General features: G+C 63.5%; 53 protein-coding genes and 1 pseudogene (2 of these 54 running past the window's edge). 26 read left to right on the top strand and 28 right to left on the bottom strand.

The features are described 5' to 3' along the window. The 4 genes from NY023_RS26960 to exbB form a co-directional block, all read right to left on the bottom strand. Window positions 1-176 carry the beginning of a hydrogen peroxide-inducible genes activator gene (locus NY023_RS26960; RefSeq protein ID WP_013974805.1) on the bottom strand. It extends 751 nt beyond the left edge of the window, so the window shows 176 of its 927 coding nt (coding positions 1-176); the start codon lies at window positions 174-176; its stop codon lies off the left edge, out of view. Window positions 177-270: 94 nt separating this feature from the next. Beyond that, window positions 271-1002, bottom strand: coding sequence for an energy transducer TonB (locus tag NY023_RS26955; protein ID WP_015272339.1), 732 nt, complete (start codon window positions 1000-1002; stop codon window positions 271-273). After that, on the bottom strand, window positions 999-1427 hold the full coding sequence (exbD, locus tag NY023_RS26950; protein ID WP_013974803.1) for a TonB system transport protein ExbD: 429 nt from the start codon (window positions 1425-1427) through the stop codon (window positions 999-1001). The genes NY023_RS26955 and exbD overlap by 4 nt, the downstream gene beginning before the upstream one ends. A gap of 3 nt (window positions 1428-1430) precedes the next feature. Then, the gene (gene exbB / locus NY023_RS26945; RefSeq protein ID WP_013974802.1) at window positions 1431-2405 is read right to left on the bottom strand and encodes a tonB-system energizer ExbB; all 975 of its coding nucleotides are present in this window, start codon (window positions 2403-2405) and stop codon (window positions 1431-1433) included. A 190-nt stretch (window positions 2406-2595) separates the two neighbouring features. On the opposite strand from exbB, the gene NY023_RS26940 reads away from it, so the two are divergent. Next, window positions 2596-3453: an SDR family oxidoreductase gene (locus NY023_RS26940; RefSeq protein ID WP_023663581.1), complete on the top strand. Its 858-nt coding sequence runs from the start codon at window positions 2596-2598 to the stop codon at window positions 3451-3453. Window positions 3454-3583: 130 nt separating this feature from the next. Here NY023_RS26940 and NY023_RS26935 read toward each other — a convergent pair whose 3' ends face one another. The 5 genes from NY023_RS26935 to NY023_RS26915 all read right to left on the bottom strand — a co-directional run bounded on the left by NY023_RS26935 (window position 3584) and on the right by NY023_RS26915 (window position 8343). Next, entirely contained in the window at window positions 3584-4315 is a 732-nt protein-coding gene (locus tag NY023_RS26935) for a hypothetical protein (protein ID WP_013974800.1), read from the bottom strand. Window positions 4316-4373: 58 nt separating this feature from the next. Further along, window positions 4374-4754 carry a RidA family protein gene (locus NY023_RS26930; RefSeq protein ID WP_009684531.1) on the bottom strand — a complete coding sequence of 127 codons (381 nt, stop codon included), beginning with the start codon at window positions 4752-4754 and terminating at the stop codon, window positions 4374-4376. A 23-nt stretch (window positions 4755-4777) separates the two neighbouring features. Beyond that, window positions 4778-6886, bottom strand: a complete 2109-nt coding sequence (gene spoT, locus NY023_RS26925) for a bifunctional GTP diphosphokinase/guanosine-3',5'-bis pyrophosphate 3'-pyrophosphohydrolase (protein ID WP_013974799.1) — start codon at window positions 6884-6886, stop codon at window positions 4778-4780. Between the two features lie 59 nt (window positions 6887-6945). Beyond that, window positions 6946-7209, bottom strand: coding sequence for a DNA-directed RNA polymerase subunit omega (gene rpoZ, locus NY023_RS26920; protein WP_003253383.1), 264 nt, complete (start codon window positions 7207-7209; stop codon window positions 6946-6948). A gap of 261 nt (window positions 7210-7470) precedes the next feature. Then, entirely contained in the window at window positions 7471-8343 is an 873-nt protein-coding gene (locus NY023_RS26915) for a LysR family transcriptional regulator (RefSeq protein ID WP_013974798.1), read from the bottom strand. Window positions 8344-8550: 207 nt separating this feature from the next. Between NY023_RS26915 and NY023_RS26910 the strand changes: the two genes are divergently transcribed. The 3 genes from NY023_RS26910 to NY023_RS26900 all read left to right on the top strand — a co-directional run bounded on the left by NY023_RS26910 (window position 8551) and on the right by NY023_RS26900 (window position 12366). Continuing rightward, on the top strand, window positions 8551-9933 hold the full coding sequence (locus NY023_RS26910; protein ID WP_015272334.1) for a glutamine synthetase family protein: 1383 nt from the start codon (window positions 8551-8553) through the stop codon (window positions 9931-9933). 4 nt (window positions 9934-9937) lie between these two features. Beyond that, window positions 9938-10711, top strand: coding sequence for a gamma-glutamyl-gamma-aminobutyrate hydrolase family protein (locus NY023_RS26905; protein WP_023661934.1), 774 nt, complete (start codon window positions 9938-9940; stop codon window positions 10709-10711). Window positions 10712-10824: 113 nt separating this feature from the next. Beyond that, window positions 10825-12366, top strand: coding sequence for an APC family permease (locus NY023_RS26900; RefSeq protein ID WP_013974795.1), 1542 nt, complete (start codon window positions 10825-10827; stop codon window positions 12364-12366). Between the two features lie 34 nt (window positions 12367-12400). On the opposite strand, the gene gmk is transcribed toward NY023_RS26900, so the two are convergent. Next, a complete protein-coding gene (gene gmk / locus NY023_RS26895; protein WP_013974794.1) occupies window positions 12401-13021 on the bottom strand; it encodes a guanylate kinase in 621 nt (206 codons plus the stop codon). 13 nt (window positions 13022-13034) lie between these two features. Then, on the bottom strand, window positions 13035-13898 hold the full coding sequence (locus NY023_RS26890; RefSeq protein ID WP_013974793.1) for a YicC/YloC family endoribonuclease: 864 nt from the start codon (window positions 13896-13898) through the stop codon (window positions 13035-13037). 228 nt (window positions 13899-14126) lie between these two features. Between NY023_RS26890 and rph the strand changes: the two genes are divergently transcribed. Continuing rightward, a complete protein-coding gene (gene rph, locus NY023_RS26885; RefSeq protein WP_013974792.1) occupies window positions 14127-14849 on the top strand; it encodes a ribonuclease PH in 723 nt (240 codons plus the stop codon). Window positions 14850-14872: 23 nt separating this feature from the next. Continuing rightward, a complete protein-coding gene (locus NY023_RS26880; protein WP_003258195.1) occupies window positions 14873-15241 on the top strand; it encodes a DUF4870 domain-containing protein in 369 nt (122 codons plus the stop codon). 130 nt (window positions 15242-15371) lie between these two features. On the opposite strand, the gene NY023_RS26875 is transcribed toward NY023_RS26880, so the two are convergent. After that, window positions 15372-16151, bottom strand: a complete 780-nt coding sequence (locus NY023_RS26875; RefSeq protein ID WP_003253401.1) for an exodeoxyribonuclease III — start codon at window positions 16149-16151, stop codon at window positions 15372-15374. 80 nt (window positions 16152-16231) lie between these two features. On the opposite strand from NY023_RS26875, the gene pyrE reads away from it, so the two are divergent. Further along, the gene (gene pyrE / locus NY023_RS26870) at window positions 16232-16873 is read left to right on the top strand and encodes an orotate phosphoribosyltransferase (protein ID WP_003253405.1); all 642 of its coding nucleotides are present in this window, start codon (window positions 16232-16234) and stop codon (window positions 16871-16873) included. A 175-nt stretch (window positions 16874-17048) separates the two neighbouring features. Here the strand turns inward: pyrE and argB are convergent, their stop codons facing one another. The 4 genes and pseudogenes from argB to coaBC all read right to left on the bottom strand — a co-directional run bounded on the left by argB (window position 17049) and on the right by coaBC (window position 21169). After that, complete coding sequence (gene argB / locus NY023_RS26865; RefSeq protein ID WP_003258198.1) at window positions 17049-17954, bottom strand: acetylglutamate kinase; 906 nt, start codon at window positions 17952-17954, stop codon at window positions 17049-17051. Between the two features lie 30 nt (window positions 17955-17984). Then, window positions 17985-19352, bottom strand: a pseudogene (locus tag NY023_RS26860) (phosphomannomutase/phosphoglucomutase); the annotation flags it as partial. A 144-nt stretch (window positions 19353-19496) separates the two neighbouring features. After that, complete coding sequence (gene dut, locus NY023_RS26855) at window positions 19497-19952, bottom strand: dUTP diphosphatase (protein WP_013974790.1); 456 nt, start codon at window positions 19950-19952, stop codon at window positions 19497-19499. Between the two features lie 5 nt (window positions 19953-19957). After that, complete coding sequence (gene coaBC, locus NY023_RS26850) at window positions 19958-21169, bottom strand: bifunctional phosphopantothenoylcysteine decarboxylase/phosphopantothenate--cysteine ligase CoaBC (protein ID WP_003253409.1); 1212 nt, start codon at window positions 21167-21169, stop codon at window positions 19958-19960. Window positions 21170-21297: 128 nt separating this feature from the next. Here coaBC and radC point away from each other — a divergent pair, with 128 nt between their 5' ends. Beyond that, on the top strand, window positions 21298-21978 hold the full coding sequence (radC, locus tag NY023_RS26845; protein WP_023661279.1) for a RadC family protein: 681 nt from the start codon (window positions 21298-21300) through the stop codon (window positions 21976-21978). Between the two features lie 134 nt (window positions 21979-22112). On the opposite strand, the gene NY023_RS26840 is transcribed toward radC, so the two are convergent. Next, entirely contained in the window at window positions 22113-23720 is a 1608-nt protein-coding gene (locus tag NY023_RS26840; RefSeq protein ID WP_013974787.1) for an ABC transporter substrate-binding protein, read from the bottom strand. 361 nt (window positions 23721-24081) lie between these two features. Between NY023_RS26840 and rpmB the strand changes: the two genes are divergently transcribed. After that, complete coding sequence (gene rpmB / locus NY023_RS26835) at window positions 24082-24318, top strand: 50S ribosomal protein L28 (RefSeq protein ID WP_003258972.1); 237 nt, start codon at window positions 24082-24084, stop codon at window positions 24316-24318. 10 nt (window positions 24319-24328) lie between these two features. Further along, entirely contained in the window at window positions 24329-24484 is a 156-nt protein-coding gene (gene rpmG / locus NY023_RS26830; RefSeq protein ID WP_003253507.1) for a 50S ribosomal protein L33, read from the top strand. Window positions 24485-24653: 169 nt separating this feature from the next. Here rpmG and NY023_RS26825 read toward each other — a convergent pair whose 3' ends face one another. Then, window positions 24654-25013, bottom strand: a complete 360-nt coding sequence (locus tag NY023_RS26825) for a cupin domain-containing protein (RefSeq protein ID WP_003258971.1) — start codon at window positions 25011-25013, stop codon at window positions 24654-24656. A gap of 196 nt (window positions 25014-25209) precedes the next feature. On the opposite strand from NY023_RS26825, the gene NY023_RS26820 reads away from it, so the two are divergent. Both NY023_RS26820 and NY023_RS26815 read left to right on the top strand, forming a co-directional pair. Further along, window positions 25210-26703, top strand: a complete 1494-nt coding sequence (locus NY023_RS26820) for an aldehyde dehydrogenase (protein ID WP_013974786.1) — start codon at window positions 25210-25212, stop codon at window positions 26701-26703. A 141-nt stretch (window positions 26704-26844) separates the two neighbouring features. Then, window positions 26845-27984: an MFS transporter gene (locus NY023_RS26815; RefSeq protein WP_023662014.1), complete on the top strand. Its 1140-nt coding sequence runs from the start codon at window positions 26845-26847 to the stop codon at window positions 27982-27984. Between the two features lie 37 nt (window positions 27985-28021). On the opposite strand, the gene NY023_RS26810 is transcribed toward NY023_RS26815, so the two are convergent. Then, window positions 28022-29578, bottom strand: a complete 1557-nt coding sequence (locus NY023_RS26810; RefSeq protein WP_041506317.1) for a phospholipase D family protein — start codon at window positions 29576-29578, stop codon at window positions 28022-28024. 60 nt (window positions 29579-29638) lie between these two features. Beyond that, on the bottom strand, window positions 29639-31069 hold the full coding sequence (locus NY023_RS26805) for a PLP-dependent aminotransferase family protein (protein ID WP_024087913.1): 1431 nt from the start codon (window positions 31067-31069) through the stop codon (window positions 29639-29641). A gap of 178 nt (window positions 31070-31247) precedes the next feature. Here NY023_RS26805 and NY023_RS26800 point away from each other — a divergent pair, with 178 nt between their 5' ends. Then, a complete protein-coding gene (locus NY023_RS26800; RefSeq protein ID WP_013974782.1) occupies window positions 31248-31478 on the top strand; it encodes a DUF1127 domain-containing protein in 231 nt (76 codons plus the stop codon). Window positions 31479-31622: 144 nt separating this feature from the next. On the opposite strand, the gene NY023_RS26795 is transcribed toward NY023_RS26800, so the two are convergent. Continuing rightward, window positions 31623-32915 carry an NAD(P)/FAD-dependent oxidoreductase gene (locus tag NY023_RS26795; RefSeq protein WP_013974781.1) on the bottom strand — a complete coding sequence of 431 codons (1293 nt, stop codon included), beginning with the start codon at window positions 32913-32915 and terminating at the stop codon, window positions 31623-31625. A 130-nt stretch (window positions 32916-33045) separates the two neighbouring features. Here NY023_RS26795 and NY023_RS26790 point away from each other — a divergent pair, with 130 nt between their 5' ends. After that, window positions 33046-33399: a YkgJ family cysteine cluster protein gene (locus tag NY023_RS26790; RefSeq protein WP_013974780.1), complete on the top strand. Its 354-nt coding sequence runs from the start codon at window positions 33046-33048 to the stop codon at window positions 33397-33399. Between the two features lie 2 nt (window positions 33400-33401). On the opposite strand, the gene dadR is transcribed toward NY023_RS26790, so the two are convergent. Further along, window positions 33402-33890, bottom strand: a complete 489-nt coding sequence (gene dadR / locus NY023_RS26785) for a transcriptional regulator DadR (protein WP_003258963.1) — start codon at window positions 33888-33890, stop codon at window positions 33402-33404. A 156-nt stretch (window positions 33891-34046) separates the two neighbouring features. On the opposite strand from dadR, the gene dadA reads away from it, so the two are divergent. From dadA to NY023_RS26760, 5 genes are all read left to right on the top strand, one after another. Continuing rightward, complete coding sequence (dadA, locus tag NY023_RS26780; RefSeq protein WP_013974779.1) at window positions 34047-35351, top strand: D-amino acid dehydrogenase; 1305 nt, start codon at window positions 34047-34049, stop codon at window positions 35349-35351. A 146-nt stretch (window positions 35352-35497) separates the two neighbouring features. Beyond that, a complete protein-coding gene (alr, locus tag NY023_RS26775) occupies window positions 35498-36571 on the top strand; it encodes an alanine racemase (RefSeq protein WP_024087910.1) in 1074 nt (357 codons plus the stop codon). Window positions 36572-36680: 109 nt separating this feature from the next. Beyond that, window positions 36681-37229: a cupin domain-containing protein gene (locus NY023_RS26770; protein WP_013974777.1), complete on the top strand. Its 549-nt coding sequence runs from the start codon at window positions 36681-36683 to the stop codon at window positions 37227-37229. A gap of 154 nt (window positions 37230-37383) precedes the next feature. Beyond that, window positions 37384-37788: a c-type cytochrome gene (locus NY023_RS26765; RefSeq protein ID WP_038408395.1), complete on the top strand. Its 405-nt coding sequence runs from the start codon at window positions 37384-37386 to the stop codon at window positions 37786-37788. 275 nt (window positions 37789-38063) lie between these two features. Beyond that, on the top strand, window positions 38064-39926 hold the full coding sequence (locus tag NY023_RS26760; RefSeq protein WP_013974776.1) for an acetyl-CoA hydrolase/transferase C-terminal domain-containing protein: 1863 nt from the start codon (window positions 38064-38066) through the stop codon (window positions 39924-39926). Window positions 39927-40036: 110 nt separating this feature from the next. Here NY023_RS26760 and NY023_RS26755 read toward each other — a convergent pair whose 3' ends face one another. Both NY023_RS26755 and rep read right to left on the bottom strand, forming a co-directional pair. Next, window positions 40037-40609 carry a xanthine phosphoribosyltransferase gene (locus NY023_RS26755; RefSeq protein WP_003253535.1) on the bottom strand — a complete coding sequence of 191 codons (573 nt, stop codon included), beginning with the start codon at window positions 40607-40609 and terminating at the stop codon, window positions 40037-40039. A 64-nt stretch (window positions 40610-40673) separates the two neighbouring features. Next, window positions 40674-42683: a DNA helicase Rep gene (gene rep, locus NY023_RS26750; protein ID WP_013974775.1), complete on the bottom strand. Its 2010-nt coding sequence runs from the start codon at window positions 42681-42683 to the stop codon at window positions 40674-40676. A 253-nt stretch (window positions 42684-42936) separates the two neighbouring features. Between rep and NY023_RS26745 the strand changes: the two genes are divergently transcribed. Next, a complete protein-coding gene (locus NY023_RS26745; protein WP_044047177.1) occupies window positions 42937-44604 on the top strand; it encodes a putative bifunctional diguanylate cyclase/phosphodiesterase in 1668 nt (555 codons plus the stop codon). A 100-nt stretch (window positions 44605-44704) separates the two neighbouring features. Here NY023_RS26745 and NY023_RS26740 read toward each other — a convergent pair whose 3' ends face one another. Continuing rightward, entirely contained in the window at window positions 44705-46093 is a 1389-nt protein-coding gene (locus tag NY023_RS26740; protein WP_013974773.1) for a NorM family multidrug efflux MATE transporter, read from the bottom strand. A gap of 156 nt (window positions 46094-46249) precedes the next feature. On the opposite strand from NY023_RS26740, the gene NY023_RS26735 reads away from it, so the two are divergent. Beyond that, complete coding sequence (locus NY023_RS26735; protein WP_013974772.1) at window positions 46250-47176, top strand: LysR substrate-binding domain-containing protein; 927 nt, start codon at window positions 46250-46252, stop codon at window positions 47174-47176. Between the two features lie 113 nt (window positions 47177-47289). Here NY023_RS26735 and NY023_RS26730 read toward each other — a convergent pair whose 3' ends face one another. Both NY023_RS26730 and NY023_RS26725 read right to left on the bottom strand, forming a co-directional pair. Further along, the gene (locus NY023_RS26730; protein WP_013974771.1) at window positions 47290-48684 is read right to left on the bottom strand and encodes a VOC family protein; all 1395 of its coding nucleotides are present in this window, start codon (window positions 48682-48684) and stop codon (window positions 47290-47292) included. Between the two features lie 203 nt (window positions 48685-48887). Beyond that, a complete protein-coding gene (locus NY023_RS26725; protein WP_013974770.1) occupies window positions 48888-49778 on the bottom strand; it encodes a LysR family transcriptional regulator in 891 nt (296 codons plus the stop codon). Window positions 49779-49914: 136 nt separating this feature from the next. Here NY023_RS26725 and NY023_RS26720 point away from each other — a divergent pair, with 136 nt between their 5' ends. Beyond that, window positions 49915-51405: an aldehyde dehydrogenase family protein gene (locus NY023_RS26720; RefSeq protein ID WP_003253547.1), complete on the top strand. Its 1491-nt coding sequence runs from the start codon at window positions 49915-49917 to the stop codon at window positions 51403-51405. A gap of 167 nt (window positions 51406-51572) precedes the next feature. Next, window positions 51573-52859, top strand: a complete 1287-nt coding sequence (locus NY023_RS26715) for an NAD(P)/FAD-dependent oxidoreductase (RefSeq protein WP_013974769.1) — start codon at window positions 51573-51575, stop codon at window positions 52857-52859. Between the two features lie 108 nt (window positions 52860-52967). Here the strand turns inward: NY023_RS26715 and NY023_RS26710 are convergent, their stop codons facing one another. Further along, entirely contained in the window at window positions 52968-54395 is a 1428-nt protein-coding gene (locus tag NY023_RS26710) for a mechanosensitive ion channel family protein (RefSeq protein WP_013974768.1), read from the bottom strand. A 320-nt stretch (window positions 54396-54715) separates the two neighbouring features. Between NY023_RS26710 and ycaC the strand changes: the two genes are divergently transcribed. The 3 genes from ycaC to NY023_RS26695 form a co-directional block, all read left to right on the top strand. Beyond that, window positions 54716-55345, top strand: coding sequence for an isochorismate family cysteine hydrolase YcaC (gene ycaC, locus NY023_RS26705; RefSeq protein WP_015272313.1), 630 nt, complete (start codon window positions 54716-54718; stop codon window positions 55343-55345). A gap of 114 nt (window positions 55346-55459) precedes the next feature. After that, window positions 55460-55768 (top strand): hypothetical protein, encoded by a 309-nt coding sequence (locus NY023_RS26700; protein WP_023661330.1) that lies wholly within the window; start codon window positions 55460-55462, stop codon window positions 55766-55768. Window positions 55769-55807: 39 nt separating this feature from the next. Continuing rightward, a protein-coding gene (locus NY023_RS26695; protein ID WP_013974765.1) for an alpha/beta fold hydrolase crosses the window boundary here: on the top strand, window positions 55808-56219 show its 5' portion. 407 nt of this gene lie beyond the right edge of the window; the window shows 412 of its 819 coding nt (coding positions 1-412); it begins with the start codon at window positions 55808-55810; its stop codon lies off the right edge, out of view.

The following is a 56219-nucleotide window of genomic DNA, read 5'->3' as shown; positions in this document are numbered from 1 at the left end:
GGGGTCAGGCGGACCGCGCTCTTGCTGCGCTCGAAGATCAACACGCCAAGCTCATCCTCGAGCTTCTTCACACCGACCGACAGGGTCGGCTGGCTCACGTGGCAGCGTTCGGCGGCATGCCCGAAATGCTGTTCCTGGGCGAGTGTGACGATGTAGCGTAATTCTGTGAGGGTCATAACGTGCGTCCATGAAGTTGCGAGCCCAGCATAGCGACTGCAATCGATAGACGCACGTTATCAGACTTGCCGATTTGTGACAGAAACAAAAGTCTCAGCGGCGGTCCAGCGAGTAGACGAACGGGGCCACGACTTCGATCGTGCCATTGTTCAGCAACTCGGGTGGCGGCTTGGGTACCGTGCCGGCCCGACGGATCATTTCCAGGGTCGCCCGGTCCAGAGCGGCACTACCCGAACCTCCGGCCATGGAGTACGACACCACCTTGCCTTCGGCGTCGACCACGAAACGTAAGCGGTTTATGCCCTGCAGCCCGCGACGGCGCGCGTCTTCCGGGTAACGCTTGTACTTGGCCAGGTGACGCAGCAGGTCGCTCTGCCAGGTCGGCAGGGCTTTGCTGTTGGACGCAATGCTCGGTGCCGGTGCCGCGGACTTCTGCGGTGGCGTGTTGCTGGGCGGTGCGTCTACCGTTTGTTCGGTCGGCGGTGCTTCCTTCGGCGGCTCAGGCTTTTTCTCGGGCTTGGGCGGCTGTGGCTTGGCCTTTGGCTTGGGCGGCTTGGGAATGGCGATCTTGGGCTTGGGTGCCTCGGCCAGCTTCGGCAGTGGCGGTTCCTCGACCGGTGCCGGTGGCTGCGGCGCCGCTTTCGGGGGCGGTGGTGGCGCAGGCTCCGGCAACGGCGCCAGCTCGACCATCATGGCTGCCGGTGGCAGTTCGATGGCCTGGGGCACCGACCAGTTGAGCGTCAGCAGCACGGCGACCACGTGCACGCCCAGCACGATCGCCAGGCTGCCACCGTAGCGCGCCATGTTCGAGCGCGTTCTTGTCATTTCTTGGCTGCCGTCTCTAGACCTACCAGACCGACTTTCAGGTAGCCGGCCGCGCGCATGTTGTTCATCACTTCCATCAGGTCACCGTAATCCACGCCTTTGTCAGCCTGGAAGAAGATGGTGGTTTCCTTGTCGCCCTTGGTCTTGGCATCGAGCATCGGGCCAAGCTGGTCGGGGGCAGGGACCTGATCGTCACCGACGTACAGCTTCTGGTCGGCCTTGACGCTGACGAACACCGGTTTCTCGGGCCTCGGCGCCGGCTTGGCGGTCGAGGCCGGCAGGTCGACCTTGATGTCGACCGTGGCCAAGGGGGCTGCGACCATGAAAATGATCAGCAGCACCAGCATCACGTCGATGAACGGCGTAACGTTGATTTCGTGGTTCTCGGCGAGGTCGTCGCCACCTTCGTTGAGATGCAGGCCCATGGCTTACCCCACTTTCACCATGTGCGGGGCAACACGCTCGCTGCCCTGGTGGTCCAGATCACGGCTGACCAGCAGCAGCACCTGGGCGGAGGCGTCGGACACCTGGGCCTTGTAGCCGGCGATGGAGCGGGCGAAGACGTTGTAGATGACCACGGCCGGAATTGCGGCGACCAGACCCAGGGCGGTGGCCAACAGGGCTTCGGCGATACCTGGGGCAACCACGGCCAGGTTGGTGGTCTGGGTCTTGGCGATGCCGATGAAGCTGTTCATGATGCCCCATACGGTACCGAACAGGCCGACGAATGGCGCAGTGGAGCCGATGGTGGCGAGTACGCCGGTGCCGCTGCTCATGGTGCGACCGCTGGCGTGTACCAGGCGCTCCAGGCGGAAGCTGACGCGCTCCTTGATGCCCTCTTTTTCGCGGGCGTTGGCCGATAGGCGCATCTCTTCGAGTGCGTCGTGGACCAGGGTGTGGGCCAGGGTGCCTTCCTTGTTGGAAACGTCGCTGGCTTCCTTGAGGCTGGCGGATTTCTTCAGCAGGGCGATTTCACCACGCAGGCGACGCTTGGCGCCCATCAGCTCGAAGCCTTTGGCAATCCAGATGGTCCAGGTGATGATGGAGGCGATGGCCAGGCCGATCATCACCGCCTTCACCACCACGTCGGCGTTCTTGTACATGCCCCAAGGGGACAGGTCGTGGGCCATGCCCAGCGAGGTGTCTTCAACCAGAGCCTCGACGCTCGGGTCTGCAGCGACCGGGGCATCAACCGGGGTGGCGGCAACTGCACCGCCAGCCGGTGCTGCGGCTGGAGCAACTGCCGGAGCAGCCGGTGCGGTAGCGGCAGCAGGCGCGGCAGCATTGGCGGTTGGCTCATCGGCCATGGCCACCGGGGCCAGCACCAGGCTGAGTGTCAGCGCGGCGATGGCGCGCCAGGCGCGCGACGGGGTTGGCGAAGCGGAAGGTTGAGTACGTGTCATGCTGGCCGGACCTGATGAAGAATGAAGTTAACGTTCTCCAAGGCCTCGAGGTAGGCCGAGAACAATTTGGCGGCCATTATTGCAAGTAATTCTTGTTAACAAAAGTAATCTTGTTGCTTTTTTCGCCTATGGTCTAGCCATCCATCGTGTAGCGTGGTCGGGCTGATCAATTGGTCTAGGGAGTTTAGAGATGTCAGACCTTTCCGTGATGGTGGTGGGATGTGGTGATGTAGGCGGGCGTCTTGCCCGGCAGATGCTTGCGCGCGGCTGGCAGGTGAGCGGCCTGCGTCGCTCGGTCGGGCAGTTGCCTGCGGGGGTCGTGCCGGTGGCAGCGGACTTGTCCGAGCCATCGATTCCCGACACCTGGCCGCAGCGCGCGCCGGACTACCTGGTGTATTGCGTGGCGGCCAGCCAGCACGACGAAGCGGGTTACCAGGCAGCCTATGTCGACGGTTTGCGCCATGTGCTGGGTTGGCTGGCCGAGCGCGGGCAATGCCCACGACGGCTGCTGTTCGTGTCCAGCAGCAGCGTGTATGCACAGAAGGACGGCGAATGGATCGAAGAAGGCGCGGCCACCGAGCCTGAAGGTTATTCCGGGCGGTTGATGCTGGAGGCTGAGCGGCTGGCGCTGGCCAGCGGCATCCCGGCCAGCGTGGTGCGCCTGACCGGCATCTATGGCCCCGGCCGCGAGTGGCTGCTCAGTCAGGTGCGCCAGGGCTATCGCGTGGCCGAGGAGCCACCGCTGTATGGCAACCGCATCCATGCTGAGGATGCTGCCAGCCTGTTGGCGTTCCTGTTGCAGGCCGATGCCGACGGCAAGGTGCTCGACGACTGCTACATCGGCGTCGACGACGACCCGGCGCCGCTGGCCGATGTGGTGGCCTGGCTGCGGGCGTACATGGGGGTAACCGAGTGGTCGGATGAGCAGCGGGTGCGGCGTACCGGCAGCAAGCGCTGCAGTAATGCCCGGGCGCGGGCGTTGGGCTGGGCGCCGGTGTATCCGAGTTACAGGGAAGGCTATGCCGCAATCCTGAAAGGCGTGCGCTGAGTCTACCGGCCTCTTCGCGGGTAAACCCGCTCCCACAGGTGCTCCGCTGGATTCAAGCCTGGCGGTGTGCCTGTGGGAGCGGGTTTACCCGCGAAGAGGCCGGTGAGTTCGACCACGATTTCAGCAGGCTTCAGTCCAGTTCCAGCACCCACTGGCGCTTGCCGGCCGCCAACACTGGCATTTCATCCGGCTGCGCACGGTTCACCGCCTGGAAGATCTCCAGCTTGTCGCCATCGCGCTTGAGGATGAACGGCGCGCCACGCTGGTTGCGCTCCAGCCACAGGCTGTCATTGCTGCCACCCATGGTCGCGCAATCACCCGCCAGGCACAGGGCGAAACGGTCTGGCCCTGGCAGGCCGGTGACATTGCCGGTGTCGCCGAAGCGCACGCTGGCACCTTTGCCCTGGCCTTCGACGATCTTCCAGTTGCCGCCCAGGTAGGCCTGGTAAAGCGCCTTCTCGAAGCTGCCGCCTAGCGGTGCATTTGCTACAGGTGGTGATTTGACGCGCACGAAAGTCTGTTCACCCAAGGTTGGGTTTGCCACTTTCAATTCGTCGCCACGCAGCGTCAATCGGGCAGGTTCTGCACCGTCGGTACTAATCTGCCATTGGTCTTCATTGATGATCAGTTGACCATCCGCGCCTTCGAAGCCGTTACTGAAGCTCGCTTTCTGGCTTGCAACGTCCAGCTTCCATTCGAGCTCAATGCCGTGTTTGTTCAGGGTTTGAGTAACGCGGCCGCTTTCGACCACCTCATCGATGGCTTTCTGGTTGATCCAGGTGCCGTTCAGGTCTTCAGGTTTGTGGCTGGCGCAGCCGCCCAGAAGCAGGGCTGCCAGCGCGAGGGGCAGTGCTTGACGCATGACGGGGTAACCTTGCAGAGAAGGGAAGGTGACGGGCAGGGCGCCCGTCACCGGGGCATCATTCGATGACCAGAATGGCGTCCATTTCGACCTGGGCGCCTTTCGGCAGCGCGGCAACACCGATGGCGGCGCGGGCCGGGTAAGGCTGCTCGAAGTAGCGGCCCATCACCTCGTTGACCTTGGCGAAGTGGCTCAGGTCGGTGAGGAAGATGTTCAGCTTGACGATGTCCTTGAACGAACCGCCAGCGGCTTCAGCCACGGCCTTGAGGTTCTCGAACACCTGTACGGTCTGGGCTTCGAAGCCTTCGACCAGCTCCATGGTCTTCGGGTCCAGCGGGATCTGGCCCGACATGTACACGGTGTTGCCGGCCTTGATCGCCTGCGAGTAGGTGCCGATGGCGGCAGGGGCCTTGTCGCTGTTGATGACGGTCTTGCTCATGATGACTCCTTGCGGTTGGCGGACTACGTACGCATGCGGGTGATGCGGACCACACCGGTCAGGGTACGCAGCTTCTTGATCACACGCGCCAGGTGCACGCGGTCGTGCACGCTGACCACCAGTTGGACCACGCTGATACGGCCGTCGCGTTCGTCCATGCTGATCTTCTCGATGTTGCCGTCGGCGGCGTTGACACTGCTGGCCAGCAGGGCAATCAGGCCGCGCTGGTGCTCCAGTTCGACACGCAACTCGACATTGAACTCACCGGTGATGTCCTTGGCCCAGGAGAGTTGTACGCACTTTTCCGGGTTGTGGCGGATTTCACTGATGTTGCGGCAGTTTTCCAGGTGCACGACCATGCCCTTGCCGGCTGACAGGTGGCCGACGATCGGATCGCCCGGGATCGGTGTGCAGCACTTGGCGTAGCTCAGCACCAGCCCTTCGGTACCACGAATCGCCAGCGGACCTTCCGGTGCCGGCAGCTGCTCGCCTTCGGCCGACAGCAGGCGGCGCGCGACCACGTAGGCCATGCGGTTGCCCAGGCCGATGTCTTCGAGCAGGTCTTCGATCAGCTCCAGGCGGTACTCGGCGAGAATGGCCTGGATACGCTCCTGGGGGATCATTTCCAGGCTGCTGTCGAAGCCGGTGAGCACCTTGTTCAGCAGGCGTTCGCCCAGGCTGATGGACTCGGAGCGACGCTGCTGCTTGAGCGCGTGGCGGATGTGCGTGCGCGCCTTGCCGGTAACCACGAAGTTGAGCCAGGCCGGGTTCGGCCGCGCGCCCGGGGCGCTGACGATTTCCACTGTCGAGCCGCTTTGCAGCGGTTCGGACAGCGGCGCCAGGCGGCGGTTGATGCGGCAGGCGATGCAGCTGTTGCCGACGTCGGTGTGCACCGCGTAGGCGAAGTCGACGGCCGTGGAGCCTTTGGGCAGTTCCATGATGCGGCCTTTGGGCGTGAACACGTAGACCTCGTCCGGGAACAGGTCGATCTTCACGCTCTCGATGAATTCCAGCGAGTTGCCGGCACGTTGCTGCAGCTCGAGGATGCCCTTGACCCACTGGCGGGCGCGGGCGTGGCTGCCCTTGGGTTGCTCGTCGTCGTTGGACTTGTACAGCCAGTGCGCGGCAATGCCGTTGTTGGCCATCTCTTCCATCTCGCGGGTGCGGATCTGGATTTCGATGGGCACGCCGTGCATGCCGAACAGCGTGGTGTGCAACGACTGGTAGCCGTTGGCCTTGGGGATCGCGATGTAATCCTTGAAGCGACCGGGCAGCGGCTTGTAGAGGTTGTGCACCGCACCGAGTACGCGGTAGCAGGTATCGACCTTGTCCACGACGATGCGGAAGGCGTACACGTCCATGATCTCGTTGAAGGCGCGGCGCTTGCCGCGCATCTTCTTGTAGATGCCATAGAGGTGTTTCTGCCGGCCACTGACTTCGCCCTCGATGCCGTCGGCGGCCAGGCAGTTGGCCAGCGAATGTTCGATCTTGGCGACGATCTCCTTGCGGTTGCCGCGTGCGCTTTTCACCGCGCGGTGGATCAGCGACGAACGCATCGGGTGCATGGCCTTGAAGCCGAGGTCCTCGAACTCAACGCGCACGGTGTGCATGCCCAGGCGGTTGGCAATGGGGGCGTAGATCTCGAGGGTTTCCTTGGCGATGCGCCGGCGTTTTTCGCCGGACAGCACTTCCAGGGTGCGCATGTTGTGCAGGCGGTCGGCCAGCTTGACCAGGATCACGCGGATATCGCGGGCCATGGCCATGGCCATCTTCTGGAAGTTTTCGGCTTGCGCCTCGGCCTTGGTCTCGAAGTTCATCTGGGTCAGCTTGCTGACCCCATCGACCAGTTCGGCCACGGTCTCGCCAAACTGCTGGCTGAGGGCTTCCTTGGCGATGCCGGTATCTTCGATCACGTCGTGCAGCATGGCCGCCATCAGGCTCTGATGGTCCATGTGCATGTCGGCGAGGATGCTGGCCACGGCCAGCGGGTGGGTCACGTAGGGCTCGCCACTGCGGCGGCGCTGCCCATCGTGGGCCTGTTCGGCGTAGAAATAGGCGCGCCGGACCAGGTTGACCTGTTCGGGGCCAAGGTAGGTCGACAGCCGTTCGGCCAAGGCTTCTATACCCGGCATGGGTTCACCTCCTGCCGAGGAAGGGGGCCTTGCGCCGTGCGACGTCGACCTGGCATCAATCAGACAGCCTCGTTGTTCTCGTCCTCGAACGCGGCGAACACCGGATCCTCGGTGACGATCTCTTCAGCGGCGATGAACTCGTTGGTGACGATGCCTTCGGCGATTTCACGCAGGGCAACAACGGTCGGCTTGTCGTTTTCCCACGCAACGCGTGGCTCTTTGCCGCCGGTCGCCAGCTGGCGAGCGCGCTTGGTCGAGAGCATGACCAGCTCAAAGCGGTTATCCACGTGTTCCAGGCAGTCTTCAACAGTTACGCGGGCCATGGTCTTCCTCAGTAGCAATTGCGGTGGGCGTGCAGCCCGATAATGGGCAGGCGGACTCGATAGTTTAAAAAATCACCAGCCAATAGGGAAGCGCTGTTTTGTCGGGTGGTTACCCTCAAGCCCTGTGTTGCCTTCTTCGCGGCTAAAGCCGCTCCCACAGGGACCGCATTGCCCTCAGGTTCATCACCGCACCCTGTGGGAGCGGCTTCAGCCGCGAAAGGGCCGGAACAGACACCCTATCGCTTGAACCTGACGATAACCTCAGAGCATCGCGTCACGCAACCGCGGGGTCAGTTCCTCGAACAAGGTCTGCACCGAGCGCAACGCCCGGCAGTCCGGCCGGGTCAGCAGCCACAGCTGGGTGTCGCAACCCGGCAGCGGCCCGCTCAGCGCATCCACCCCGGGCAGAGCATGCACCATGTAGTCCGGCAGCGCTGCCACGCCGAGCCCGGCCGTGACCAGTTGAGCGATGGTCGACATGCCGCTGCACTGGTAGCGCGGGCTCAACCCCGGGTGCTGCTGGTTGCGCCAGACCACCGTAGGGTGGTCCTGCATCGAGTCGTCGGGGGCGATCCACGGCACGCTGGCAGGCGACTCGGCCAGACGTTCGCGCCACTGCGGCTGGCCGCAGACCACGTAGGAGGTGGACCCCAGGTTGCGGCCCACCAGGTGCTCCGGTGGCGTGTTAGTCAGGCGCAGGGCAATGTCGGCATCGCGCCGGCTGAGGTTGGCGAATGTGTTGGAAGTGCCCATCTCCAGCGACAAGGCCGGGTAGTTGGGCATGAATTCGGCCAGCGCCGGCAGCAGCAGGCTGTGCATCACCGCTTCGGTACAGGTCAGTCGTACCGTGCCGCTTACAACCTGCTCGCCACTGGTCATGGCGATGCGCGCCGCCTCCAGCGCCTGCTCGGCGCGTTCGGCCTGCTCGGCCAGGGCCTGGGCGGTGTCGGTCGGCAGGTAGCCTTTGCGGCTCTTGACGAACAAGGCGGTGCCCAGCGCCGACTCCAGCCGGCGGATCGAGCGGAACACCGTCGAAACATCGACCTTGAGCAACTCGGCAGCCTTGGCCAGCGAGCGGCCACGTTCCAGGGCCAGGACCAGGGAGAGGTCGGCATGGGTAATCTGATATTGCATTGGTGCACGCTCTGCTTGCCGAATTGCCAATGTCTGTTGCGTTTTGGCCATTTTATAGTGAAACGGCCCCCGGGAATCAATGCGCCCGGTCGGGTAACCAATCCCCACGATGGGAAAGTGAAAAGAACAACAGCTGCAACCATCGTCGCCCGTGAGGCGCCAGCCGTATCCCCCACATCGCCGCAGCAAATCAAAGGATGTACAGCCATGACGTCGGTAACCCCGTGCGCCAGTTCTTCCAGCGAGATGAATGACTTCCTCCAGGCCCATCCGGACACGCAGTACGTCGACCTGCTGATCTCCGACATGAACGGCGTGGTACGTGGCAAGCGCATCGAGCGGGCCAGCCTGCACAAGGTGTACGAGAAGGGCATCAACCTGCCGGCATCGTTGTTCGCCCTGGACATCAACGGGTCCACCGTCGAGAGCACCGGCCTTGGCCTGGACATCGGCGATGCCGACCGCATCTGCTTCCCGATCCCCGGCACGCTGTCGGACGAGCCGTGGCAGAAGCGGCCCACCGCCCAGCTGCTGATGACCATGCACGAACTGGATGGCCAGCCGTTCTTCGCCGACCCGCGCGAAGTACTGCGCCAGGTGGTGAGCAAGTTCGATGACCTGGGCCTGGATATCTGCGCCGCGTTCGAGCTGGAGTTCTACCTGATCGACCAGGATAACCTCAACGGTCGCCCGCAGCCGCCGCGCTCGCCGATTTCCGGCAAACGCCCGCAGTCGACCCAGGTGTACCTGATCGACGACCTCGATGAATATGCCGACTGCCTGCAGGACATGCTCGAAGCGGCCAAGGAGCAAGGCCTGCCCGCCGACGCCATCGTCAAGGAAAGCGCCCCGGCACAGTTCGAGGTCAACCTGCACCACGTGGCTGACCCGCTGAAGGCCTGCGACTACGCGATCCTGCTCAAGCGCCTGATCAAGAACGTTGCCTATGACCATGAGATGGACACCACCTTCATGGCCAAGCCCTACCCGGGCCAGGCAGGCAATGGCCTGCACGTGCACATTTCGTTGCTGGACAAGAAAACCGGCAAGAACATCTTCGCCAGTGACGACCCGCTGCAAAGCGACGCGCTGCGCCATGCCATCGGTGGTGTGCTGGAGACCATGCCGGCGTCGATGGCCTTCCTCTGCCCGAACATCAACTCCTACCGCCGCTTCGGCGCGCAGTTCTACGTGCCCAATGCGCCAAGCTGGGGCCTGGACAACCGCACCGTGGCCGTGCGCGTGCCCACCGATAGCAGCGATAACGTGCGCCTCGAGCACCGCGTGGCCGGTGCCGACGCCAACCCCTACCTGATGCTCGCGGCGATCCTCGCCGGTGTTCACCACGGCCTGACCAACCAGGTCGAGCCGCAGGCACCGATCGAAGGCAATTCCTACGAACAGCTGGAGCAGAGCCTGCCGAACAACCTGCGCGATGCCCTGCGCGCGCTGGACGACAGCGAAGTCCTCAACCAATACATCAGCCCGGATTACATCGATATCTTCGTGGCCTGCAAGGAAAGCGAACTGGCCGAGTTCGAAGTGTCGATTTCCGATCTCGAGTACAACTGGTACCTGCACACGGTGTAAGCCCATGAGCGCAAATGCGGTCCCCTTGATCGGTGTCAGCGCCTGCCGCCAGCAGGTGGGGAAGAACTCGTCGCATACGGTAGGCGACAAGTATGTCGAGGCGGCCGGCTTTGCCGGCTTGCCATTGATCTTGCCGGCCCGTGACGGGGGCAGCGACACGCAGGCGCTGCTGGCCCGTCTGCACGGCATTGTTTTTACCGGCTCACCTTCAAATATCGAACCGCATCATTACAATGGCGCCCCCAGCGCGGCGGGTACCCGGCACGATCTGGCACGCGATCGCCTGACCCTGCCACTGTTGCAGGCGGCCATTGCCGCCGGTGTGCCGGTGTTCTGTATTTGCCGTGGCTACCAGGAATTGAACGTGGCCCTGGGCGGCAGCCTGCACCAGCGCGTGCAGGAACTGCCCGGCTACCTGGACCACCGTGAACCAGAGGACGCACCTCTGGAGGTGCAATACGGCCCTCGTCACCTTGTCGGCATCGAGCCTGGCGGGTTGTTCGAGCGCCTGGGCCTGGCGGCGCAGTTCGAGGTCAACTCGCTGCACAGCCAGGGCATCGACCGTCTGGCCCCAGGCCTGCGCGTCGAGGCACGGGCCCCGGATGGCCTGATCGAAGCGGTGTCCATGCCTGCCGCGCCGGGCTTTGTGCTCGGCGTGCAGTGGCACCCGGAGTGGCGATTTACCGAAAACCCGGTCTCGTTGCGCCTGTTCCAGGCGTTTCGCGAGGCCTGTTTTGCTTATGCAAGACGGGAGGGCGCACGGCAGGAGGCACTCTGACGTCACCCGAAGGTCTCGGATGACTTGTTCCCGGCAGCAAGCTTTCAATGAGTGAAAGCGGGCCTTGTACGCAAGGCCTGTGAAAACAATTCCAAAATTTACGGCAAATACTCATGAGCAATTACACAGAAGCCGGCCGCCCACCCGACGTGGCGGCCGACGCGGGCAACACCCAGCGCAGCAAGGGCCTGGCCACCGGCCGGCTGGGCTTGCTGGCCAGCGTGGTGCTAGGCATTTCCACCATCGCCCCGGTCTACACACTGACCGGCGCCCTTGGGCCGACCGTGCGTGAAGTGGGCGCGCACCTGCCAGCGGTATTCATCGTCGGCTTCCTGCCGATGCTGTTGGTAGCCTTGGGCTACCGCGAACTGAACTCGGCGGAGCCGGACAGTGGTACTTCGTTTACCTGGTCGGCGCGTGCCTTCGGTCCGATGATCGGCTGGATCGGTGGCTGGGGCCTGGTGGTCGCCACCACCATCGTGTTGTCGAACCTGGCAGGGGTGGCGGTCGACTTCTTCTATCTGTTCCTTGGTCAGATTACCGGCAAGCATGAACTGGCGGCATTGGCCGACAACCTGCTCATCAACATAACCACCTGTTGCGTGTTCATCGCCCTGGCGGTGTGGATCTGCTGCCGTGGCATGACCACCACCATGACGGTGCAATATGGCTTGGTGGCCCTGCAGTTGCTGGTGCTGATCGGCTTTGCCTTTGCCGCTTTCGGCGAAACCACAGCGCCGCCACCGCTGGAATTCGATTTCGCCTGGTTCAACCCGTTCGGCGTCGAATCTTTCTCGGCCTTTGCCGCCGGGCTGTCTCTGTCGATCTTCATCTTCTGGGGCTGGGACGTGTGCCTGACTGTCAGCGAGGAATCGGTCGGCAGTGACGAGGTGCCGGGCAAGGCGGCCACCTGGACCGTGCTGCTGATCCTCGGCCTGTACCTGTTCACCGCCATTGCCACCCTGCAGTTTGCTGGTATCAGCGAACAGGGCCTGGGCCTGAACAACCCGCGCATCCAGGAAAACGTCTTCGCTCACCTGGCCGGCCCGGTCATGGGGCCGCTGGCGATCCTGATGTCCATCGCCGTGCTGGCCAGTACCGCGGCGTCGCTGCAGTCGACCTTCGTGTCGCCGGCGCGCACACTGTTGGCCATGGGTTACTACGGCGCGGTGCCGCAGAAGTTCGCCAGCGTCTGCCCACGTTCGCAGACCCCGCGTTACGCCACCATCTGCGCCGGCGTGGCCGCGGGCCTGTTCTACGTGACCATGCGCACCCTGAGCGAGAACGTGTTGGCGGATACCATCACTGCACTGGGCATGATGATCTGCTTCTACTATTCGCTGACGGCCTTCGCCTGTGTCTGGTACTTCCGCCACAGCCTGTTCGACAGCCTGCGCCACTTCCTGATGCGCGGCTTGTGCCCGCTGGTGGGTGGGGTGATCTTGTCGGTTATCTTCGTGCGTACCGCCATCGACAGCGCCTCGCCGGACTTCGGCAGCGGCTCGCATGTGGGCGGGCTGGGGCTGGTGTTCGTGATCGCCGCGATCATCTCGGTGCTGGGGATCGTGCTGATGATGCTGTCGCGGCTGCGCGCGCCGGCGTACTTCCTGGGGGCTACCCTGCGTCAGCAGGCTACCTTGCCATTGCAGGAATAAATGATTGGGGCTGCAAAGCAGCCCCATGGGTCTTTCAGGAGAGCAGTTCTTTCAGAAGCCCGCTGTTGCGCTGTTGCTGCTTCTTCAGCAGCAGGCGGTTCGAGCGGAACACTGCCTTCAAGTCCTCCAGCGCCTCGTCGAAGTCATCGTTGATGATCACGTAGTCATACTCGTCGTAGTGCACCATCTCGCTGACCGCTTCCTTCATGCGCCCGGCGATGATTTCTTCGCTGTCCTGCCCGCGGCCGTCCAGGCGCTCGCGCAGTGCCTGCTGGCTTGGTGGCAGGATGAACACCGACAAAGCCTGCGGCATCAGCTTGCGTACCTGCTGGGCGCCTTGCCAGTCGATTTCCAGGATCAGGTCGTAACCCTGGTTCAGGGTCTGCTGCATGGCGCTGCGCGAGGTGCCGTAGAAGTTGCCGAACACCTCGGCATGCTCCAGGAAGTCGCCTTGGTCGATCAGAGCCTTGAATTCCTCGTGGACGACGAAGTGGTAGTTCACCCCGTGCTGCTCACCCGGGCGCATGGCGCGGGTGGTGTGCGAGACCGAGACGCGGATTTGCGAGTCGTCCTGGGTCAGGGCAGTGACCAGGCTGGTCTTGCCGGCGCCCGAAGGGGCCGAAACGATGTAGAGAGTGCCGCTGCTGTGCTTCATGGTCGGGGTGGCCTTACTCGATGTTCTGTACTTGTTCACGCATCTGTTCGATCAATACCTTCAGGTTGACCGCCGCTTGCGTGCTGCGTGGGTCAAAGGCTTTGGAGCCGAGGGTGTTGGCCTCGCGGTTGAGTTCCTGCATCAGGAAGTCGAGGCGCCGCCCGGCAGCACCGCCACCCTTGAGCACGCGGCGCACTTCGGTGACGTGGGTGCTGAGGCGGTCGAGCTCCTCGGCCACGTCGCTCTTCTGGGCCAGTAGCACCATCTCCTGCTCCAGACGTTGCGGGTCGAGTTCGGCCTGCATATCGCCGAAGCGGTCGAGGATCTTCTGCCGCTGTGCTGCCAGCATCTGCGGCACCAGGGCGCGCAGGGTGGTGACTTCGCTGGCCATGTTGTCCAGGCGTTCGTTGATCAGCCGGGCCAGTTCCAGGCCTTCACGCTGACGCCCGGCCTTGAGCTCGGCCAGCGCCTCATCGAACAACGCCATGGCTTCGGTATTCAATGCCTGCGGATCGTTGGCGTCGGCCACCAACACGCCTGGCCAGGACAGCACCTCCAGCGGGTTCAGTGGTGCCGGCTGCTTGATCAGGCCGGCCACTTCCTCGGCGGCGGCAACCAGCTGCGCGGCGCGCTCGCGGTCCACCTTCAGCAGTTTGCCGTTGCTGTCTTCGTTGAGGCGCAAGGTGCATTCTACCTTGCCCCGCGACAGGCCTTGGCGCAGCCCTTCACGCACGGCGCCTTCGAGGTCGCGCAGGGCCTCGGGCAGGCGCAGGTGCGGCTCCAGGTAACGGTGGTTGACCGAACGCAGCTCCCAGACCAGGGTGCCTTGGCTGCCGGCGCGCTCGACACGAGCAAAAGCGGTCATGCTGTGCACCATGGGGAGTACCTCGCGTATATGAATGAACGGTGGGAGCCTCTCGGCTGCAAGGCGCAGGATTGTAGCGCAGTGGGGCCTTGGCGCCCAATCCACCCATGTTACCGACGGGTGGCCTGGCCGGCAGGAAAAGGCGACGGGCTGTGTCGGGCGCGACAATAGGCATGTCTTCCCCGGGCCGTGGGCTCTATAATGCTCGGCAGATTCAAAGTCCCAGTACAGGTATCCCAGATGAAACGTCCAAGTGGTCGCGCCGCCGATCAGCTCCGCTCGATCCGCATCACCCGCAACTACACCAAGCACGCCGAAGGGTCGGTACTGGTCGAGTTCGGTGACACCAAGGTCATCTGCACGGTCAGCGTGGAAAACGGTGTGCCGCGCTTCCTCAAAGGCCAGGGCCAAGGCTGGCTGACTGCCGAGTACGGCATGCTGCCGCGTTCCACCGGCGAGCGTAACCAGCGTGAAGCCAGCCGTGGCAAGCAGGGTGGGCGCACCCTGGAAATCCAGCGTCTTATCGGCCGTTCGCTGCGCGCCGCGCTGGACATGAGCAAGCTCGGTGATATCACCCTGTACGTCGACTGCGACGTGATCCAGGCCGATGGTGGCACCCGTACCGCGTCCATCACCGGTGCCATGGTCGCTCTGTGCGATGCCCTGGCGGTGATCAAGAAGCGCGGTGGCCTGAAAGCCGGCAACCCGCTCAAGCACATGATCGCCGCAGTGTCGGTGGGCATGTATCAGGGCGAAGCGGTGCTCGACCTGGACTACCTGGAAGACTCCGCCGCCGAAACCGACCTGAACGTGGTCATGACCAGCGCCGGTGGTTTCATCGAAGTGCAGGGTACTGCTGAAGGTGCGCCGTTCCAGCCTGAAGACTTCAACGCCATGCTCGCCCTGGCGCAGAAGGGCATGAGCGAGATCTTCGAACTGCAGCAGGCGGCACTGGCCGACTGAACCCAGCCAGGGAGGTGCGGGGCATGAGCGAATCGAACCTGTCGATCACCCCGCCCAATGCCGAAATCCGGCAGTGGGCGATGTTCTGCCACCTTTCCGCGCTGCTGGGCCTGGTGGTGCCGCTCGGGCACTTGCTGGGCCCGCTGGTGCTTTGGCACCTCAAGCGCGAGCAAGACCCTTTCATCGACGCCCAAGGCAAAGAGGCGCTGAATTTTCAGATCAGCGTAACCATTGCCGGGTTCATCTGCTTCCTGCTGATGTTCGTGTTCATCGGGCTGGTGCTGTTCGCCATGCTAATGGTCGCGGTGATGATCCTGATCATCATTGCGGCTGTGCGGGCGAATGAGGGCAAGCCGTATCGCTACCCGATGATCTGGCGGCCGATCAAATAGCAGTTAGGGCCGCTCTGCGGCCCTTCGCGGGCGCGCCCGCTCCCACAAGTACAACACAAACCTCAAGGCAGTGATTAACCTGTGGGAGCGGGCGTGCCCGCGAAGGGCTGCAAAGCAGCCCCAATCGCATTCAGATGGTCAACGTCCAGTCATAGTCGACGATCAGCGGCGCATGCTGGGAGAAGCGCGGCTGACGCGGCAGGCGGGCATTGCGCACGAAGCGGCGCAGGCCCGGGGTGAGGATCTGGTAGTCGAACCGGTAGCCCAGGTTGAGCATCTCGGCCTGCTCGTTGTCCGGCCACCAGCTGTACTGGTCGCCTTCACGGCTGACTTCGCGCAGGGCGTCGACGTAACCCATCTCGCCGGTGATCGCATCCATCCAGGCACGCTCCGGCGCCAGGAAACCCGGCGACTGCTGGCTGTCACGCCAGTTCTTGATATCGAGCTTCTGCTGCGCCACGTAGAACGAGCCGCAGTAGATGTATTCGCGACGCTTGCGACGCTGTTTGTCCAGGTACTTGGCGAAGTCGTCCATCAACTTGAACTTCTGGTTCAAGTCTTCGTCGCCGTTCATACCCGAAGGCAGCAGCAGGCTGGCAATACTGACTTTGTCGAAATCTGCTTGCAGGTAACGCCCGTAGCGGTCGGCTGTCTCGAAGCCCAGGCCGGTGATGACTGCCTTGGGCTGCATGCGCGAATACAGGGCCACACCACCTTGGGCAGGCACCTCCGCGTCGCAGGCATAAAGGAAATAGCCATCGAGCTGGAAAGCTGGGTCATCGAGTTCAAAGGCCGAGGCGCGGGTATCCTGAAGGCAGATGACGTCGGCATTCTGGGCTTGCAGCCAGCTGAGCAAACCACGCTCGGCCGCAGCCTGAATGCCATTTACGTTCACACTGATGATCCGCATAAATGGCCCCAAAAATCTCGTGCGTGTATGATACCCGAGCTCAACCCATTTAGCTAAATCCGTGGTGTCCGGGACTATCCATGCAGCCGTATCAGCGCGACTTCATCCGTTTTGCCATCGATCGCGGGGTACTGCGTTTCGGTGAATTCACCCTGAAATCGGGGCGTACCAGCCCGTATTTCTTCAATGCCGGCCTGTTCAACACCGGTTCCGCCCTGGCCGAACTGGGCCGTTGCTATGCCGCAGCCATCGTCGACAGCAAGATCCCGTTCGATGTGCTGTTCGGCCCGGCCTACAAGGGTATCCCGCTTGCAGCGACAACTGCCGTGGCCCTTGCCGATCAGCATCAGCTCGATGTGCCATGGTGCTTCAACCGCAAGGAAGCCAAGGACCACGGTGAAGGTGGCAGCCTGGTCGGTGCACCGCTGGCCGGTGACGTACTGATCATCGACGACGTGATCACCGCCGGTACCGCCATTCGTGAGGTCATGCAAATCATCAATGCCCAGCAGGCCAAGGCCGCTGGCGTGCTGATCGCGCTGAACCGCGAAGAGCGTGGCAATGGCGAGCTGTCGGCGATCCAGGAAGTGGAGCGTGACTTCGGTATCCCTGTGGTCAGCATCGTTTCGCTGACCCAGGTGCTGGAGTTCCTGGCCGATGACCCACAGCTGAAGCAGCATCTGCCGGCGGTCGAGGCTTACCGGGCGCAGTACGGTATCTGATTCGGGCCTGGAAATGAAAAAGGCGACCTTCTTGTGAAGGTCGCCTTTTTTTGTGTCGCCTGTTCCGGCCTCTTCGCGGGTAAACCCGCTCCCACAGGATCTCCACAGCCCTCAAAGGCGGTGCTGTACCTGTGGGAGCGGGTTTACCCGCGAATAGGCCGGGACAGGTTAACGATCAGCGCTGCTTGCGGTTGGTAATCAGGGTACCCACGCCGCTGTCGGTGAAGATCTCCAGCAGCACCGCATTCGGCACGCGGCCGTCGATGATGTGGGAGCTATTCACACCGCCCTGCACGGCATCCAGCGCGCACTTGATCTTCGGCAGCATGCCGCCGTAGATGGTGCCGTCGGCGATCAGTTCATTGACCTGCTCGGTGGTCAGGCCGGTCAGTACCTCGCCCTGCTTGTCCATCAGGCCGGCGATGTTGGTCAGCAGCATCAGCTTCTCGGCCTTCAGCGCCTCGGCTACCTTGCCCGCCACCAGGTCGGCGTTGATGTTGTACGACTCACCGTTGGCACCCACGCCGATCGGCGCGATCACCGGGATGAAGTCGCCCTTCACCAGCATGTTCAGCAGGTCGGTGTTCACACTCACCACTTCGCCCACGTGGCCGATGTCGATGATTTCCGGGGTGGTCATCTCGGGCGTCTGGCGGCTGACGGTCAGCTTGCGGGCGCGGATCAGCTCCGCGTCCTTGCCGGTCAGGCCGATGGCGCTGCCGCCGTGGCGGTTGATCAGGTTGACGATGTCCTTGTTGACCTGGCCACCCAGCACCATCTCCACCACGTCCATGGTCGCCGAGTCGGTGACGCGCATGCCGTCGATGAAGTGGCTTTCGATCGACAGGCGCTTGAGCAGGTCGCCGATCTGCGGGCCACCACCGTGGACCACCACCGGGTTGATGCCCACAGCCTTCATCAGCACGATGTCACGGGCGAAGCCGGTCTTGAGCTCCTCGCTCTCCATCGCGTTGCCGCCGTACTTGATCACCAGGGTCTTGCCGACAAAGCGGCGGATGTAAGGCAGTGCTTCGGACAAAACCTCGGCTACATGGGAAGCGGCATCGCGATCGAGGGTCATGCAGGGCTCCTGTAAGGAACAGATAGTCGGTCAGAACGGCAGTTGCAGCTCAGGCTCAACCCGCAGCAACTGGGTACGGAAAACATCCTTGATACGTTGCAATTCGGCGTTGCTGTCAGCCTCGAAGCGCAGCACCAGCACCGGGGTGGTGTTGGAGGCGCGAACCAGGCCCCAGCCGTGGGCGTAGTCCACCCGCACACCGTCGATGGTGGTCAGGTTGGCTTCGCCCCAGTCGGCGTCGCGTTGCAGTGCATCAATGATGCTGAATTTACCCTCGTCGGTCACATCAATATTGATTTCCGGCGTGGAAATATCGTTCGGGAACGCGGCGAACAGGTTTTCGGCACTCTTCCCGGCCTTGCTGAGGATCTCCAGCAGGCGCGCGGCGCTGTAGATGCCGTCGTCGAAACCGTACCAGCGTTCCTTGATGAAGATGTGACCGCTCATCTCGCCGGCCAGCAGCGAGCCGGTCTGCTTCATTTTCTTCTTGATCAGCGAGTGGCCGGTCTTCCACATCAGTGCGCGGCCGCCGTGCTGCTCGATCAGCGGGGTCAGGCGACGGGTGCATTTCACGTCGAAAATGATCTCGGCACCCGGGTTGCGCGACAGTACGTCCTGGGCAAACAGCATCAGCAGGCGATCGGGGTAGACGATGCTGCCGGTGTTGGTCACCACGCCGACGCGGTCGCCGTCACCGTCGAAGGCCAGGCCGATGTCGGCACCGGTTTCCTTGACCTTGGCGATCAGGTCTTCGAGGTTTTCCGGCTTGCCCGGGTCCGGGTGGTGGTTGGGGAAGTTGCCGTCGACTTCGCAGAACAGCGGGATCACTTCGCAGCCCAGGGCTTCGATCAGTTGCGGCGCGACCACGCCGGCGGCACCGTTGCCGCAGTCCACGACCACCTTGAGCTTCTTGGCCAGCTTCACGTCCTCGACGATCTGCTGGAAGTAGCGGTCAAGGATCTCGACCTTTTCCACGCGGCCTTCGGCGAGGGTCAGGTCGTTGGTTTTCAATCGGGTCAGCAGGGCCTGGATCTGTTCGTTGGCCAGGGTATCGCCAGCGATGACGATCTTGAAGCCGTTGTAGTCAGACGGGTTGTGGCTACCGGTCAGCATCACGCCGGACTTGCCGGCCAGCACGTTGGCTGCGTAATACAGGGCGGGGGTGGGCACCAGACCGACGTCGCTGACCTGGCAGCCGGCATCGACCAAGCCCTTGATCAGCTGTTCGACCAGCATCGGGCCGGACAGGCGGCCATCGCGGCCGACCGAAACCTGCGGTTCGCCCTGGGCCAGGCTCTGCGCGCCGATGGCGCGGCCGATCCAGTAGGCGGTTTCGGCGTGAAGGGTTTTGCCGACCACGCCGCGAATGTCATACGCGCGGAAAATGCTGTCTGGCAGTGCGGCGGGGACCAGGTGGGCCATGTCGTTCATCTCTGGAAGCTCCATTAGTCAAAGGCTTTCTGGGCAGGCGCAAACTGAACGCTTGGACGGTGGTTTCGCCAGAGAGTTCGCCATCCTTGGCCTGAACGGTCATTTCTCGGCTCAGTGGCTGCCGGAATGGCCGAAGCCGCCAGCGCCGCGCTGGCTTTCATCGAACGCTTCGACGATGTCGAAATGGGCCTGTACCACCGGTACCAGCACCAGCTGGGCAATGCGCTCGCCAACGGCGATGGTGAACGGTGTGTCGCCGCGGTTCCAGCACGACACCAGCAACTCGCCCTGGTAGTCCGAGTCGATCAGCCCGACCAGGTTGCCCAGCACGATGCCGTGCTTATGGCCCAGGCCCGAGCGCGGCAAGATCACCGCCGCCAGGCCAGGGTCGCCGATGTAGATCGACAGGCCGGTGGGGATCAGCAGGGTCTGGCCTGGCTCGAGGATGGTGTCTTCCTTGAGCAGGGCGCGCAGGTCCAGGCCGGCGGAGCCGGGGGTGGCATACTGCGGCAGGGGGAATTCGGTGCCCAGGCGTGGGTCGAGGATCTTGGCTTGAAGAGCGTGCATGTAACTTATTGAACCTGATTGAGTCGTTCGGCGATGAAGGCGACCAGTTGCCGGGCAATCTTGCCCTTGCTGGTCTGCGCGAAGAGGGTCTGGTGCTGCTGGCGGTCGATCACGGTCAAGGCGTTTTCCTCGCTGTTGAAGCCGATGCTGGGGTTGGCCACATCATTGGCGACGATCAGGTCGAGGTTCTTGTCCTTGAGCTTGCGCGTGGCGTAATCGAGCAAGTGCTCGGTCTCGGCGGCGAAACCGACGCTGAACGGGCGGTCGGCGCGGCCAGCGATGGTGGCAAGGATATCGGGATTGCGCACCATCTGCAGCAGCATGCCGTCGCCGGTCGTAGGATCTTTCTTCAGTTTTTGCGTGGCAACGACTTCCGGGCGGTAGTCCGCAACCGCCGCAGAGGCGATGAACAGGTCGCACGGCATGGCCGCTTCACAGGCCGCGAGCATGTCCCGCGCGCTGACCACGTCGATACGGCTGACCCGGTCGGGGGTCGGCAGGTGCACCGGGCCAGTGACGAGGGTGACCCGAGCCCCGGCTTCGGCGGCCGCTTCAGCCAAGGCGAAGCCCATCTTGCCGGAGCTATGATTGGTGATGTAGCGCACCGGGTCGATGTTTTCCTGGGTCGGGCCGGCAGTGATCAGCACGTGCTTGCCGGTCAGGGCCTGGCGCTTGAAGCTTTCCGCGGCACACCAGGCCAGGTCGGTGGCTTCGAGCATGCGGCCCAGGCCGACGTCGCCACAGGCCTGGCTGCCGGACGCTGGGCCGAACACCTGGATGCCCCGGCTCTTGAGCAGTTCGAGGTTGGCCTGGGTGGCCGGGTCGCGCCACATGGCCTGGTTCATGGCCGGGGCCACGGCGACAGTGGCATCGGTAGCCAGTACCAAGGTGGTCAGCAGGTCGTCGGCCATGCCTTGGGCCATGCGCGCCATGAGGTCGGCGGTGGCCGGGGCGATCAGCACCAGGTCAGCCCACTTGGCCAGTTCGATGTGGCCCATGGCCGCTTCGGCGGCAGGGTCGAGCAGGTCCATGTGCACCGGGTGGCCTGACAGCGCTTGCAGGGTTAGCGGGGTGATGAACTCTGCACCACCACGGGTCATGACGACGCGCACCTGCGCGCCGTGCTCCAGGAGTCGGCGAATCAGTTCGGCGCTTTTGTAGGCGGCAATGCCGCCACCCACGCCGAGAACGATGCGCTTGCGATACAGCCGCTGCATAGGCTTGCCTTTTTCCAGTGAGAGCGGGCGACGACGTTTGAAAATGCCTGCGGCGGAACGTCGCATGTACGAGGCGAAATAGATTAACACAGGGCCGAAATGGGCCGCAGCAAGGGCAGAGGAGCGGGATGAATATCAGGGAGTGGCCGGCTGCAGAGCGGCCGAGGGAGAAGTTGCTGCAGCGCGGGGCCGGAAGCCTGACGGACGCGGAATTGCTGGCTGTATTTCTCGGTTCAGGTGTGCGAGGGCGCAATGTCGTGGAGCTGGCGCGAGGTCTGCTCGTGAAGTTCGGGGGGTTGCGCCAGTTGCTGGAGGCCGACCGAGAGGCCTTCGTCGGCGAGCTTGGGTTGGGCCCGGTGAGGTACAGCCAGCTGCAGGCGCTGCTGGAGATCGGGCGCAGGCACCTTGCAACTTCGATTGAGCGTGAATCCGCGATGGACAGCCCGGCAACGGTGAGGCGCTATTTGAAAGCGATGCTGCGACATGAAGTCAGCGAGGTGTTCGGGTGCCTCTTTCTCGATACCAAGCACAGGCCGTTGGCGTTTGAAATCCTCTTCCGAGGCACGATAGATCGGGCCAGCGTCTACCCGCGGGAAGTGGTGCGGCGGGCATTGCTGCATAACGCAGCGGCCTTGATCCTGTGCCACAACCACCCCTCGGGCAACAGTGAGCCCAGCCAGGACGATGTGCATTTGACCCTGTCGTTGAAGCGGGGGCTGGCGTTGATCGATGTGCGGGTGCTGGATCACATCATCATCGGTGACGGGGAGCCGCTGTCGATGGTCGAGCATGGGTGGATTGTGGCCTGATGGAAAACTGGAGCTTTGTGCTGCCAGTACCGGCCCTTTCGCGGGTAAACCCGCTCCCACAGGGATAGCGCCATGTTGAAAGTTGGCGCGGTCCCTGTGGGAGCGGGTTTACCCGCGAAGAGGCCGGTGCAGGCTTACTTGTTCACAGACACCTTGCTGAAATCCAACCGCCCGAACGGGCTCACCTGATACCCCTCGACCCCTTGGCGCAGCAGGGCCGCCGCCGTCGGGTGCGCCAGCGGCACCCACAGCGCCTGTTGCTGAATCAAGGTTTGCGCCTGCTGGTAAAGCCGGCTGCGCACACTCTGGTCGTTGGTGGTGCGCCCGGCGCTGATCAACTGGTCCAGGCGGCTGTCGCAGAAGCGTGCGAAGTTGGTCCCCGACTTCACCGCGGCGCAGGAAAACTGCGGGCTGAGGAAGTTGTCCGGGTCGCCGTTGTCGCCCGCCCAGCCCATGAACAGCAGGTCATGCTCGCCCGCCTTGGCGCGACGGATCAGCTCGCCCCACTCGATCACGCGGATCTCGGCCTTGATGCCGATCTTGGCCAGGTCGGCCTGCAGCATCTGCGCACCGAGGCTGGGGTTGGGATTGAGCAGGCTGCCCGACGGGCGGGTCCAGATCGTGGTGCTGAAGCCCTCGGCCAGGCCGGCCTTTGTCAGCAGGGCCTTGGCTTTCTTCAGGTCCAGCGGGTAGCCGGGCAGGTCCTTGGCGTAGCTCCAGGTATTGGGCGGGTAGGGGCCGTTGGCGGCCACCCCGGAGTCTTCGAACACGGCCTTGAGGTAGGCCTGCTTGTCGAAGGCCAGGTTGATGGCCTGGCGCACCTCCGGCTTGTCCAGCGGCGGGTGCTGGCTGTTGATGGCGACGAAGGCGGTCATGAACGCCGGGGTGGTGGCCACCTTGAGGTTGCCGTCCTTGCCAGCTTCGGCAATGTCCAGCGGCTTGGGCGACAACGCGACCTGGCACTCGCCGCGCTTGAGCTTCTGCAGGCGCACGTTGGCATCGGTGGTGATGGCGAAGATCAGCGGGTCGACCGCCGGCTTGCCGGCGAAGTAGTCAGGGTTGGCGCGATAGCGTACTACGGCGTCCTTCTGGAAGCGCTGGAAGATGAACGGCCCGGTGCCGATCGGCTGGCTGTTGAGCTTCTCCGGCGTGCCGGCCTTGAGAAGTTTGTCCGCGTACTCTGCGGAGTAGATCGATGCGAAGCCCATGCTCAACGTGGCCAGGAACGTGGCGTCCGGGTGGTTGAGGGTGAAGCGCACGGTGTTTGGCGCGGGTGCCTCGATCGCCTTGATCAGGCTGCCTAGTTGCAGCGACTGGGCATGCGGGTAGCCGCCCGGCGCGGTCTTGTGCCAGGCATGGGCGGGGTAGAGCATGCGCTGGAAGCTGAACAGCACATCGTCGGCGTTCAGTGGGCGGCTTGGCTTGAAGTAGGCGGTGGTGTGGAAGTTCACATCATCGCGCAGGGTGAAGTCGTAGATCAGGCCGTCGGCCGATACCGTCCAGCTGGCCGCCAGGCTCGGCACCACCTTGCCTTGCGCCGCGTCGAACTCCACCAGGCGGTTCATCAGCACATCGGCTGTGGCGTTGGTGGTGGTCAGTGAGTTGTACTGCACCACGTCGAAGCCTTCGGGGCTGGCCTCGCTGCAGACGCTCAGCGGGGCGGCCTGGGCAACGCTGGCGGCGATCAGGGCGCCTGCGGCGAACAAGGAGTTGAACAATAAGGAAAGGGCGGCGGCACGCATAGTGGCTCCTTGGCTGTCAGTGGCCCATCTGCCAGTGCAGTCTGGAAAAGGCCTACCCTAGTGTGCCCGTCGGGAAATGACCACACCCTTTTTTACAAAATTGGCGACGAGCGGTCGACGGCTGGCGGGGCCTGCCGCTATGCTGGCCCGGCGCGTCGGGGCTCGTGTCAATATTCATCTAATGTTGTTGCGGCCGAGTCTTTCTGGTATAAAGCAGCGCTCTTTTCTAGGGGCTCGGCCTGTCGCATCAGCGAATGCGGCCGATAAGACCTCCAGAATCACGGCGCCCAGGCGCCAAAGACTGAGAGATTAAGCGGCCAACCCATGCCGGGTTGGGCATGTGGTTTTAGAGGGCTGAGTCATGTCGAGAGTCTGTCAAGTTACTGGTAAGGGTCCAGTAACCGGGAACAACATTTCCCACGCAAACAACAAAACCCGTCGTCGTTTCCTGCCGAACCTGCAGCACCACCGTTTCTGGGTTGAATCCGAGAAGCGTTTCGTGCGTCTGCGCGTATCTGCCAAAGGCATGCGCGTTATTGACAAGCGTGGTATCGACGTAGTGCTGGCCGAGCTGCGCGCTCGCGGCGAAAAGTTCTAAGGAGAACGTCATGCGTGAATTGATCCGTCTGGTTTCGAGTGCTGGCACTGGCCACTTCTACACCACCGACAAGAACAAGCGCACCACTCCGGACAAAATCGAGATCAAGAAATACGATCCGGTTGTTCGCAAGCACGTGGTGTACAAGGAAGCCAAGATCAAGTAATTGATCGGCGACCTGAAAAAACCCGCCTCCGAAAGGATGCGGGTTTTTTTATGCCTGTTCGGGCCTCTTCGCGGGCTTGCCCGCTCCCACAGGTACATCACGGCCCCTGAGAGCAGTGAGTTCCCTGTGGGAGCGGGCAAGCCCGCGAAGAGGCCGGCACAGCCTCAGATCATTTCTGCTCGAACATCACATAGATCTTGCGGCAAGGCTCCAGCACCTCCCAGGTGCCCTTGAAGCCGGCCGGGATGACAAACCGGTCACCGGCACGCAGGGTCTTGGCTCCGCCGTCCTGGTCACGCAGCACCGAAACGCCCTGGACGATCTCGCAGTACTCATGCTCCGTGTAGTTCACCGTCCACTGCCCGACCTCGCCTTCCCACACGCCCGCGGCAAACTGCCCGCACGGGCTGGAATAATGATTGTAGACCGCCTGGTCTGGCTCGCCCTTGAGGATTTTTTCCGCCGCCGGGCGGTAGCGTTCGGCCTCGGTAATGACCTGCGCGAAGTCGATTATGCTGTCGATACTCATGGTTCGGCTCCTGTTGTTGTTTAATAAAATGCAGATGAGTAGGCTTTTGAGCCTTTCGTGTCAAATATATTGATAGTTTACACCGGCTGGTTTAGGGTGTCGGTAGCCAAAATGCCCTCGACGCTGGGGCAGAATTCTGACAACGCCTGTGAGTCCTCAGTGCGGCGTTGCACCTAAACAAGAGGAGGAGTTTCGTATGACCACCCTGACTCGTGCGGACTGGGAACAACGTGCCCAGCAACTGAAGATCGAAGGCCGTGCCTTCATCAACGGCGAATACACCGATGCCGCATCTGGTGAAACCTTCGAGTGCCTGAGCCCGGTCGACGGACGCTTCCTGGCCAAGGTTGCCAGCTGCGACCTGGCTGATGCCAACCGCGCTGTGGAAAACGCCCGTGCCACCTTCAACTCCGGCGTGTGGTCGCAGCTGGCCCCGGCCAAGCGCAAGGCCAAGCTGATCCGCTTCGCCGACCTGCTGCGCAAGAACGTCGAAGAGCTGGCGCTGCTGGAAACCCTGGACATGGGCAAGCCGATCGGCGACTCCTCCAGTATCGACGTACCTGGCGCGGCCAATGCCATCCACTGGACTGCCGAAGCCATCGACAAGGTCTACGACGAAGTCGCCCCGACCCCGCATGACCAGCTCGGCCTCGTCACCCGCGAAGCGGTGGGTGTGGTCGGTGCCATCGTACCGTGGAACTTCCCGCTGCTGATGGCCTGCTGGAAGCTCGGCCCGGCCTTGGCCACCGGTAACTCGGTAGTGCTCAAGCCGTCCGAAAAGTCGCCGCTGACGGCCATTCGCATCGCCCAGCTGGCCATCGAAGCTGGTATCCCGGCTGGCGTGCTGAACGTGCTGCCAGGCTACGGCCACACCGTGGGCAAGGCCCTGGCCCTGCACATGGACGTCGACACCCTGGTATTCACCGGTTCGACCAAGATCGCCAAGCAGCTGATGGTTTACGCGGGCGAATCGAACATGAAGCGCATCTGGCTGGAAGCCGGCGGCAAGAGCCCGAACATCGTCTTCGCTGACGCTCCGGACCTGCAAGCTGCCGCCGAAGCTGCCGCCAGCGCCATCGCCTTCAACCAAGGCGAAGTGTGCACCGCCGGCTCGCGCCTGCTGGTCGAGCGTTCGATCAAGGACAAGTTCCTGCCGATGGTGGTCGAGGCCTTGAAAGGCTGGAAGCCAGGCAACCCGCTGGACCCACAGACCACTGTCGGTGCCCTGGTCGACACCCAGCAGATGAACACCGTGCTGTCGTACATCGAGGCTGGCCACAAGGACGGCGCCAAGCTGCTGGCCGGCGGCAAGCGCACCCTGGAAGAAACCGGTGGCACTTATGTCGAGCCGACCATCTTCGACGGCGTGACCAACGCCATGAAGATCGCCCAGGAAGAAATCTTCGGCCCGGTGCTGTCGGTGATCGCCTTCGATACCGCCGAAGAAGCCGTCGCCATTGCCAACGACACGCCGTATGGCCTGGCCGCTGGCATCTGGACTTCGGACATCTCCAAGGCCCACAAGACCGCCCGCGCCGTGCGTGCTGGCAGCGTCTGGGTCAACCAGTACGACGGTGGCGACATGACCGCGCCGTTCGGTGGCTTCAAGCAGTCGGGCAACGGCCGTGACAAGTCGCTGCATGCACTGGAGAAGTACACCGAGCTGAAGGCGACCTGGATCAAGCTGTAATCCAGGGGGCCGCCTAGCTGCCCATTCGCGGGTAAACCCGCTCCCACAGGTACTGCACCGCTCTCAAGGGCGGTGGTGTACCTGTGGGAGCGGGTTTACCCGCGAATGGGCCATGGAAAATTCTTGGCCTGGGAGGCTGCAATGCGTTGGGGTACCTACTTCGCCGTACTGGCATCGGTGCTAAGCGTCGGGCTGGCACTCGGCGTGAGCATGCCGCTGGTATCCCTGCGCCTGGAGGCCTGGGGCTACGGCAGCTTCGCCATCGGTGTGATGGCCGCGATGCCGGCGCTGGGCGTGCTGGTAGGTGCCAGTCTGGCCAGTCGCCTGGCCGGCTGGGTCGGTGTGCCCTCGGCCATGCGCCTGTGCCTGTGGGGCGGGGCGCTGTCGATCGGCCTGGTCGCACTGTTGCCCAGCTACCCGTTGTGGCTACTGCTGCGGTTGCTGATCGGTATGTCGCTGACCGTGGTGTTCATACTCGGCGAAAGCTGGATCAATCAGCTGGTAGTCGAGCAATGGCGTGGCCGCCTGGTGGCGTTGTACGGCAGCAGCTATGCCCTCAGCCAGCTCGCCGGGCCGCTGCTGCTGGGCTTTCTCGGCTCGGATGACGACTTCGGCTTCTGGGCCGCTACCGGCCTGCTGCTGGTGGCGCCGCTGATTCTCCTGGGCCGTGGCGGGGCACCCAGCACAGAGGCCTGCAGCGTCACCTTCGGCGACCTGTTCGCCTTCTGCCGGCGCTTGCCGGTGATCGCCTGGGCCATTGCCCTGTTTGCCTCGTTCGAGGCAATGATCCTGACCTTGCTGCCGGTGTATTGCCTGCAACAGGGCTTCAGCACCGAAATCGCCCTGTTCATGGTCAGTACCGTGGTGGTGGGCGATGCAGTGCTGCAACTGCCCATCGGTGCGCTGGCCGACCATATGTCGCGGCGCGCCCTGTTCACCGGTTGTGCGGTGACCCTGCTGGTGTCCAGCCTGGCGATTCCGTTGCTGCTGCATTCACCGGCGATCTGGCCGCTGTGGGTGCTGTTCGGGGCCAGTGCAGGGGGCTTGTTCACCTTGTCGCTGGTGCTCATTGGTGAGCGCTACCGGGATGATGCGCTGGTGCGGGCCAACGCCCATGTGGCGCAGCTGTGGGGTATTGGCTGCCTGCTCGGGCCGCTGCTGGCCGGGGCCGGCAGCCAGTGGATCAGCGGGCATGCGTTGCCGTTGCTGATGGCTGCGGGGGCTGCGGGGTTGGTGGTGTTGACCCGGCGGCGCGGGGCGTTTGAGCCGGCTTCTGCCTGATGGATTTTGGGGCTGCAAAGCAGCCCCAAAATCGCCGCTACAACATCTTCTCCAGGCCAACCGCCTTGCTGATCCAGGCATTGAACCGCCGCCACATCCCGCCCGGTTCGGACGTGAGCATGCGTCGCCTGCCATTTTCCTCGGTCACCCACACCATCTGGTTACCCACCAGCGTCGGCTGGTAGCTCAAGGCCGGGGCCATGCCCTGTACCGCCAGCGCGCGGGTGTACTCGGCCAGCTCCGGGCTGTCCACCAGTACCCCGACCTCGGTATTCCACAACACTGAACGCGGGTCGAAATTGAACGAACCGATGAAGGTCTTGCGCCGGTCGAACACGATCGCCTTGCTGTGCAGGCTCGAGTCCGAACTGCCATGGAAGCTCAAGCTGTGTCGGGCGCTGGGGTCACCGGGTTGGCGGCGCAGCTCATACAGTTGTACGCCATGCTCCAGCAGTGCCCGCCGGTATGGTGCATAGCCGCCATGCACTGCCGGCACGTCGGTGGCCTCCAGCGAGTTGGTCAGCAGCTTGACCGAGATACCCGCGTCGGCGCTGTGGGTGAGGTACAGCAGGCCGGACTCGCCGGGCACGAAGTACGCCGATACCAGGATCAGCTCGCGTTGCACCTTGCTCAAGTCAGGAGCCAGTTGCTGGGTCAGCAGTAGTTGCGGGTCCGGTTCGTCATCGGCCAGCACCTTGCTCGGCGCATCCCACAGCGCCTGGGCATGGGCCCATATCAGTTCGTTGCGCCACACATCCAGGCGCGGCTGCGACTGGTAGGCCATCAAGCGGTCATACAGGGCTTTGCGTTGGGTCCTGGCTTCGGCCAGTGAAATTTCCAGGCGGTGGCGGCTGGCGCGGAGGTCGCTGGCATCCGGGTCGCGCCAGAGAAAGTCGGTAATCGGCCGGCTCAGGGCGCTGTTCCAGTATTGGTCGAAACTGTGGCCGAGCTGTTCGGCCACCGGGCCGACACCCAGCAAGTCGATGTCGGTGAAGTTGAGGTTGGGTTCGGCATCGAAATACTCATCGCCCAGGTTGCGCCCGCCGACGATGGCCATGCTGTTGTCCACCAGGAACAGTTTGTTGTGCATGCGCCGATGCTGGCGCGACAGGTTGAACAGGCGGCCCACCGCGCGCGTCACGCCGGTGCTGCGGCCCAGGTGTAGCGGGTTGAACACCCGTATCTGGATGTTCGGGTGGGCATCGAGGGTGCCCATGATGACGTCCAGGCCATCGCTGGTGGTGTCGTCGAGCAGGATGCGCACACGTACGCCACGGTCGGCGGCGCGCAGCAGTTCATGCACCAGGGCGCGGGTGCTGAGGCCATCGTGGACGATGTAGTACTGCAGGTCGATGCTCGCCTGGGCGTTGCGGATCAGTTCGGCACGGGCGCGGAACGCCTCGTTGCTGTTGGGCAGCAGGCGAAAGCCCGAGCGGCCGTCGTACGGCGCGGCCTGGCGCAGTACCGAGCGGCCGAAGGCCGAGTCGTTGGCGGGTAACGCCTGGCTGGTTTCGCGGGGCGTGCCGACGCTGGCACAGCCGGCAAGACCAAGCAGTAGCACCAGCAGCAGAGGCAGGGCTCGCTGGAGTCTCAAGGGTGGATCGTCCTGTGCAGCAAAGGCTTAAATGGTTGGACCGTGGCGGGCGGCGCAAAGTTACGCGCCGGCGCTTTCTTCTTCCAGTAGACGAAGGGCGGTTTCACCAACCCTGCGCACGGCAGCTTCGATCTGCGGCGTGGGCCGTGCGGCGAAGTTCATGCGCAGGCAGTGGCGGAACTTGCCCGAGGCCGAGAAAATACTGCCCACGGCAACCTGCACGTCCTGCTCCAGTAAAGCCCGGTTCAGGCGCAGCGTATCGAAATGTTCGGGTAATTCCACCCACAGCATGAAGCCACCTTGCGGTCGACTGACCCGGGTGCCCGCCGGGAAGTAGCGGGTCACCCAGTCGCTCATCAGGTCGCGGCCACGCTGGTACTGGCTGCGCATGCGCCGTACGTGGGGCTGGTAGTGCCCGCCGGCGATGAAGTCGGCAATGGCCAACTGCGGCTGGCTGGCCGTGCTTCCGGTGCTGATGTATTTCATGTGAAGCACCCGCTCCAGGTAACGACCGGGCGCTACCCAACCAACCCGCAGGCCGGGGGCGAGGGTCTTTGAGAAAGAGCTGCAGAGCAACACGCGGCCGTCGTCGTCAAACGACTTGACGGTGCGTGGGCGCGGGTAGGTGTAGGCCAGGTCGCCGTATACATCATCTTCCAGGATGGCCACATCGTAGCGCTGGGCCAGGCTCAGCAGTGCCTTCTTGCGAGCCTCGGGCATGATGTAGCCGAGAGGGTTGTTGCAGCTGGGGGTGATCTGGATGAGCTTGATCGGCCACTGCTCCAATGCCAGCTCCAGTGCCTCCAGGCTGATGCCGGTAACCGGGTCTGTGGGGATTTCCAGGGCTTTCATGCCCAGGCCCTTGAGGGTTTGCATGGCGCCGTGGAAGCTGGGGGAGTCGACCGCGACGATATCGCCCGGCTCGCATACCGCTCGAATGCTGCAGGACAGCGCCTCATGGCAGCCAGTGGTAATCACCAGGTCAGCCGGGCCAAGGCGGCAGCCGGAGTCGAGCATCAGCCGGGCCACCTGTTCGCGCAGGGCCATGTTGCCGTGGATGTTGTCGTAGTACAGCCCGGGCATGTCCTGCCGCCGGCTCAGTTGGGCAAGGCTGCGCAGCAGTGGCTTGAGTGTGGGGCTGTCGATGTCAGGCATGCCGCGACCGAGTTGAATCACGCCCTGGCGTGGGGTACTGCGCACCAGCTCCAGCACCTGCTCCCATTGCGAGATGTCCACCGGGCGCTGGGCCGGGCGGCTGACGGCGGGCAGGGCCGGCAGGTGGCGGTGGTCGTTGACGAAGTAGCCGGACTTGGGCCGGGGCGAGACCATGCCGCTGTCTTCCAGCATGCGGTAGGCCTGCTGCACGGTGCTCAGGCTGACCCCGTGCTCCACACTCAGGGCGCGCACTGACGGCAGGCGCTGGCCGGGGCGGTAGAGGCCCTGTTCGATACGGGCACCGAGCAGTTCGGCGAGGTTCAGGTAAAGGGTCACGGCATACTCCTGCGCTGCAATAGTGTGGCGACCGGTACAGTTGCACTGAAAATACAGCATTCAGTCGGCCTGCGGCCAATTCTGTATGGGAATAATAAGGCTGTATTGGATCTGTATTGCCGGTGCTGTCGACGCGCATGCTTTCTCCACAGTATCAACTGAACGAGAGGATGCGGTGATGGGTGGCATGAGCGATGTGCGCTTGCAACTGTTGGCCAAGGAACTGGAAGCCGAGCAGCAAGCCAAGGTGTTCAACGCGCCGGAAGGGTTGGGGCGTTGGGGGCTGATGCTGCATCGCTGGCACACCCGCAGGGCGCTGCTGCAGTTGACTGATGACGAGTTGCGCGATATCGGGCTGAGCTGGGAGCAGGCCCGGGCCGAAGGGCGTAAGCCCTTCTGGAAGGACTGATGCGATCGTTGTGGGAGCGGCCTTGTGTCGCGAAAGGGCCGCACAGCGGCCCCAGGATATTTGCATCACTGCATGAATTGCCGGGGCTGCTTCGCAGCCCTTTCGCGACACAAGGCCGCTCCCACAAGGGGCAGTGCGCAGCTTTCAGATCAGCTCTTTCAGGCGATGCCACAGCATCCCCAACGCCAGCAGCGGCGAGCGCAGGTGCTGGCCGCCGGGGAAGGTGATGTGTGGCACCTTGGCAAACAGGTCGAAACGCCCGCTTTCCTGGCCGCTGATGGCCTCGCCGAGCAGGCGTGCAGCCAGGTGGGTGGCGTTGAGCCCATGGCCGGAGTAGGCCTGGGCGTAATACACGTTCGGCTGGCTTGCCAGGCGGCCAACCTGCGGCAGGCGGTTGGCGCCGATGCCGATCATGCCGCCCCACTGGTAGTCGATGCGCACGTCGGCCAGTTGCGGGAACACCTTGAGCATCTTCGGCCGCATATAGGCGGCGATGTCCTTCGGGTCGCGGCCCGAATAGTGGCAGGCACCGCCGAACAACAGGCGCTGGTCGGCGGACAGGCGGTAGTAGTCCAGTGCCACGCGCTGGTCACATACCGCCATGTTCTGCGGTAGCAGCGAACGGGCACGTTCTTCGCCCAGTGGCTCGGTGGCGATGATGTAGCTGCCGGCTGGCAGCACCTTGCCGCCCAACTCGCGGTTGAGGTCGTTATGGTAGGCGTTGCAGCACAGCACCAGGGTTTTGGCGCGTACCCGGCCTGGGGCGGTGTGCACCTGTACTTCCGGGCCGTAGTCGATGCGTGTGACCTCGGACTGCTCGAACAGCTTCACGCCCAGGCGGCTGGCCACGGCAGCCTCACCCAGGGCCAGGTTGAGCGGGTGCAGGTGCCCGGAGCCCATGTCGACCAGCCCGCCGACATAGCAGTCGGCGCCGACCACGCTGTGGATATCGTCCTTGCCGACCAGGCGCAGTTCATGTGCGTAGCCAAGGCTGCGCAGTTCTTCAGCATCCTCGGCAAAGCCCAGCAGCTCGGCGGGTTTGTTGGCCAGGTCGCAGTAACCCCAGGTCAGGTCGCAGGCGATGGCATGCCTTTCGACGCGCTCGCGGACGATCTGCACCGCTTCCAGGCCCATCAGTTTCAGGCTGCGCACGCCTTCCTCGCCGATGATCGGTAGGAATTGCTCCAGGCCGTGGCCGACGCCACGGATCAGTTGCCCACCATTGCGCCCGCTGGCGCCCCAACCGAGCTTGCGCGCCTCCAGCAGGATGACCGAAAAGCCGCGCTCGGCCAGTTCGATGGCGGTGTTCAGGCCCGAGTAGCCGCCGCCAACGATACACACATCGGCGCTGTGCTCGCCCTGCAGGAAGGAGTGGTCGGGGTGTGGCGCGCTGCTGGCGGCGTAGTAGGAGGCGGCGTGCTGCGCGCTGTGGATCATTGGGCAGGTCCTGAGGCTGGTGGGCTGAGGGGAGGAGGATAAGCCGGGGTAGGGTGGTGGGCAACAAGGCGAGGGCTGCGCCTGCGAATGGGCCTATAATCTGGCCAATTTCCTAGTTTTGAACCCAGCCATGTCCTGCAACCGCCACAAGATCCACTTCCTGCGCGAACTCATCCCTTCCTTCGAGTGCGAGCCCGGCTGCCACGACTGCTGCGGCCCGGTCACCACTTCGGCGGAAGAAATGGCCCGCCTGCCGCGCAAGTCCCAGGCCGAGCAGGACGCCGCCCTGGAGCGCCTGGACTGTGTGCACCTGGGCCCCAACGGCTGCACGGTGTATGAAGAGCGCCCGATGATCTGCCGCCTGTTCGGCACCACCCCGCGCCTGGCCTGCCCGCGTGGCCGTGGCCCTGAACAGATGATCGAGCCCGCTGCCGAGCAGCTGGTCCACCAGTTCATTGCCACCACCCGCCAAGTGCTGGTCTGACTTCAGTCCGGGATCGGCAGGCAAAGGCTCTCCTTCACCTCTTCCATCACGATGTAGCTCTTCGATTCGCGCACGTGCGGCAGCTTCAGCAGGATGTCGCCGAGCAGTTTGCGGTACGAGGCCATCTCGGAAATACGCGCCTTCACCAGGTAGTCGAAGTCGCCTGAAACCAGGTGGCATTCCAGCACGTGGGGCAGTTTCAGCACCGCGCGGCGGAACTCCTCGAAGGTGTCGCCCGATTTGTAGTCCAGGCTGATTTCCACGAACACCAGCAGGCTGCCCTTGAGGTGCTGCGGGTTAAGGCGGGCGTTGTAGCCCATGATGATGCCCTCGCGCTCCAGGCGGCGGACCCGCTCGGTGCAAGGGGTGGTGGAAAGCCCAACTTTCTCGCCCAGTTCGGTGAAGGAAATACGCCCGTCATTCTGCAGGATACGCAGGATGTTACGGTCGATCTTGTCCAGTTCACGCTTGCTCTGGTGCTGGGTTCTCATAGGGGATGCCCCTCCGTGAAAGGCGATTTTGCCGAGAATTCTCGCCAATAATAGGCTTTTATATAGTGAATTGCACTGCCTTCAAATTCCTATACTGCGCGCATTCATGCCATTTCAATAAAAGTCTGCGGCGCGCCGCGTGCGAGGGATAAAACGATGCGAGTTCTGGTACTTGGTAGCGGTGTGATCGGAACCGCCAGTGCCTACTATCTGGCCCGGCAAGGTTTCGAAGTAACGGTGGTCGATCGCCAGCCGGCGGTGGCCATGGAAACCAGCTTTGCCAACGCCGGCCAGATCTCGCCCGGCTATGCCTCGCCCTGGGCCGCCCCAGGCGTGCCGCTGAAGGCCATCAAATGGCTGCTGGAGCGCCACGCGCCCCTGGCTATCAAGCTCACCGGCGACGTCGACCAGTACCTGTGGATGGCACAGATGCTGCGCAACTGCACCGCCAGCCGTTACGCGGTGAACAAGGAGCGCATGGTGCGCCTGTCCGAGTACAGCCGTGATTGCCTCGACGAACTGCGCGCCGAAACCGGCATCGCCTACGAAAACCGCAGCCTGGGCACCACCCAGCTGTTCCGTACCCAGGCCCAGGTGGATGCCGCGGCCAAGGACATTGCCGTTCTGGAGCAGTCCGGCGTGCCTTACGAGCTGCTTGACCGCGACGGCATTGCCCGCGTCGAACCGGCCCTGGCTGGCGTCAAGGACATCCTGGCCGGCGCCCTGCGCCTGCCAAACGACCAGACTGGCGACTGCCAGCTGTTCACCACCAAGCTTGCCGAAATGGCCGTGAAGCTGGGCGTGGAGTTCCGCTTCGGCCAGGACATCCAGCGCCTGGACTTCGCGGGTGACCGCATCAATGGCGTATGGATCGACGGCAAGCTGGAAACCGCCGACCGCTACGTGCTGGCGCTGGGCAGCTACTCGCCGCAGATGCTCAAGCCGCTGGGCATCAAGGCCCCGGTGTACCCGCTGAAGGGCTACTCGCTGACCGTGCCGATCACCAACGCCGACATGGCCCCGACCTCGACCATTCTCGACGAGACCTACAAGGTTGCCATTACCCGTTTCGACAACCGTATCCGCGTCGGCGGCATGGCTGAGATCGCCGGTTTTGACCTGTCGTTGAACCCGCGTCGGCGCGAAACGCTGGAGATGATCGTCAACGACCTTTATCCTCGCGGCGGTGATCTGAGCCAGGCTAGCTTCTGGACCGGCCTGCGCCCGGCGACCCCGGACGGCACGCCGATCGTTGGTGCCACGGCGTTCCGCAACCTGTTCCTGAACACCGGTCACGGTACTTTGGGCTGGACCATGGCGTGCGGCTCCGGTCGCCTGCTGGCCGACCTGATTGCGCGCAAGAAGCCGCAGATCAGTGCCGAAGGCCTGGACATTTCCCGTTATGGCAACAGCCCGGAAGTGGCCAAGCACGGGCAGACTGCGCCGGCTCACCAGCAGTAATAGCCTGCACCGGCCTCTTCGCGGCTAAAGCCGCTCCCACAGGGATCGCATGTGCTTGGGCATTGTGCGGTCCCCTGTGGGAGCGGCTTTAGCCGCGAAGAACCCAACACCGTTTTCAACCTGTGAACCACCATAAGGCAGCCGCCATGCGTCCCGCCCGCGCCCTGATCGACCTCCAGGCCCTGCGCCACAACTACCGTCTGGCCCGTGAACTGACCGGTTCCAAAGCCCTCGCCGTGATCAAGGCCGACGCCTACGGCCACGGCGCCGTGCGCTGTGCCCTGGCCCTGGAGGCCGAAGCCGACGGCTTTGCCGTGGCCTGCATCGAAGAAGCGCTGGAGCTGCGCGCCGCCGGTATCAAGGTCCCGGTGCTACTGCTGGAAGGTTTCTTCGAAGCCAGCGAACTGGCCCTGATCGCCGAGCACGACCTGTGGTGTGTGGTGCACTCGCTGTGGCAACTGGAAGCGATCGAAAAGACCCAGCTGCACAAGCCGCTCACCGTCTGGCTCAAGCTCGACAGCGGCATGCACCGCGTCGGCCTGCACCCCAAGGACTACCACGAGGCCTACCAGCGCCTGCTGGCCAGCGGCAAGGTCGCGCGCATCGTGCTGATGAGCCACTTCGCTCGCGCCGACGAACTGGATGCCGACGCTACCGCCCAACAGATCGCCGTGTTCGAGGCCGCCCGCCAGGGCCTGGCCGCCGAGTGCAGCCTGCGCAACTCCCCCGGTGTGCTGGGCTGGCCGCAGGCCCCCAGCGACTGGGTGCGCCCGGGCCTGATGCTGTACGGTGCCACACCGTTCGAAGTGGCCCAGGCCGAGGCCGAGCGCCTGCAACCGGTGATGACCCTGCAATCGCGGGTGATCAGCGTGCGCGAACTGCCTGCCGGCGAGCCGGTGGGCTATGGCGCCAAGTTCGTCAGCCCACGGCCAACCCGCGTTGGTGTGGTTGCCATGGGCTATGCCGATGGCTACCCGCGCCAGGCGCCCAACGGTACCCCGGTGCTGGTCGCTGGCAAGCGCACACAACTGATCGGCCGAGTATCGATGGATATGCTCAGCATCGACCTGACCGACGTGCCGGAAGCCACCGTCGGCAGCCCCGTCGAACTGTGGGGCAAGCATGTGCTGGCCAGTGAGGTGGCTGCGCACGCGGGTACCATTCCGTACCAGATTTTCTGCAACCTGAAGCGAGTACCGCGGGACTACATCGGCGAATGACACGCTGAAGCGGACAGGTTGAAGGGCGGTGTGTTGTAAATACTGAACGGCATTGCCATGATATCGTTCACATCCACCCCCCTTTCCACCGTTTCAGGAGGCTCCAGCTTTGGACGTCGGCGAACGACTGCAAGCCATCCGCAAGCTCAAGGGCCTGTCCCAGCGTGAACTCGCCAAGCGTGCCGGCGTGACCAACAGCACCATCTCGATGATCGAGAAGAACAGCGTGAGCCCGTCGATCAGCTCGCTGCGCAAGGTGCTGAGCGGCATTCCCATGTCGATGGTCGAGTTCTTCTCGGTCGAACTGGAACCTGAAAGCCCCACGCAGATCGTCTACAAGGCTCATGAGCTGATCGATATCTCCGACGGTGCGGTGACCATGAAGCTGGTCGGCAAGTCGCACCCCAACCGTGCCATCGCCTTTCTCACCGAGGTGTATCCACCGGGTGCCGACACGGGCGCCGAAATGCTTACCCATGACGGTGAAGAAACCGGCATCCTGCTCGAAGGCCGCCTGGAGTTGGTGGTCGGCAACGAGATCTTCATCCTTGAAGAGGGCGACAGCTACTACTTCGAAAGCACCCGCCCGCACCGCTTTCGCAACCCGTTCGACCGGCCGGCGCGGCTGATCAGTGCGGCGACGCCTTCAAACTTTTGATCCAGCGCAGTGCATTGATTCGGCAATACCCCTTTCCCGTGTGGGGTCGTTTCACGGCATCTGGGTTCCCGCTATACTTTTCAACGCTCGCCGATCCGTGGCCGCGAGCGTGATTAGCCACCATGAGGGTGTTCGCGTGAACCAAATCAAGAAGATGCTGGCCGTACCAGCAGCCGTATTCGCCCTCTGGGCAATGAGCGCAACCGCTGCGACCAACGATGACATCGCCAAGCGCCTGGAGCCGGTTGGCCAGGTGTGCGTCCAGGGCCAGGAGTGCAAGGGCATGGAAGTGGCCGCCGCCGCAGGTGGCGGTGGTGCCAAGACGCCGGACGAGATCATCGCCAAGCACTGCAATGCCTGCCATGGCTCCGGCCTGCTCGGCGCACCGAAGATTGGCGATACCGCGGCGTGGAAGGAACGCGCCGACCACCAGGGTGGCCTGGACGGCATCCTGGCCAAGGCCATTACCGGCATCAACGCCATGCCACCGAAAGGCACCTGCGCAGACTGCTCGGATGACGACCTGAAAGGGGCGATCAAGAAAATGTCCGGGCTGTGAGAAACAGCTGAATTGCATGAGGCCCGCCATTGATGGCGGGCTTTGTTTTTGTGGTGCCTGTGCCGGCCCTTTCGCGGCTAAAGCCGCTCCCACAGGTACAGTGCAGGCTTCAAGGATTGTGGGGCCCCTGTGGGTACTCACAGGTGCAGCACAGGACTCAAGGGCAGTGAGGTCTCTGTAGGAGCGGCTTTAGCCGCGAAAGGGCCGGCACAGGCAACCAACCCACCAAAGCCCATGTCCAACCCCTGAACCCATGGATGTCTCAGGAGGCCCCGATGCACCTCTGCTCCATCGACCAGGCCGTCGAGCAAGTCCTGTCGCGCCTGCCAGCCCACATCCACATGGGCCTGCCGCTGGGCCTGGGCAAGCCCAACGCCTTCGTCAATGCGCTTTACGCCCGCATCCGCGAGCTGCCCGAACGGCGCCTTACTATCTACACCGCCCTGTCCCTCGGCCGCCCGCCACTGGGCGATGGCCTGCAGCGGCGCTTTCTCGAGCCCTTCGTCGAGCGCGTCTTCGCCGACTATGAAGAACTTACCTACCTCGCCGACCTGCGCAACGACAGCCTGCCGCCGAACATCCAGGTGGAACAATTCTTCATGCAGCCCGGCAGCCTGCTGCACAGCGATTCGGCCCAGCAAAGCTACATCAGCAGCAACTACAGCCTCGCAGCACGTGACATCAACGCCAAGGGCCTGAACCTGATCGCGCAGTTGGTGGCCGCCACGCCCGAGAGACCGGTGCACCTGAGCCTGGCCTGCAACCCCGACATCACCCTCGACCTGCTGCCGATGATCGCCAAGCGCCGCGCTGCCGGCGAGACCATCCTCATGCTCGGCCAGGTGCATGCCGAGCTGCCTTACATGCCGGGTGACGCCGAGCTACCCATCGATACGTTCGACCTGCTGATCGATACAGCCGAGCAACGCCGCCTGTTCTCCACGCCGAACATGCCGGTCAACACCCAGGACCACTGCATCGGCCTGCACGCCAGCAGCCTGGTTCGCGACGGCGGCACGCTACAGATCGGCATTGGTGCCATGGGCGATGCGGTAGCTGCCGCATTGCTGGCGCGCCAGGGTGACAACGCCGGTTATCGTGCTGTGCTCGACGCGCTGGGTGTTGGCTCGTGGCAAGCGTTGATCGAACGGGAAGGGGGCCTGGATACCTTCGCCCAAGGCCTGTACGGCTGCAGCGAGATGTTCGTCAACGGCTTGCTGGCGCTGGCCGAAGCGGGCCTGTTGCGGCGCCCGGCGGACGAGCAGGTGGCGGCAGTGCTGCATGGCGGTTTCTTCCTCGGCCCCCAGGCGTTCTACCAGCGCTTGCGCGACATGCCGCTGGAACAGCGCGCACAGTTTGCCATGACTCGTATCAGCTTCATCAACGAGCTGTACGGGCAGGAGGAGCTCAAGCGCCGCCAACGCCGTGATGCGCGCTTCATCAACAGCGTATTCGGCATGACCCTGCTCGGCGCTGGGGTGGCTGACCAGCTGGAGGATGGCCGAGTACTCAGTGGCGTGGGCGGGCAGTACAACTTCGTCGCCCAGGGCCATGCGCTGGAGGGCGGGCGTTCGATCCTGCTGCTGCGCAGCTGGCGTGAGGCGGGCGGGGAGGTGACCTCGAACCTGTTCTGGAACTATGGCCATTGCACCATCCCCCGGCACCTGCGCGATATCGTGGTGACCGAGTACGGCATTGCCGACCTGCGTGGGCAGACCGACAGCGAGGTGATTGCGCGGTTGCTGGCGGTATGTGATTCGCGGTTCCAGCAGGGGCTGATCGAGCAGGCAAAGGATGCCGGCAAGCTGGCCAAGGATTTTCAACTGGAGGCGTGCTTTACCGACAATACGCCGCAGCGGCTGGAGGCGATCAGGGCGCGGCATTCGCGGTTGTTTCCGGAGTATCCGCTGGGCACGGACTTTACGGCTGAAGAGCGGGATTTGCTGCGGGCGCTGAACTGGTTGAAGAGCAAGTTCAAGCTGAGCGAGGTGCTGGAGCTGGGCAAGGCAGCGCTGGATGCGCCGGGGCCCGAGGGCTACGCGAGGCATCTTGTGCGGATGCAGCTGGATCAGCCGCAGGGGCTGAAGGAAGAGCTTTACCAGCGGTTGCTGCTGGCGGGTTTACAGGCTGCAAAATAAACACTCGGACATACTGTCCCCTGTGGGAGCGGGTTTACCCGCGAATGCGATGGCGCATCCCAAATCGCATTCGCGGGTAAACCCGCTCCCACAGAGATCGCGTAGCGGCCTTATTCGATGAAGGACACCACACCACCTTCCAGCGACTTCACCCGGGCCAGCGACTCGACGCGATAGCCCTGGCTGTCCAGCTCGGCACGGCCGCCCTGGAACGACTTCTCGATCACGATACCCAGGCCGGCCACGGTGGCGCCGGCCTGCTTGATGATCGAGATCAGGGCCTGCGACGCCTTGCCATTGGCCAGGAAGTCGTCGATCACCAGCACGCGGTCGCTGCTGTTCAGGTGACGCGGCGAGATGGCCACGGTGTTCTCGGTCTGCTTGGTGAAGGAATACACCGAGGCGGTCAGCAGGTTCTCGGTCAGGGTCAGCGACTGGTGCTTGCGGGCGAAAATCACCGGCACGCCCAGCTTCAGGCCAGTCATCACCGCCGGGGCAATGCCCGAGGCTTCGATGGTGACGATCTTGGTCACGCCCGCGTCGGCGAACAGGCGGGCGAACTCGTCACCGATCAGCTGCATCAGCGCCGGATCGATCTGGTGGTTGAGAAACGCGTCGACTTTGAGAACCTGATCGGAAAGCACGATGCCTTCTTCGCGAATCTTCTGATGCAGTGCTTCCACTTTGTTTTCCTCGATGTAGCAAAGGTGGCCGCAAATAGCGGCAAAGTTAAAGAGTAATGGTTGATCAGGGTTTGAGCATTGCCCGGATATCGGCCAAGGCGTTGTTGCCCCGTGCAGCCTTTACCTCGACCGGCGCATCGTCCAGGCCTTCCCAGGCCAGGTCGTCCGGTGGCAGTTCGTCGAGGAACCGGCTGGGCGTGCAGTCGATGATTTCACCGTACTGCTTGCGCTTGGCGGCGAAGGTGAAGGCCAGGGTCTGGCGCGCGCGGGTGATGCCCACGTAGGCCAGGCGGCGTTCCTCTTCGATGGTGTCGGCCTCGATGCTGGAGCGGTGCGGGAGGATTTCCTCTTCCATGCCCATGATGAACACGTATGGGAATTCCAGGCCCTTGGAGGCATGCAGGGTCATCATCTGCACACCTTCGGCGTTCTCTTCCTCTTCCTGCTGGCGCTCGAGCATGTCGCGCAGCACCAGCTTGCCGATGGCGTCCTCGATGGTCATGTCACCCTCTTCGTCCTTCTCGAGGGTGTTCTTCAGCGCTTCGACCAGGAACCAGACGTTGCTGATGCGGAACTCGGCCGCCTTGTCGCTGGCGGTCTGCTGGCGGATCCAGTTCTCGTAGTCGATATCGCGGATCATCTCGTGCAGCGCGGCAATCGGGTCTTCCAGGGCAACCTTGTGGCGCACCCCGTCCAGCCAATGCTTGAAGCGCTGCAAGCGCTCGGTATAGCGGGCGTCCAGATGCTCGCCCAGGCCAAGCTCCTCGCTGGCGGCGTACATCGAAATACCGCGTTCGGTGGCGTAGTTGCCGAGCTTTTCCAGGGTGGTGGAACCGATCTCGCGGCGCGGTACGTTGATCACCCGCAGGTAGGCGTTGTCATCGTCCGGGTTCACCAGCAGGCGCAGGTAGGCCATCAGGTCCTTGACCTCCTGGCGGCCGAAGAAGCTGTTGCCGCCCGACAGGCGATATGGCACCTGGTGGTGCTGCAGCTTCAGTTCGATCAGCTTGGCCTGGTAGTTGCCGCGGTAGAGGATGGCAAAGTCGCTGTACGGGCGGTTGGTGCGCAGGTGCAGGGTGAGGATTTCCATGGCCACGCGTTCGGCCTCGGCTTCCTCGTTCTTGCAGCGGATGACGCGGATCTCGTCGCCCACGCCCATCTCGCTCCACAGCTGCTTCTCGAACGCGTGCGGGTTGTTGGCAATCAGCACGTTGGCGCAGCGCAGGATGCGGCTGGTGGAGCGGTAGTTCTGCTCCAGCATCACCACCTTCAGGGAGGGGTAGTCCTCCTTGAGCAGCATCAGGTTTTCCGGCCGGGCGCCACGCCAGGCGTAGATCGACTGGTCGTCGTCGCCTACCACGGTGAACTGGTTGCGCATGCCGATCAGCATCTTCACCAGCAGGTACTGGCTGGCGTTGGTGTCCTGGTATTCGTCCACCAGCAGGTAGCGCACGCGGTTCTGCCAGCGCTCCAGCACATCGGGGTGCTCCTGGAACAGCTTGACCGGCAGCAGGATCAGGTCGTCGAAGTCCACCGCGTTGAACGCCTTGAGCGTGCGCTGGTAGTGGGTGTAGACGATGGCGGCAGTCTGCTCGCGCGGGTTGCGCGCCTTCTCCAGGGCCTCGGCGGGCAGGATCAGGTCGTTCTTCCAGGCACCGATCATGTTCTTGATCTCGTCGATGCCGTCGTCGCCGGAGTATTCCTTCTGCATGATGTCCGACAGCAACGCCTTGATGTCGGACTCGTCGAAGATCGAGAAACCCGGCTTGTAGCCCAGGCGCTCGTGCTCCCTGCGGATGATGTTCAGGCCCAGGTTGTGGAATGTGCACACAGTCAGGCCGCGGCCTTCCCCCGGGCGCAGCAGGGTGGCGACCCGTTCCTTCATCTCGCGGGCGGCCTTGTTGGTGAAGGTCATCGCCACGATGTACTGGGCACGGATGCCGCAGTTCTGGATGAGGTGGGCAATCTTGCGCGTGATCACGCTGGTCTTGCCCGAGCCTGCACCGGCGAGCACCAAAAGAGGGCCGCCGACATAGTCACGGGCTTCCTGCTGCCGGGGATTGAGTCGGGACATGCTAGAAACCGGGGGTCGCCAGAAAATAGCCGCGCATTCTAACAGGCATGGGGCGTTTGTGGCGCGACCGTCTGACGTCTGAGTCAAATATGTAAACGGGATTTGCCGGCTGGCGCAGTTTCGCGCAGGATGCACGACAAAATACGTCGGGATGCTACACCCGTAAAAACATGTATTAAATTGAAAATCATTTTCATTAATGCAGTAGCATACCTGGCAGTTTCCGTTGCACCGTGAAGCCTAAGGAGCCCGCTTGTCCACGCCTGTCGAACCATTGCGTTTGCTGCTGTTGGCCGATGAGCCGGAATGGGGCGCGCTGCTACGCGAGTGCATGCCTGCCCAGGGTGGCAGCGCCGTGCTGCTGACGGCGCCGAACTGGGACTCGGTCGACAGCCTGTTCAACCAGGACCGCCAGGCTGTCGTGCTGGCAACCCCGGCCCTGCAGCCCGCGCCTGGACGCTGCGAGCTGCCGACCATCCTGCTGCTCGACCACGAGCCTCAGTTAGCGCCCAGCGCCGTCAGTGACTGGCTGGTGCGTGACCAGCTCAATGCCGACACCTTGCGTCGCTCGCTGCGCCATGTGCGCGAGCGCGGCGTGCTGGTGGCCACCTTGCAGCGCCTGGCCGAGCAGGACCCGCTGACCGGCATCGCCAACCGCCAGGGCTTCCAGGCCTTGCTGACCGCGCGCCTGGCCGAGAACGACGGCCGTGGCCTTGCCCTCGGCCACCTGGACCTGGACAACTTCCGCCACGTCAACGACGCCCTTGGCCACCAGAGCGGCGACCGCCTGATCCTGCAGGTGGTGGCGCGGCTGAAACAGCAACTGGAGGCGGGCGACCAACTGGCGCGCCTGGGCAGCGACGAGTTCGCCCTGCTGATCGACACCCGACGCGACCCCAACCGTGCCGAGTGGATTGCCGAGCGGATTGTCGAGGCGTTGGCCGAACCCTACTGGATTGACGGCGAAAGCCTGCTGCTGGGCTGCAGCCTGGGCCTGGCCCATGCCCGCGCCCAGGGTGGTGCCGACCCGCTGATGTGGCATGCGCACATCGCCATGCGCCAGGCCAAGGGCAGCCAGGGTTGCACCTTCCATGTGTTCAACGAGCGTATCAATCGCAACGCCCGTAGCCTTGCCGATCTGGAAAGCGAATTGCGCCGCGCCCTGCGCCGGGACGAGCTGGAGCTGCATTACCAGCCGCGGTTGAACCTGGCCGACGGGCGCATCGTCGGCCTCGAGGCGCTGGTGCGCTGGCGGCATGCCGAGCGCGGCCTGTTGCCGCCCAGCGAGTTCGTGCCGCTGGCCGAGCAGAGCGGCCTGATCGTGCCGCTGGGCTACTGGGTGATTTCCCGAGCCCTGCGCGACATGCAGGCGCTGTGCGAGCGCGGCCTGGAGCCGCTGCACATGGCGGTCAACCTGAGCTTCCGCCAGTTTCAGGACAGCCAGTTGCTGGCGACCTTGAGCCGCCTGATTCTCGAACATGGCGTGGATGCCCGCTGGCTCGAATTCGAGCTCACCGAAACGGCGGTGATGCGCCGCAACGAGCTGGTACGCCAGACCATGGACGCCCTGGGGCGCTTGGGCGTGCGCTTCTCGCTCGATGATTTTGGTACCGGGTTCTCTTCGTTCGTGCACCTAAACAGCCTGCCGATCACCTTGCTCAAGGTGGACCGCAGCTTTGTCGCGGAGATGGAAATGCGCGAGGAGAACCGCAAGCTTGTGCACGCCATGATCAATCTGGCGCACAACCTCAACCTCGAGGTGGTGGCCGAAGGTGTGGAGAGTGAAGAGCAGATGGCGTTGCTGCGCGGGTTTGGCTGTGACCAGGTGCAGGGCTTCCTGGTCAGCAAGCCGCTGCCGGTGGGGGAGTTGATGGAGTTCTTGCTGCAGGCGACCGGCTGCCAGTTGGGCACAGCCCTTTAGGGCCCTTTCGCGGGTGAACCCGCTCCCACAGGCTTTGCACAGGATTCAGACCCTGCGCAGTCCCTGTGGGAGCGGGTTTACCCGCGAAGAGGCCCGCAAGTCAGGCCGAAGCCGTCGCCGCTCCACCAATCCCGGCCTTGCCCAAAAGCCGCTTCATCCGCCACTCAAAGCCAAAGGTCAGTGCCACCGCCGCACACGCCAGCCCCAACGCCAGCCCCCACCACACCCCGACCGCGCCACCGCCCAGGGTAAAGGTGAACAGCCAGGCGCTCGGCGCCCCCACCAGCCAGTAGCACACCAGCCCGATCAGGAAGGTCGTCTTGGCATCTTTCAGCCCACGGATCGAGCCCATCGCGATCGTCTGCATGCCATCGAACAGCTCGAACCACGCAGCCACCATCAGCAACTGCACCGCCAGCTGGAAGATCGCCGCAAATGCCGGGTCGTCACGGTCGATGAACAGCCCCACCAGCGCATCGGGCAGCAGCCAGAACAACGCGGCGAAGGCAAACATGATCATCGCCCCGAAGCCGATGCCCACCCGCCCGGCGCTGCGCGCCGCCAGCAGGTTGCCGGCGCCGTAGTACAGCCCCACGCGCATGGTCACCGCATACGACAACCCGGTCGGCACCATGAACGCCGTGGATACGATCTGCAGGGCGATCTGGTGCGCCGCCAGCTCGGTACTGCCCAGCACGCCCATGCACAGCGCGGCAAAGGCGAACAGGCCGACTTCCACCATGTAGGTGCCGCCAATCGGCAGGCCCAGCCGCCACAGCTCGCGCAGGGCCGGCAGCGAAGGGCGCGACAGGCCCTTGCGCAATGGGTAGGCGGCATAGGCCGGGTGCCAACGGATATACAGTGCCAAGGCAATGGCCATGCCCATCGACACCACCGCGGTGACCAGGCCGATGCCCATCAGGCCCAGCTTGGGCAGGCCGAACATGCCTTCGATCAGCGCCACGTTGAACAGGTAGTTGAGCACCGTGCCAACCAGGCTGATGACCATCACCGGCGTAGACCGGCCCAGCGCGCTGGTGAAGCCGCGCAACGCCATGAAAGTCAGGTAGCCGGGCAGCGCCAGTGGCAGCAGGGTGAGGAATTCGGCGGCCGAGGCAACGTTCTCGGGCTTTTGCCCGAACTGCAGCAGTACCGGTTCAAGGTTCCACAGCACCAGCGCAGCGAACAGCGCCAGGCCCCAGGCCAGCCACAGGCCACCCTGCGCCAGGCGGGTGGCGCCTTCGATGTCGTTGGCGCCCTTGCGAATGGCCACCAGGGTGCCGACCGCAGCGATCACGCCAAGGCAGAAGATCGACACGAACGAGTAGCTCGCCGCGCCCAGGCCGCCACCAGCCAGGGCTTGCGGGCTGATGCGGGCCATCATCAGGGTATCGGTCAGCACCATCAGCATGTGCGCCAACTGCGAGGCGATCAGCGGCCCGGCCAGGCGCAGCAAAGCCTTGAGTTCTGTGGTGGGCGCGACATGCATGGGGGCAGTCCTTTTCCTGGGGTGATCAACGAAGGGCGATTCTGAGGCTTTGGTCAACTTTGCACAAAAGGATAAAAGCGATCATTGGCATGAGTCTGACTCATGTATATATGCTTCCCGGTGATTCATTTCTCAGCCCCGTATGGCAGGTGCCTCATGTCCCGTCAGCTCCCCCCGCTGTATGCCCTGCGCGCATTCGAAGCCGCCGCGCGGCTAAGCTCCTTCACCCGTGCCGGCGAAGAGCTGTCGATTACCCAGAGCGCGGTCAGCCGGCATATCCGCACGCTGGAGGAGCATTTTGCCTGCCGCCTGTTCGTGCGCAGTGGCCGCAGCCTGCAACTGACCGAAGCGGCGCGGGTGCTGCTGCCCGGTGTGCGTGAAGGCTTTGCCGCGCTGGAACGGGCTTGCGATACCTTGCGCGGTGAGGATGACATCCTGCGCATGAAGGCTCCCTCGACCCTGACCATGCGCTGGTTGCTGGCGCGCCTTAGCCGCTTTCGCCACTTGCAGCCTGGCAACGAAGTTCAGCTGACCAGCGCCTGGATGGATGTCGACCATGTGGACTTCAACCAGGAGCCGTTCGATTGCGCGGTGTTGCTCAGCGACGGGGTGTTCCCGCCGGAATGGGAAGTGCGCAGGTTGTTCCCGGAGCTGCTGATCCCCGTGGGTGCGCCAGACCTGCTCGACGAGGAACCCTGGGACGAGCGTCGGCTGGCCTGCATAGAGCTGCTGCACCCCACGGTGGACAAGCGCGACTGGCGGGAATGGTTGGAGCGCATGGGGTTGAGTGACAAGGTTTCGCTCAAGGGCGGGCAGGTATTCGACACTCTGGAGCTGGGCATGATTGCCGCGGCGCGTGGCTATGGCATTTCCATGGGTGATTTGCTGATGGTGGCCGAGGATGTCGCGCAAGGACGCCTTAGCCTGCCTTGGCCGACGGCGGTGCCCAGCGGGATGGATTATTACCTGGTGTGGCCGCGCACTCGGCCAGGGGGCGAGCGGTTGCGACGTTTGAGCGCGTTTCTGGAAGAGGAGGTGGCGGCGATGGATTTGCCGGATGTGCAGATCCTGCCGGCCCTTTGATCGCCTGTACCGGCCTCTTCGCGGGTAAACCCGCTCCCACAGGCTCGGTGCAGGCCTTGAGGCCAGTACTGTACCGGTGGGAGCGGGTTTACCCGCGAAGAGGCCGCAATGCCTTACATCGAGCCCAGGTTCAACGCCTGTGCACACGCCTGCAGCGACCGACGCTCGCTCTGCGCATACAGCGCCAGCTCATCCTGCACCTGCAGCCCCAGCGCCGCTTCGAACGCATCGCGGTTGGCGTTGCTGCCGTACTCGGCCTGCGCATCGTCACCCAGGTTGGACTGGAAGATCCCCGCCGCACTCACCGGCAGGAAATCCTCGTACACCAGCGCCTCGAAGTGCACATGGCCTGCCTCGATCAGCCCTTCCAGTGTGGTCGGGCGGCCGTCCTGGTCGCGCGCAGCCAGGCCTTTCTCGGTGGCGAAGTAGCGGAAGTAGGCCAGCCCTTGTTCACGCATCTGCGCCAGGTCGTCCGGGAACTCGGCAAAGGTGTCCTTCAACAACGCCATGTAGCGTTCGGCATTGGCCTCGGCCGGGGCGCCCCCCAGGGCGGCGCGGGTGGCGTCGAGCAGCTTGTCGTACAGCTGGCGGCCTTTCGGCGTCAGCGCCGCGCCGCGTTGCTCGATTTCGCCAAAGCGCGCGGTATGGCTGCCTTCGCTGCCCTGCTGGTCGCTGAACGCGACCTTTTCCTGCAGGGCTTTGAAGCTGGTCTGGCGCAGCAGGATCGGGTGGCGGCGGGTGGGCGGGCCTTCGACCACGGCCTTTGGCGGGATGCCCTTGGCCGGCATGCCGAGCTGGATTGCATCGATGTCAAGGGTGCGCGGGGTCAGGTGGTTGATGTGCGGGCCCTTGAAGGCCACCACATCGGCGATCAGGCGGTGCTGGTCGTGCAACTGCTGGTACTGCTCGGCAGTGACGGTGGCGTCATGGTGCCAGCGGAAGGTGTGCAGCGCTTCCTGCACGAACACCTCGGCATCGGCGGCATTCAGGCCACCATCGCGCTCGCATTGGTCGATCAGCTCTAGGGCGCGGGCGGTGAAGATCTGGCGCTTGGCCAGGATGCTCTCTGCCAGCTCGCGCAGCTGCGGGTTGTCGATCAGTTCCAGGCGCAGCAGCGAGGTGAACACGCGGAACGGGCTGACGTGCAGCGACTGCTCGTGCACCGCGCGGAAGGCGGTGGAATGCACCGGCACACCGGCGGAACTGAGGTCGTAGTAGCCGACTGGCTGCATGCCCATGACCGCGAACAACCGGGCGATGGTGGCTAGCTCTGCGGCGGTGCCGACACGGATGGCACCGTGGCGCTCCTGATCCAGGCGCTCGATTTCGCCGGTCCAGCGCAGGGCCTCGGCAACCTCGGGTTGCTGGGCCATGACCTGCTGGTTGATTTCGCTCACCAGCTCCAGCAGCGTGCCGTACAGGGGCACTTCCTGTTTGTACATGAGCGACATGGCGGCAGAGAACTGCGCGCGGATGCTGTCGGGGCTGACGAAATCGTGGGCGGGCATCGCTAGCTTCCTGGTTGGGTTCGGACGCTTACATGAAAGCTGGGAATGCACTTTGCTCACAAGCGAAAAAAAGTGAGTGTGTCATTCCTTTTTTGATCGACCTCAAGGGCCCTTTCGCGGGTAAACCCGCTCCCACAGGGTACCTCACAGGGTTCAGGCCTTGCGTGATACCTGTGGGAGCGGGTTTACCCGCGAAGAGGCCCTCAGGTCGATAGCTGCTCGCGAATCCATTCCACCAACGCCCTTACCTTGGGCACCTCCGCCGCATGCTCGGCATACGCCAGGTAATGCGCCCCGGCACTGCGCATCGCATGGTTCCACGGCACCACCAAACTCCCCTCGGCCAGCTCCTTCGCCGCCAGGTAGCGCGGCACCAACGCCACCCCGCACCCGGCCTGCGCCGCGCTCAAGGCCATGTAGAAGGTATCGAAGCGCGGCCCGTGGTAGGCACTGACGCTCTGCAAACCCAACTCCAGGAACCACTCATGCCAGGCCTCTGGCCGCGAGGTGCTCTGCAGCAACACCAGTTCGGCCAGCTCTCCGGCATCGTTCAGTTCACGCCCGGCCAGCAACTCCGGCGCACATACCGGCACCACCTCTTCACCGAACAGCTCCATGCAGGTGGCCCCCGGCCAAGTGCCCTGGCCATAGAAGAACACCACGTCCGCCGAGCCTTGCAGCAGGGCGAAAGGCTCCATCTCGTTGCGGATGTCCAGGTGGATGTTGTTGTGGCGCTTGCCAAAACCCTTGAGGTGCGGGATCAACCAGCGCACGCCAAAACTCGGCTGAGTGGCTACCTTCAATATCTCGGTCTGCTCGCCGTAGGTGAGCACATAGCGGCTGGACATATCCACCTGGGTGAGGATCTTGTTGACCTCGGCCAGGTACAGGCTGCCCGCCGGCGTCAGCTGCAGACGGCGGCGGATACGCAGGAACAGGTGGTGGCGCAGCATGTCTTCAAGCTGCGCCACCTGCTTGCTGACCGCGCTCTGGGTCAGGTGCAGCTCTTCGGCGGCACGGGTAAAGCTCAAATGGCGGGCTGCAGCTTCGAAGCACTGCAGGGCGGTCATGGAGGGCACCAGGCGTTTGGACATAGCGGTCTCTGCGGCTCAAATCATTACCTGACGGAATGATATGCGGAATAAAGGTCGTTTGTTGCACCGGTGTGATCGGATTAATACTGATCCACATCATTTTTCCACCCCATCACCCGATGTAGGAGATGCACAAATGGTTGCTGGACTGCTCGAGCGCCTTGGCGTTGCTGCCGAGGCTTACACCCAGGGCGACTACCCTGTTCACACGCCGATCGACGGCAGCCAGATCGCCTCGGTGAAACTGCTCGGCAAGGCCGAGACCATCGCCCGCATCGATCAGGCCCAGAGCGCCTTCGAAGCCTGGCGCAGCGTGCCGGCCCCACGCCGTGGCGAGCTGGTGCGCCTGTTCGGCGAAGTGCTGCGTGAGCACAAGGCCGACCTCGGCGAGCTGGTTTCGATCGAAGCCGGCAAGATCACCCAGGAAGGCCTGGGCGAAGTGCAGGAAATGATCGACATCTGCGACTTCGCCGTTGGCCTTTCGCGCCAGCTGTACGGCCTGACCATCGCTTCCGAGCGCCCTGGCCACCACATGCGTGAAACCTGGCACCCGCTGGGCGTGGTCGGCGTGATCAGCGCCTTCAACTTCCCGGTCGCAGTCTGGGCCTGGAACACTGCCCTGGCCCTGGTCGCCGGTAACTCGGTGGTATGGAAACCATCCGAGAAGACCCCGCTGACCGCCCTGGCCTGCCAGGCGCTGTTCGAAAAAGCCCTGAAAGCCTTCGGTGATGCCCCGGCTGGCCTGGCACAACTGGTGATCGGCGGCCGTGAAGCCGGCGAAGCCATGGTCGACGACCCGCGCGTACCGCTGGTCAGCGCCACCGGCAGCACCCGCATGGGGCGCGAAGTCGGCCCACGTGTGGCTGCCCGCTTCGGCCGCAGCATCCTCGAGCTGGGTGGCAACAACGCCATGATCCTGGCCCCGAGCGCCGACCTCGACCTGGCCGTGCGTGGCATCCTGTTCTCCGCAGTCGGCACCGCCGGCCAGCGTTGCACCACCCTGCGCCGCCTGATCGTGCACCGTTCGATCAAGGACGAAGTGGTTGCCCGCGTCAAAGCCGCCTACGGCAAGGTGCGCATCGGCGACCCACGCAAGGACAACCTGGTGGGCCCGCTGATCGACAAGCAGTCGTTCGACGCCATGCAGGGCGCGCTGGCCAAGGCCCGCGACGAAGGTGGCCAGGTATTTGGTGGCGAGCGTCAGCTGGCCGATCAGTACCCGAACGCCTACTACGTATCGCCTGCCATCGCCGAAATGCCGGCGCAGAGCGACGTGGTGCGCCACGAAACCTTCGCCCCGATCCTGTATGTGCTGGCCTACGACGACTTCGAAGAGGCCCTGCGCCTGAACAACGAAGTGCCACAAGGCCTGTCGTCGTGCATCTTCACCACCGACATCCGTGAGGCCGAACGCTTCCAGAGCGCCTCGGGCAGCGACTGCGGCATCGCCAACGTCAACATCGGTACCAGCGGCGCCGAGATCGGCGGTGCGTTCGGTGGCGAGAAGGAGACTGGTGGTGGCCGTGAGTCCGGTTCGGACGCCTGGAAAGGCTACATGCGTCGCCAGACCAACACCGTGAACTACTCGCGCGAACTGCCGCTGGCGCAGGGTATCGTGTTCGACTGATCGGCTGATGCTGCATGGCCGGGGGCCTGGCCCCCGGTTCGCGGGTAAACCCGCTCCCACAGGTACAACACAGTTCTTGAAACCTGTGATGCACCTGTGGGAGCGGGTTTACCCGCGAATGGGCCGCACAACGGCCCCAAACAAGAACAAATTGCTGGAGCCGGGCCATGTCCGAACTGCGTCAAGAATGCTTGTGGGAATTCGTCAGCAAACCGACCGTCGCCGCCCAAGCCCTGGCCGGTGAGCACAAGGCCGATGTCTGTGTGATCGGCGGCGGCATTACCGGCCTGTCGGCGGCCATCCACCTGCTCGAACAGGGCAAGTCGGTGATCCTGCTGGAGGCCTGGAAGATCGGTCACGGTGGCTCCGGGCGCAACGTCGGCCTGGTCAACGCCGGCACCTGGATCCGCCCCGACGATGTCGAGGCCACCCTCGGCCTGCAGCAGGGCAGCCGCCTGAACAAGGTGCTCGGCGAAGCCCCGGCCGAAGTGTTCGCCATGATCGAACGCCTTGGCATCGACTGCCAGGCCCAGCACAAAGGCACGCTGCACATGGCGCACAACGCCACCGGTATCGCCGACCTGGAGGCCCGCCACGAACAATGGCGCCGCCGTGGTGCCGACGTGGAGCTGCTGACCGGCGCCCAGTGCCAGGAATACTGCGGTACCGACAAGATTTCCGCCGCGCTGCTCGACCGCCGCGCCGGCACCATCAACCCCATGGGCTACACCCAGGGCCTGGCCGCAGCGGTGGCACGCCTGGGTGGCAAGCTGTTCCAGCAGTCTTCGGTCGAAGGCCTGGAGCGTGACGGCGATGCCTGGCGGGTGAAGACCGCACGTGGTTCGGTGCGCGCCGACAAAGTGGTGATTTCCACCGGCGCCTACACCGAAGGCGACTGGAGCAACCTGCAGAAGCAGTTCTTCCGTGGCTACTACTACCAGGTGGCATCCAAGCCGTTGCAGGGTGCTGCAGCCGACAAGGTGCTGCCACATGGCCAAGGCTCATGGGACACCCGCACCGTGCTCAGCAGCATCCGTCGCGACGACCAGGGCCGCCTGCTGCTCGGCAGCCTGGGCCGGGTCGACAACAAGCCGGCGTGGTTCGTGCGCAGCTGGGCTGACCGCATCCAGAGCCACTATTACCCGGAGCTGGGCAAGGTCGAGTGGGAAATGCACTGGACCGGTTGCATCGACTTCACCCCAGACCACCTGATGCGCCTGTTCGAACCGGCGCCGGGGCTGGTGGCGGTGACCGGGTACAACGGGCGCGGCAATACCACCGGGACCGTGATCGGCCGGGCGTTCGCCGAGTTCCTGCTGAAGGGGGAGGCGGGCAGCCTGCCGATTCCGTTCTCGCCGATGAAGGGCGTGAGTGCGCCCTCGTTGCGGACTGCGTTCTACGAGTCCGGGTTCTCGCTGTACCACGCGGGGCAATGCCTAAGGGTTGTGTTGTAAATACTGTCCTCTTCGCGGGTAAACCCGCTCCCACAGGTACTGCGCAGCGTTCAGATTTTGCGCGCTCTCTGTGGGAGCGGGTTTACCCGCGAAGAGGCCGGCACAGGCTTACTTGTGCAACCAGCTGAGAAAACCGCCCTTCTTGATCGAAACCGGCTTCTGCAGCAACAACGACTCCCGGCTCTGCCGCCGAAACCGCTGCAACTTGCTCAACGCCGTCTGCACATCGCCGCGTTGCACCAGGCAGCTCTTCACCTGCTCCTTGTCGATCCGGTACAGCACGCAACCGGTCAATGTGCGGAATTCGGCAAACGACTGCTCATCGTCGATGATCCCCTCGATCCCGAGCACCTCGCCCGGCCCCATGCGCCCGGCCTCGACCAGCTTGTCGCCATCGCGAATCGACGCCGAAACCACCCCGCTGCCAATCACCAGCAAATGATCGGAATGCTCGCCCACGCCCAGGATTACCTGGTCGGCCAGGTATTCCACCGCCGTCATACGCTGGCTCAACGCATCGCGCTCTTCAGCGCTCAGCGAGCGGAACACCCGCACCTCGTCCAGCACCTCGCGCTGGCGGCTGCGTGGTGGCATGGCCAGGTCGGTGTTCCACATTACCCCGCTGGCCTCCAGGTGCCGGTGGGCCAGGTCGAACAGTTGGTTGCGCGCGTCGCCCTTGGCGCCCGCGTCGGCCACGAAGCCGCTGGCTTCGTACTCCACTGATTCCAGCGTCGAGGCTTTCACCGTCACCTTTGGTCTTGGTGTAGCCAGGATGGCACTGACGCCTTGCAAGGCTTTTTCCAGAGCATCGAACACCCGTTTGGGCCGCACCTTGGCCGGTACCACCACGCTGACCGACACCCCGTGCACATCGGCCGGGCGGCTGTGGTTGAGCAGCCGGGCCTTGGCCGCCACCGAGTTGGGGATCACCGCCAGGCTGCCGGTGCTGGTGAGCAGGCGGGTGGCACGCCAGTCGATTTCCAGCACCTTGCCTTCGGTGTTATCGATGGAGATCGAGTCGCCAATCTGATACGGCCGCGTGGTGTTCAGGATGATGCCACTGAACACGTCGGCCAATGTGCTCTGCAGCGCCAGGCCGATGACGATGGCCATTACCCCCGATGTAGCCAGCAGGCCCTTCACCGGCAACTGCAACACATAACCTGCGGCGGCGACCACCGCAGCCAGGAAGATCAGCGCCCCCAGCACATCCTGCAGCAAACGCCCGCCATGGCTGCCACGGGCACCCAGCAACAGGCCGAACACCACCGTCACCGTGCGTGCGCCGAACAGCCACCAGCCGATCGCCAGTACCGTGGCGATCAGGTTGCGCGAGACATCATCGGGCCAGGGGGGTGGTTGCATCGGGCTCATGCCGGCAGCCACCAGTACCGAGCTGAACAGCAGGAACAGCACCAACCGCGTGCCGATACGCCAGGCGCGTTGCTGGAGAGGAATCAGTTGCCAGAGCACGAGGTCGAGCAGGACCAGGGCGGTGCCGAGCAACAACGGGTATGACTGGATGAACGCCAGCATGGTGGTCTCGGGTGAGGGGAGGGTTGTGGGTAGTAATAGAGCAGGTTGGACGGGCAGGCAATGGGGCCTGTGCCGGCCTCTTCGCGGCTAAAGCCGCTCCCACAGGGATTGCGCTGGATCTGAATCGTGCGCAGTACCTGTAGGAGCGGCTTTAGCCGCGAAAGGGCCGGTCGAGCCCATACAAAACCATCGTTCATAAAACAGAACGCTAGAGCCAAAAATCGCTATCTACCGCCCAAAAGGTCATGGTTTTAATCTTCCCCCATCAACGCGAAACACCCAACTTACTGAAAAGATCAAAACCCTTAGGAGCAACGACCATGACCAACTTCAAATACAACCGCCTGAACAAAGACGACGCTGCTGTCCTGCTGGTCGACCACCAGGCTGGCCTGCTGTCCCTGGTCCGCGACATCGAGCCGGACGCGTTCAAGAACAACGTATTGGCCCTGGCCGACCTGGCCAAGTTCTTCAACCTGCCGACCATCCTCACCACCAGCTTCGAACAAGGCCCCAACGGCCCGCTGGTACCAGAGCTGAAAGCCCTGTTCCCGGACGCCCCCTACATCGCCCGCCCAGGCCAGATCAACGCCTGGGACAACGAGGACTTCGTCAAGGCGGTGAAGGCCACCGGCAAGAAGCAACTGATCATCGCCGGCGTGGTGACTGAAGTGTGCGTAGCCTTCCCGGCGCTGTCGGCCCTGGAGGAAGAGTTCGAAGTGTTCGTGGTCACTGATGCCTCCGGCACCTTCAACGCGATGACCCGCGACGCCGCCCACGACCGTATGAGCCAGGCCGGCGCACAACTGATGACCTGGTTCGGCGTGGCCTGTGAGCTGCACCGCGACTGGCGCAACGACATCGAAGGGCTGGCCGCGCTGTGCTCCAACCACATCCCGGACTACCGCAACCTGATCACCAGCTACAACGCTTTCAACGCCAGCAAGTAAGCCAGATGTGCGGGCACCGCCAGCCGGTGCCCGCCAAGGCAGCACACCTGTCCAATCCAGCGCCCGTCCGCCGTTGCACAGTGGATGCGGGCAAGCTCATCCCAAGGAACGCCGATGAACACCGCACCCCAAGACAACCACGACGTAGTGACCGTATGCCTGCAACACAAGGTAATCGCCAGTTCGAAGGGCGCTACGCCGGCACAACCGCCGCGCTGGAAGCAGGCCCTGCTGACCTACCTGGTGATCTGCCCGATGACCATGATCATTCCACAACTGCTGGCGCCGCTGTTCGCACGCTTCCCGCAGCTGGGGGGCGCGATCATCGGCAACCTGATCGTCAACCTGTTCGTCATCCTGCCCGTGGTGTTCTACATCATGCCTTGGGTAACCCGCCGCTGCGCCAACTGGCTGCGTGGCTGAGCCAGGCCTTTACCTCGACATTTTCAAGGAGATACCGACATGAGCACGTTCGTTAACCGCGATGGTACTTCGATCTACTTCAAGGACTGGGGCAGCGGCAAGCCTGTGCTGTTCAGCCACGGCTGGCCACTGGATGCCGACATGTGGGATTCGCAGATGGAATACCTGGCCAGCCGCGGCTACCGCGCCATCGCTTTCGACCGCCGTGGTTTCGGCCGTTCGAGCCAGCCGTGGAGCGGCTACGACTACGACACCTTCGCCGATGACATCGCCCAGCTGATCGAACACCTCGACCTGCGCGATGTGACCTTGGTGGGCTTCTCGATGGGTGGCGGTGACGTCAGCCGCTACATCGCCCGCCACGGCAGCGAGCGTGTGGCCGGGCTGGTGCTGCTTGGCGCGGTGACGCCGGTGTTCGGCAAGCGTGACGACAACCCTGAAGGGGTCGACC

This window comes from Pseudomonas sp. NBB (genome assembly GCF_032701105.1).
GTDB classification, from domain to species: Bacteria; Pseudomonadota; Gammaproteobacteria; order Pseudomonadales; family Pseudomonadaceae; genus Aquipseudomonas; species Aquipseudomonas asiatica.
This window is presented reverse-complemented; position numbering and strand designations above follow the sequence as displayed.

Bases quoted from the DNA above. Each gene is read 5' to 3' on its own strand.
- NY023_RS26910 (WP_015272334.1), top strand. From the start codon at position 8,551: ATGACGTCGGTAACCCCGTGCGCCAGTTCTTCCAGCGAGATGAATGAC.
- dadR (WP_003258963.1), bottom strand. From the start codon at position 33,890: ATGAGAACCCAGCACCAGAGCAAGCGTGAACTGGACAAGATCGACCGT.
- gmk (WP_013974794.1), bottom strand. From the start codon at position 13,021: ATGAAGCACAGCAGCGGCACTCTCTACATCGTTTCGGCCCCTTCGGGC.
- NY023_RS26900 (WP_013974795.1), top strand. From the start codon at position 10,825: ATGAGCAATTACACAGAAGCCGGCCGCCCACCCGACGTGGCGGCCGAC.
- NY023_RS26935 (WP_013974800.1), bottom strand. From the start codon at position 4,315: ATGCGTCAAGCACTGCCCCTCGCGCTGGCAGCCCTGCTTCTGGGCGGC.
- NY023_RS26880 (WP_003258195.1), top strand. From the start codon at position 14,873: ATGAGCGAATCGAACCTGTCGATCACCCCGCCCAATGCCGAAATCCGG.
- NY023_RS26905 (WP_023661934.1), top strand. From the start codon at position 9,938: ATGAGCGCAAATGCGGTCCCCTTGATCGGTGTCAGCGCCTGCCGCCAG.
- exbD (WP_013974803.1), bottom strand. From the start codon at position 1,427: ATGGGCCTGCATCTCAACGAAGGTGGCGACGACCTCGCCGAGAACCAC.
- NY023_RS26955 (WP_015272339.1), bottom strand. From the start codon at position 1,002: ATGACAAGAACGCGCTCGAACATGGCGCGCTACGGTGGCAGCCTGGCG.
- NY023_RS26720 (WP_003253547.1), top strand. From the start codon at position 49,915: ATGGTTGCTGGACTGCTCGAGCGCCTTGGCGTTGCTGCCGAGGCTTAC.
- rpmG (WP_003253507.1), top strand. From the start codon at position 24,329: ATGCGTGAATTGATCCGTCTGGTTTCGAGTGCTGGCACTGGCCACTTC.
- NY023_RS26700 (WP_023661330.1), top strand. From the start codon at position 55,460: ATGAACACCGCACCCCAAGACAACCACGACGTAGTGACCGTATGCCTG.
- pyrE (WP_003253405.1), top strand. From the start codon at position 16,232: ATGCAGCCGTATCAGCGCGACTTCATCCGTTTTGCCATCGATCGCGGG.
- NY023_RS26730 (WP_013974771.1), bottom strand. From the start codon at position 48,684: ATGCCCGCCCACGATTTCGTCAGCCCCGACAGCATCCGCGCGCAGTTC.
- dut (WP_013974790.1), bottom strand. From the start codon at position 19,952: ATGCACGCTCTTCAAGCCAAGATCCTCGACCCACGCCTGGGCACCGAA.
- NY023_RS26915 (WP_013974798.1), bottom strand. From the start codon at position 8,343: ATGCAATATCAGATTACCCATGCCGACCTCTCCCTGGTCCTGGCCCTG.
- rep (WP_013974775.1), bottom strand. From the start codon at position 42,683: ATGTCCCGACTCAATCCCCGGCAGCAGGAAGCCCGTGACTATGTCGGC.
- NY023_RS26800 (WP_013974782.1), top strand. From the start codon at position 31,248: ATGGGTGGCATGAGCGATGTGCGCTTGCAACTGTTGGCCAAGGAACTG.
- NY023_RS26825 (WP_003258971.1), bottom strand. From the start codon at position 25,013: ATGAGTATCGACAGCATAATCGACTTCGCGCAGGTCATTACCGAGGCC.
- NY023_RS26930 (WP_009684531.1), bottom strand. From the start codon at position 4,754: ATGAGCAAGACCGTCATCAACAGCGACAAGGCCCCTGCCGCCATCGGC.
- argB (WP_003258198.1), bottom strand. From the start codon at position 17,954: ATGACCCTCGATCGCGATGCCGCTTCCCATGTAGCCGAGGTTTTGTCC.
- NY023_RS26815 (WP_023662014.1), top strand. From the start codon at position 26,845: ATGCGTTGGGGTACCTACTTCGCCGTACTGGCATCGGTGCTAAGCGTC.
- spoT (WP_013974799.1), bottom strand. From the start codon at position 6,886: ATGCCGGGTATAGAAGCCTTGGCCGAACGGCTGTCGACCTACCTTGGC.
- coaBC (WP_003253409.1), bottom strand. From the start codon at position 21,169: ATGCAGCGGCTGTATCGCAAGCGCATCGTTCTCGGCGTGGGTGGCGGC.
- NY023_RS26790 (WP_013974780.1), top strand. From the start codon at position 33,046: ATGTCCTGCAACCGCCACAAGATCCACTTCCTGCGCGAACTCATCCCT.
- dadA (WP_013974779.1), top strand. From the start codon at position 34,047: ATGCGAGTTCTGGTACTTGGTAGCGGTGTGATCGGAACCGCCAGTGCC.
- NY023_RS26795 (WP_013974781.1), bottom strand. From the start codon at position 32,915: ATGATCCACAGCGCGCAGCACGCCGCCTCCTACTACGCCGCCAGCAGC.
- radC (WP_023661279.1), top strand. From the start codon at position 21,298: ATGAATATCAGGGAGTGGCCGGCTGCAGAGCGGCCGAGGGAGAAGTTG.
- ycaC (WP_015272313.1), top strand. From the start codon at position 54,716: ATGACCAACTTCAAATACAACCGCCTGAACAAAGACGACGCTGCTGTC.
- NY023_RS26710 (WP_013974768.1), bottom strand. From the start codon at position 54,395: ATGCTGGCGTTCATCCAGTCATACCCGTTGTTGCTCGGCACCGCCCTG.
- NY023_RS26760 (WP_013974776.1), top strand. From the start codon at position 38,064: ATGCACCTCTGCTCCATCGACCAGGCCGTCGAGCAAGTCCTGTCGCGC.
- NY023_RS26740 (WP_013974773.1), bottom strand. From the start codon at position 46,093: ATGCATGTCGCGCCCACCACAGAACTCAAGGCTTTGCTGCGCCTGGCC.
- rph (WP_013974792.1), top strand. From the start codon at position 14,127: ATGAAACGTCCAAGTGGTCGCGCCGCCGATCAGCTCCGCTCGATCCGC.
- NY023_RS26820 (WP_013974786.1), top strand. From the start codon at position 25,210: ATGACCACCCTGACTCGTGCGGACTGGGAACAACGTGCCCAGCAACTG.
- NY023_RS26735 (WP_013974772.1), top strand. From the start codon at position 46,250: ATGTCCCGTCAGCTCCCCCCGCTGTATGCCCTGCGCGCATTCGAAGCC.
- NY023_RS26840 (WP_013974787.1), bottom strand. From the start codon at position 23,720: ATGCGTGCCGCCGCCCTTTCCTTATTGTTCAACTCCTTGTTCGCCGCA.
- rpoZ (WP_003253383.1), bottom strand. From the start codon at position 7,209: ATGGCCCGCGTAACTGTTGAAGACTGCCTGGAACACGTGGATAACCGC.
- rpmB (WP_003258972.1), top strand. From the start codon at position 24,082: ATGTCGAGAGTCTGTCAAGTTACTGGTAAGGGTCCAGTAACCGGGAAC.
- NY023_RS26725 (WP_013974770.1), bottom strand. From the start codon at position 49,778: ATGTCCAAACGCCTGGTGCCCTCCATGACCGCCCTGCAGTGCTTCGAA.
- NY023_RS26765 (WP_038408395.1), top strand. From the start codon at position 37,384: ATGCTGGCCGTACCAGCAGCCGTATTCGCCCTCTGGGCAATGAGCGCA.
- NY023_RS26715 (WP_013974769.1), top strand. From the start codon at position 51,573: ATGTCCGAACTGCGTCAAGAATGCTTGTGGGAATTCGTCAGCAAACCG.
- alr (WP_024087910.1), top strand. From the start codon at position 35,498: ATGCGTCCCGCCCGCGCCCTGATCGACCTCCAGGCCCTGCGCCACAAC.
- NY023_RS26875 (WP_003253401.1), bottom strand. From the start codon at position 16,151: ATGCGGATCATCAGTGTGAACGTAAATGGCATTCAGGCTGCGGCCGAG.
- NY023_RS26890 (WP_013974793.1), bottom strand. From the start codon at position 13,898: ATGGTGCACAGCATGACCGCTTTTGCTCGTGTCGAGCGCGCCGGCAGC.
- exbB (WP_013974802.1), bottom strand. From the start codon at position 2,405: ATGACACGTACTCAACCTTCCGCTTCGCCAACCCCGTCGCGCGCCTGG.
- NY023_RS26940 (WP_023663581.1), top strand. From the start codon at position 2,596: ATGTCAGACCTTTCCGTGATGGTGGTGGGATGTGGTGATGTAGGCGGG.